The 57,671-nt window shown below is 47.0% G+C and carries 42 protein-coding genes, 2 tRNA genes and 1 riboswitch (1 of these 45 running past the window's edge); of the genes, 24 read left to right on the top strand and 20 right to left on the bottom strand.

All coding sequences use genetic code 11. From position 1 onward, the window contains the following. The 3 genes in view from polA to NFR62_RS09065 are tightly spaced (at most 46 nt apart) and all read left to right on the top strand, a layout consistent with a single transcriptional unit that may run on beyond the window. A protein-coding gene (gene polA, locus NFR62_RS09075; protein WP_251617650.1) for a DNA polymerase I crosses the window boundary here: on the top strand, positions 1-1,728 show its 3' portion. It extends 819 nt beyond the left edge of the window; 1,728 of the gene's 2,547 nt are visible here — the last part of the coding sequence; its start codon lies off the left edge, out of view; the stop codon is at positions 1,726-1,728. 34 nt (positions 1,729-1,762) lie between these two features. Beyond that, entirely contained in the window at positions 1,763-2,356 is a 594-nt protein-coding gene (gene coaE, locus NFR62_RS09070) for a dephospho-CoA kinase (protein WP_251617648.1), read from the top strand. Between the two features lie 46 nt (positions 2,357-2,402). Further along, on the top strand, positions 2,403-2,888 hold the full coding sequence (locus NFR62_RS09065; RefSeq protein WP_251617646.1) for a lytic transglycosylase domain-containing protein: 486 nt from the start codon (positions 2,403-2,405) through the stop codon (positions 2,886-2,888). Positions 2,889-2,897: 9 nt separating this feature from the next. Here NFR62_RS09065 and NFR62_RS09060 read toward each other — a convergent pair whose 3' ends face one another. Further along, positions 2,898-3,824 (bottom strand): helix-turn-helix transcriptional regulator, encoded by a 927-nt coding sequence (locus NFR62_RS09060; RefSeq protein ID WP_251617644.1) that lies wholly within the window; start codon positions 3,822-3,824, stop codon positions 2,898-2,900. A 143-nt stretch (positions 3,825-3,967) separates the two neighbouring features. Between NFR62_RS09060 and NFR62_RS09055 the strand changes: the two genes are divergently transcribed. From NFR62_RS09055 to NFR62_RS09035, 5 genes are all read left to right on the top strand, one after another. Then, complete coding sequence (locus NFR62_RS09055) at positions 3,968-4,297, top strand: hypothetical protein (RefSeq protein WP_251617642.1); 330 nt, start codon at positions 3,968-3,970, stop codon at positions 4,295-4,297. Between the two features lie 219 nt (positions 4,298-4,516). After that, positions 4,517-7,105 (top strand): zinc-binding metallopeptidase family protein, encoded by a 2,589-nt coding sequence (locus NFR62_RS09050; RefSeq protein ID WP_251617640.1) that lies wholly within the window; start codon positions 4,517-4,519, stop codon positions 7,103-7,105. A 165-nt stretch (positions 7,106-7,270) separates the two neighbouring features. After that, a complete protein-coding gene (locus tag NFR62_RS09045; RefSeq protein ID WP_251617638.1) occupies positions 7,271-9,670 on the top strand; it encodes a glycosyl hydrolase family 95 catalytic domain-containing protein in 2,400 nt (799 codons plus the stop codon). A 359-nt stretch (positions 9,671-10,029) separates the two neighbouring features. After that, positions 10,030-24,732, top strand: coding sequence for a hypothetical protein (locus NFR62_RS09040; RefSeq protein WP_251617636.1), 14,703 nt, complete (start codon positions 10,030-10,032; stop codon positions 24,730-24,732). Then, complete coding sequence (locus NFR62_RS09035) at positions 24,729-27,029, top strand: hypothetical protein (RefSeq protein ID WP_251617634.1); 2,301 nt, start codon at positions 24,729-24,731, stop codon at positions 27,027-27,029. Before NFR62_RS09040 ends, NFR62_RS09035 begins: the two co-directional genes overlap by 4 nt. Positions 27,030-27,109: 80 nt before the next feature. Here NFR62_RS09035 and dapB read toward each other — a convergent pair whose 3' ends face one another. The 3 genes from dapB to NFR62_RS09020 form a co-directional block, all read right to left on the bottom strand. Continuing rightward, complete coding sequence (gene dapB / locus NFR62_RS09030; RefSeq protein WP_251617632.1) at positions 27,110-27,850, bottom strand: 4-hydroxy-tetrahydrodipicolinate reductase; 741 nt, start codon at positions 27,848-27,850, stop codon at positions 27,110-27,112. Between the two features lie 85 nt (positions 27,851-27,935). Beyond that, entirely contained in the window at positions 27,936-28,820 is an 885-nt protein-coding gene (dapA, locus tag NFR62_RS09025) for a 4-hydroxy-tetrahydrodipicolinate synthase (protein WP_251617630.1), read from the bottom strand. Between the two features lie 74 nt (positions 28,821-28,894). Next, positions 28,895-29,890 (bottom strand): aspartate-semialdehyde dehydrogenase, encoded by a 996-nt coding sequence (locus NFR62_RS09020; RefSeq protein WP_251617628.1) that lies wholly within the window; start codon positions 29,888-29,890, stop codon positions 28,895-28,897. Positions 29,891-30,002: 112 nt separating this feature from the next. After that, a riboswitch (Lysine riboswitch) is annotated at positions 30,003-30,185 on the bottom strand. 66 nt (positions 30,186-30,251) lie between these two features. On the opposite strand from NFR62_RS09020, the gene NFR62_RS09015 reads away from it, so the two are divergent. The 7 genes from NFR62_RS09015 (at position 30,252) to NFR62_RS08985 (ending at position 37,753) form a co-directional block, all read left to right on the top strand. Further along, on the top strand, positions 30,252-31,376 hold the full coding sequence (locus NFR62_RS09015; RefSeq protein ID WP_251617626.1) for a M20 metallopeptidase family protein: 1,125 nt from the start codon (positions 30,252-30,254) through the stop codon (positions 31,374-31,376). Positions 31,377-31,403: 27 nt separating this feature from the next. Continuing rightward, positions 31,404-32,657: a YesL family protein gene (locus NFR62_RS09010; protein ID WP_251617625.1), complete on the top strand. Its 1,254-nt coding sequence runs from the start codon at positions 31,404-31,406 to the stop codon at positions 32,655-32,657. Further along, positions 32,654-33,358 carry a class I SAM-dependent methyltransferase gene (locus tag NFR62_RS09005; protein WP_251617624.1) on the top strand — a complete coding sequence of 235 codons (705 nt, stop codon included), beginning with the start codon at positions 32,654-32,656 and terminating at the stop codon, positions 33,356-33,358. Before NFR62_RS09010 ends, NFR62_RS09005 begins: the two co-directional genes overlap by 4 nt. A 31-nt stretch (positions 33,359-33,389) precedes the next feature. Continuing rightward, complete coding sequence (locus NFR62_RS09000) at positions 33,390-35,045, top strand: tetratricopeptide repeat protein (protein ID WP_251617623.1); 1,656 nt, start codon at positions 33,390-33,392, stop codon at positions 35,043-35,045. A gap of 14 nt (positions 35,046-35,059) precedes the next feature. After that, entirely contained in the window at positions 35,060-35,863 is an 804-nt protein-coding gene (locus NFR62_RS08995; protein ID WP_251617622.1) for a hypothetical protein, read from the top strand. 16 nt (positions 35,864-35,879) lie between these two features. Then, on the top strand, positions 35,880-36,659 hold the full coding sequence (locus NFR62_RS08990) for an HD domain-containing protein (protein ID WP_251617621.1): 780 nt from the start codon (positions 35,880-35,882) through the stop codon (positions 36,657-36,659). Positions 36,660-36,751: 92 nt separating this feature from the next. Further along, positions 36,752-37,753: a hypothetical protein gene (locus NFR62_RS08985; RefSeq protein WP_251617620.1), complete on the top strand. Its 1,002-nt coding sequence runs from the start codon at positions 36,752-36,754 to the stop codon at positions 37,751-37,753. Positions 37,754-37,765: 12 nt separating this feature from the next. On the opposite strand, the gene NFR62_RS08980 is transcribed toward NFR62_RS08985, so the two are convergent. Then, positions 37,766-37,969 carry a helix-turn-helix domain-containing protein gene (locus tag NFR62_RS08980; protein WP_251617619.1) on the bottom strand — a complete coding sequence of 68 codons (204 nt, stop codon included), beginning with the start codon at positions 37,967-37,969 and terminating at the stop codon, positions 37,766-37,768. 90 nt (positions 37,970-38,059) lie between these two features. Between NFR62_RS08980 and NFR62_RS08975 the strand changes: the two genes are divergently transcribed. Continuing rightward, positions 38,060-38,866 carry a hypothetical protein gene (locus NFR62_RS08975; RefSeq protein ID WP_251617616.1) on the top strand — a complete coding sequence of 269 codons (807 nt, stop codon included), beginning with the start codon at positions 38,060-38,062 and terminating at the stop codon, positions 38,864-38,866. A gap of 62 nt (positions 38,867-38,928) precedes the next feature. On the opposite strand, the gene NFR62_RS08970 is transcribed toward NFR62_RS08975, so the two are convergent. From NFR62_RS08970 to NFR62_RS08945, 6 genes are all read right to left on the bottom strand, one after another. Further along, complete coding sequence (locus NFR62_RS08970; RefSeq protein WP_251617613.1) at positions 38,929-39,720, bottom strand: ABC transporter permease; 792 nt, start codon at positions 39,718-39,720, stop codon at positions 38,929-38,931. After that, positions 39,717-40,466 carry an ABC transporter ATP-binding protein gene (locus tag NFR62_RS08965; protein WP_251617611.1) on the bottom strand — a complete coding sequence of 250 codons (750 nt, stop codon included), beginning with the start codon at positions 40,464-40,466 and terminating at the stop codon, positions 39,717-39,719. The genes NFR62_RS08970 and NFR62_RS08965 overlap by 4 nt, the downstream gene beginning before the upstream one ends. Positions 40,467-40,487: 21 nt before the next feature. After that, on the bottom strand, positions 40,488-41,165 hold the full coding sequence (locus tag NFR62_RS08960; protein ID WP_251617667.1) for an ABC transporter substrate-binding protein: 678 nt from the start codon (positions 41,163-41,165) through the stop codon (positions 40,488-40,490). A 136-nt stretch (positions 41,166-41,301) separates the two neighbouring features. After that, complete coding sequence (locus NFR62_RS08955) at positions 41,302-42,714, bottom strand: recombinase family protein (protein WP_251617608.1); 1,413 nt, start codon at positions 42,712-42,714, stop codon at positions 41,302-41,304. Positions 42,715-42,745: 31 nt separating this feature from the next. Next, positions 42,746-43,147: a nucleotidyltransferase substrate binding protein gene (locus tag NFR62_RS08950; protein ID WP_251617606.1), complete on the bottom strand. Its 402-nt coding sequence runs from the start codon at positions 43,145-43,147 to the stop codon at positions 42,746-42,748. Then, positions 43,140-43,433, bottom strand: a complete 294-nt coding sequence (locus NFR62_RS08945; RefSeq protein ID WP_251617604.1) for a nucleotidyltransferase domain-containing protein — start codon at positions 43,431-43,433, stop codon at positions 43,140-43,142. Before NFR62_RS08945 ends, NFR62_RS08950 begins: the two co-directional genes overlap by 8 nt. Before the next feature lie 106 nt (positions 43,434-43,539). Here NFR62_RS08945 and NFR62_RS08940 point away from each other — a divergent pair, with 106 nt between their 5' ends. After that, positions 43,540-43,812 carry a hypothetical protein gene (locus NFR62_RS08940; protein WP_251617602.1) on the top strand — a complete coding sequence of 91 codons (273 nt, stop codon included), beginning with the start codon at positions 43,540-43,542 and terminating at the stop codon, positions 43,810-43,812. Positions 43,813-44,017: 205 nt separating this feature from the next. Here NFR62_RS08940 and NFR62_RS08935 read toward each other — a convergent pair whose 3' ends face one another. Together NFR62_RS08935 and NFR62_RS08930 are read right to left on the bottom strand one after the other, a co-directional pair. Next, positions 44,018-44,368 carry a hypothetical protein gene (locus tag NFR62_RS08935; protein WP_251617600.1) on the bottom strand — a complete coding sequence of 117 codons (351 nt, stop codon included), beginning with the start codon at positions 44,366-44,368 and terminating at the stop codon, positions 44,018-44,020. 159 nt (positions 44,369-44,527) lie between these two features. Further along, the gene (locus NFR62_RS08930; RefSeq protein WP_251617598.1) at positions 44,528-44,812 is read right to left on the bottom strand and encodes an ABC transporter substrate-binding protein; all 285 of its coding nucleotides are present in this window, start codon (positions 44,810-44,812) and stop codon (positions 44,528-44,530) included. A 188-nt stretch (positions 44,813-45,000) separates the two neighbouring features. Between NFR62_RS08930 and NFR62_RS08925 the strand changes: the two genes are divergently transcribed. Then, complete coding sequence (locus tag NFR62_RS08925; protein ID WP_251617597.1) at positions 45,001-47,613, top strand: valine--tRNA ligase; 2,613 nt, start codon at positions 45,001-45,003, stop codon at positions 47,611-47,613. An 83-nt stretch (positions 47,614-47,696) separates the two neighbouring features. On the opposite strand, the gene NFR62_RS08920 is transcribed toward NFR62_RS08925, so the two are convergent. Beyond that, a complete protein-coding gene (locus NFR62_RS08920) occupies positions 47,697-47,972 on the bottom strand; it encodes a TIGR03905 family TSCPD domain-containing protein (RefSeq protein ID WP_251617592.1) in 276 nt (91 codons plus the stop codon). Between the two features lie 69 nt (positions 47,973-48,041). After that, positions 48,042-48,566, bottom strand: coding sequence for a DUF4364 family protein (locus tag NFR62_RS08915; protein ID WP_251617590.1), 525 nt, complete (start codon positions 48,564-48,566; stop codon positions 48,042-48,044). A gap of 216 nt (positions 48,567-48,782) precedes the next feature. Here NFR62_RS08915 and NFR62_RS08910 point away from each other — a divergent pair, with 216 nt between their 5' ends. Together NFR62_RS08910 and NFR62_RS08905 are read left to right on the top strand one after the other, a co-directional pair. Then, positions 48,783-49,472, top strand: a complete 690-nt coding sequence (locus tag NFR62_RS08910) for a biotin transporter BioY (RefSeq protein ID WP_251617588.1) — start codon at positions 48,783-48,785, stop codon at positions 49,470-49,472. 286 nt (positions 49,473-49,758) lie between these two features. Beyond that, positions 49,759-51,297 carry an immunoglobulin-like domain-containing protein gene (locus tag NFR62_RS08905; protein ID WP_251617586.1) on the top strand — a complete coding sequence of 513 codons (1,539 nt, stop codon included), beginning with the start codon at positions 49,759-49,761 and terminating at the stop codon, positions 51,295-51,297. Between the two features lie 75 nt (positions 51,298-51,372). On the opposite strand, the gene fba is transcribed toward NFR62_RS08905, so the two are convergent. Further along, the gene (gene fba / locus NFR62_RS08900; RefSeq protein WP_251617584.1) at positions 51,373-52,302 is read right to left on the bottom strand and encodes a class II fructose-1,6-bisphosphate aldolase; all 930 of its coding nucleotides are present in this window, start codon (positions 52,300-52,302) and stop codon (positions 51,373-51,375) included. A gap of 152 nt (positions 52,303-52,454) precedes the next feature. Here fba and NFR62_RS08895 point away from each other — a divergent pair, with 152 nt between their 5' ends. From NFR62_RS08895 to gap, 4 genes are all read left to right on the top strand, one after another. After that, complete coding sequence (locus NFR62_RS08895) at positions 52,455-53,570, top strand: aminopeptidase (RefSeq protein WP_251617582.1); 1,116 nt, start codon at positions 52,455-52,457, stop codon at positions 53,568-53,570. A gap of 11 nt (positions 53,571-53,581) precedes the next feature. Then, on the top strand, positions 53,582-54,121 hold the full coding sequence (locus tag NFR62_RS08890; RefSeq protein WP_251617580.1) for a YcxB family protein: 540 nt from the start codon (positions 53,582-53,584) through the stop codon (positions 54,119-54,121). Further along, positions 54,118-54,801, top strand: a complete 684-nt coding sequence (locus tag NFR62_RS08885) for a hypothetical protein (protein WP_251617578.1) — start codon at positions 54,118-54,120, stop codon at positions 54,799-54,801. The genes NFR62_RS08890 and NFR62_RS08885 overlap by 4 nt, the downstream gene beginning before the upstream one ends. A 109-nt stretch (positions 54,802-54,910) precedes the next feature. Next, entirely contained in the window at positions 54,911-55,939 is a 1,029-nt protein-coding gene (gene gap, locus NFR62_RS08880) for a type I glyceraldehyde-3-phosphate dehydrogenase (protein ID WP_251617576.1), read from the top strand. 87 nt (positions 55,940-56,026) lie between these two features. On the opposite strand, the gene NFR62_RS08875 is transcribed toward gap, so the two are convergent. From NFR62_RS08875 to NFR62_RS08860, 4 genes are all read right to left on the bottom strand, one after another. Then, a complete protein-coding gene (locus NFR62_RS08875; RefSeq protein ID WP_251617574.1) occupies positions 56,027-56,275 on the bottom strand; it encodes an HTH-like domain-containing protein in 249 nt (82 codons plus the stop codon). 59 nt (positions 56,276-56,334) lie between these two features. After that, positions 56,335-56,411, bottom strand: a tRNA-Ile gene (locus tag NFR62_RS08870). Positions 56,412-56,546: 135 nt separating this feature from the next. After that, positions 56,547-56,622, bottom strand: a tRNA-Ala gene (locus NFR62_RS08865). Positions 56,623-56,721: 99 nt separating this feature from the next. Then, positions 56,722-57,162, bottom strand: a complete 441-nt coding sequence (locus tag NFR62_RS08860; RefSeq protein ID WP_251617572.1) for a hypothetical protein — start codon at positions 57,160-57,162, stop codon at positions 56,722-56,724. Positions 57,163-57,671 lie beyond the last annotated feature (509 nt).

Here is a 57,671-nt window from a genome sequence, read left to right as displayed (position 1 = left end):
AAGTCGCTTATTCGACGCGCCGAAATTTTCACTACGGGAACAGTTCCCACCGCTTCTTCGAGAAAGGTTGCGGAAAGAGTGCAGATTGCGTCGGCTGAAAAATTGCGCGAAGTAATTCAAGGCAAAACGGAAGTTGCTATGCACGTTACCGAATCCGAATTTCATTTTGCGGTAGACGAAGGCACCGAATACGTTGTGAACCTCAGTTACAGTTTTTTCGACGCGGGATTGAGCGAACCCGAAATTATAGCGGCTGTTAAAGACGTGCTTTGCGACGGGCGAATTACCAAAGTGGTGTTTGATTCAAAGAGCTTTATAACGTATATTTATAAAAACTATAAAATATTATGCGACGGCTTTTTCGACGTCGGACTTGCTCAATATATTGCCGACGCCACCGTGCCGCACGCGGTTATGAACGGACTGTTCGAGGCGTATTCGATAGCCGCAGCCGACCTTGCGAGCGGAATGCTAACGTTAAAACGAGAACTTAACGAGGCGTTAAACGAATCGGGCATGCGTAGGCTTTATTACGACATAGAGTTGCCGCTCGTTAAAGTGTTGTTTGATATGGAGCAAGCGGGTTTCGAAGTGAACCGTGCTCGTCTCGAAGAAATAGGCGCGGTGTATTCGGAAGAGGAGCAACGCCTTACAAAGCAAATACATGCCGAAGCGGGCAAACAGTTTAATATTAAATCGCCGCGACAGCTTGCGAAAGTGTTGTTCGAAGACATGGGTATTCCTTACCCTAAAAAAGGCGCGAAAACGTTCAATACAAACGCCGAAATTCTCGAACAGCTCGACTCTTCGTATACCATTGTGCCGCTTGTTTTGCGTTATCGCTTTATTACAAAGCTTAACAGCACTTATATAGACGGGTTAAGAAAGCTTTTGGACGCGAAAGGCACCGTGCACACCGAGTTTAGGCAGACGCTTACCACAACGGGGCGGCTTTCGAGCGTGGAGCCGAATTTGCAAAATATTCCCGTGCGCGAAGAGGACGGAAAAATACTGCGCTCGCTTTTTGTTGCGCGCGAGGGGTTCACTCTCGTATCTGCCGACTATTCGCAAATAGAGCTCAGAATTATGGCGCACTATTCGCAAGACCCCATAATGCTTAAAGCGTACAGAGAGGGCGCCGACATTCATTCGTACACTGCCGCGCAGGTTTTCGGGGTGTCGCTCAACGAAGTTACGCCGATTATGCGCAGAACCGCAAAAACCGTAAATTTCGGAATTATATACGGAATAAGCGAATTCGGTCTTGCCTCTAATTTGAAAATTTCCAAAACGGAAGCCAAACAATATATAGAAAACTATTTCGAACGTTTCAGCGGCGTGCGCGAATATCTTGACAGGTGCGTGGTGCAGGCGAAAAAAGACGGCTACGTTACCACGCTACTCGGCAGACGCCGCAAAATCCCCGAATTGTTTTCGTCGGTTTATTTTACCCGCCAGTTCGGCGAGCGCGCCGCAATGAATATGCCGCTTCAAGGCACTGCCGCCGATATTATAAAAATAGCTATGCTAAACGTGAGCAAAGCTCTCGAAGGCATGAAATCGCGGCTTATTTTGCAGGTGCACGACGAACTTATAGTGGAAACGGCGGAAGACGAAATAGACGCGGTTAAAACTATGCTTAAAAATGAAATGGAAAACGCGTTCACGTTAAGCGTGCCGCTTGTGGCGGAAGTGAGCGAGGGGCGCAGTTGGTTCGACTGCAAATAATCGCCGAAATATTTGTTGCGAGAGGTTTAAAGCTATGAAAATTACTGTTGCGGGGCTCACGGGCGGAATTGCAAGCGGAAAAAGCGCTGCGGCTGAAATGTTTCGCGCTGCGGGCGCATATATTATTGATACCGACGTAATAGCGCGCCGCGTAACCGATTTTTCGGAAGTGCGCGAAAAACTGCAACGCTTTTTCGGCGAGGCTTTTTCGGGCGAGACGCTAAACAGGCGCGAACTTCGCAAAATCGTTTTTTCGGACGAAGAAAAAAGAAAATTGCTCGATTCGGTTTTACATCCCTCAATTATGGAAGAAACGAAGAGAGAAATTAGCGAAGCCGTGCTTAAAAGTGCGTCTCCCGTGATAATAGTTGTTGTGCCTTTATTGTTTGAAACCGAATTTTATAAGCTTACAAAACCTAATATAACTGTGGCGTGCGACGAAAGCGTTAGAATAGAGCGGTTGCAAAAGAGGGATAATGTGAGTATGGAACTTGCCGAAAGCATGGTTCGCGCGCAAATGACTGACGAAGAGCGCGCCGCCCGTGCTGACATAGTGCTTGAAAACGACGGCGGGTTGGCTCGTTTGAGAGCGCAGGTTTTAAGAACGTATTTGGAGCTTACGGAATAGCTCTCGGAGGTGCAGGAATATTTCTAAAACGTGGAAAATTACGGCGGTGATTTTTGCGGTTGCGGCGGCGACGGTTTTGTCGTTCGCCCTTTTTTTGTCGGTTGCATATCCGAACAAATATTCAAACGAAATACGCTCGGCGTGCAGAGAGTTCGAAGCAGACGAAAATCTTGTGCGCGCGGTAATTCGCACCGAAAGCAAATATCGCCCCGACGCGCAATCGCGCGCGGGCGCTGTGGGGCTTATGCAGCTTATGCCGTCTACGGCTGTGTGGATAGCCGAAAAAATAGGTTCGCCGCAGTCCGCCGTAAGATTAACGGAACCGTCGGAAAACATTCGCTTGGGCACGGCGTATCTTAAATATCTTACCGAAAAATATTCGCTCGCCGACGCGCTCGCCGCTTATAATGCGGGAGAGGGCAATTTGCTTCGTTGGCGAAGCGAGGGCAGGGAAGAATACGGGTTTAAAGAAACACGCGAATATGTGAAAAAAGTTTTGCGTTCGAAAAAGGTATACGAAAAGTTCAGATGAACCGTTAAGTCAGTCGCCGTAACTTGCGAGCATGCGTGTGCATTCCACTTCAACTTCTTCGCGCAAGGCGTCGGGCGAAAGTACGCGAACCCCCGAACCGAAACTCAAAATTTTGCTAACTAATTGATTTCCGCCGAACATTTCGGCGGTTGCAACGTAGCACCTGCCCATGTCTTCTATGCACTCGGGACCAAGCCATTCCTCGATTTCGGGCAGCATTAGGCTGGAAAATTCTATCGAAAAACTCACAAGGTCGTCGCGGTTGAAATCGCCGCGCAATTTCGCATATACGTCGCTCGGGCGGCGCACGAAAGTTTTGTCGGTAACGAGCACGTCCTCTATTCGCGTTATTTTAAAAAGCCTGAAATCTTTGCGGCTATGGCACCAACCGTAAACGTACCACATTCCGCCTTTTTGAACGATGCAGTACGGGTCGAAAAAACGCTCCGACGAATATTCGTAGCGGTCTACATATTTCATGCGCAGAGTTTTGCGTTCTTCTACGGCGCGGCCGAGCACCGTTATTTTGTTGCTTGCGTGCAAAGGCTCGTTCCAACCCGAAGCGTCTATAACGAGAGTTTCGGATTTTATCAAAAAGTTTTCGGCGGGAGTGGCAAGGCTTTTAAGCTTATCGAGCACCGTGTCGCAAAGCTTGTCCGAAAAATTATGTTTTGCGGCGTTTATGCAATTTACTATTCGCGCCTTTTCCGCCGAAGTGAAAGCAGCTTGCGTTATAACGTAATCGTCGGGAATATAGTAACCGCCGTCAGGTCCCGTTTCGGAATATACGGGAACGCCCGCCAAAGTCAGAGCGTCGATTGCGCGGCTTACGGTGCGCACGTTCACGCCCGCGCGCATAGCTAATGTACTGCGTTTCACTTTTTTGCGTTTGGAAATGAGCGTGAAATAAATTATAAGAATAATGTCGGCGTTCAAACCGCTTTTCTCCTTGCGTTAAAAAAGTTTTGTATTTGCAAAAATATTTTATCATTACTGACAGACGTTGTCAACAATATTGTGTTATACTGTGTGTGTAAATAAGCGAGCCGACTATACGAACGGCTAAGGAGAAAAACATTATGTTTGCAATGATTCGCACAATAGGAACTGAAAACGTGTTGCCGGGCGACCCCGTTGTTCTCAAATACGACAATGGCTTTTCGCGCATAGGCGCGTATTCGGTGGGAGGCGACGCATACGGATTTTTGTGCGAAAACCAACCCGCAGGTTGCGTGGACGATTGGACTATGTATTCGCGCATAGGTAACCGCCGCATTATAGCGCGCGCGGCGGTGATTATGGACGGCGGACTTTTGGTGTCGTTCGACACTCCGCTGTTCGCGTCGGAGCAAAACTACGTTCGCGTGGAGAGAGCGGGCTACGGTATGCTCGTTAAATCCGCTCGTTAGTGGTTCGCAGAAAAAAAGGCGGTTAAGCTGGCAAGCTTGCGCATAAAAACGCTTATTATGATGTGCGACGCCGTTTTTGCGCTCGAAAAATTTTGTAAATATTCCCAAAATGCCCGCAAAAGATTTGTAATTTAATTCCGAGTGTGGTAAAATAATAAGAGCTTTTCTGCTTTTATTCCGACGGCAAGCTCCGTCGGCAGATACGGAGGTCACACCCTGATGAAGATATTCAAGCGCATTTACTATCCCGTTATGGCGGCTTTGGTTGTGCTTATGTTGGTGCTCGGCATCGTGGATTCGCACGTTGGCGGCGGCAGCGGTTTAAAAAAATCGCAGGTCGATTCGGCAATGCGTTACGCTTCGCAACTTGCGGGAGGAGCAAACCGCAACGAGCACGATTCCTCGAATAGGGAAGAAGCGCGCGACTATATAGTTAAAACGCTTACCGACGCGGGGGCTAACAAGATGCCCCGTTGGACTTCTTCGAACGATTTGGACGACGACGGCAAGAACACGGTGGAATATTTCGAGCGCGATAACACGCCCGTTCCTACGGTTTACGTTCAAAAAGCCGTTATTGCGCAAAGCTCGCTTCCGTCGGATTCCGACGTTAGCGTTGCGCGCACAGTTGAAAACGTTATTTTTGCAATACCCGGAACAAGCAACGACGCGGTACTTTTGCACGCCCGTTACGACGGTTCGTTTTTCGGCGGAGCGTCTTACTCCGCCGCCGCAGGTTCGTTGCTTCAAACTGCGGTAGACGTTCTTTCGAGCGGAAAAACTCCGCTCAACACTTTGGTGTTCCTGTTCGGCGACGCGGGGCAGGAAGGCGATTTGGGCGCTTATGCGTTCACAAAACAATTTTCCGGTTTCGATAACGTGAGCGCGCGCGTTCGCGCGGCCGCCGATTTTTCGGCGGGCGGCACCGGCGGCACTCTTATGATGTACGCCGGCAGCGGCGACGTTTTGTCGCTTGTGGGAAAGTATTCCCGCTTTAACGGCGGCACTTTCTCGTCGAGTGCGTTGCCTCTTTTGTTTAAGGGCAGCGATTATTCGGGTAGCGGCGTGTTCGGCGATTATAACACTCTCAACTTTACTAATCGCGGCGGATTCAACGAATACGCTACCGCGAAAGACTCTACTCTTAACCGCAAACTTGTTGAGCAGCAAGCCGGCGCAATGAACAAATTCGTGTCGTGCTATTCCGATTCGTCGGTTGCCAAATTCGATTCGAAATCTACGGCTGTATATTTCTCGTATCTCGACGTTATGACGGTGTATTATCCTGCGGCTGTGGCGTTCGTGATAGCGGGCATAATTTTGGGGCTTGTGATTGCTATCGTTATCCTCAATATTCGCAATAAAGCTTTCGGATGGGGCAAGGCTCTTGCGGGCGCTGCCGTGCAGCTCGTTACTCTTCTCGCAACTTCGCTTGCGCTCCTCGCGCTTTACTATCTGTTCGCGCTCTTATTGTCAGGCTTCGGAGTCGTTTCGTTCCGTAGCATTTCCGCAGTTAGGTTCGCGGGCACGGGAACGTTGTTGTCGGCTGCGGTTTTGGCAATCGCGCTCGCAATCTTCTTCTATATAATTTTAAAACGCACGTTTGCCGTAAAAGCGGTAGACGTTGTTCGCGGCAATACGTTCATATTCGCGCTTGTGGCGTTCGTTATGTCGTTTGCGGCTCCCGGCATAAGCTATCCGTTCACATGCGTGGCACTGTTCTCGCTTACGGCTATGCTTTTCACGGTGTTGTTTAAACGTAAATTCAAAGAGAAATTCAAAACCGATATAGAACGCTTGTTCCTTTACGTTTGGGCAATAGTGTTCTCGCTTCCGCTGTTTTTGCCCGTTATATACGCGGCTCAAACGCTTTTCCCCGCAGTTACCATTGTTCTCGTGCTTGCGGTTGTGCTCGGTCTTGCGGGCTTTATAGCGCCGTTCGCCGACTACCTTAAACCTGTGCTCGATAAAGCTTTCGGCAAGCTTCCCAAGCGCACTGTTCGCTACGAGCGCGTGGTAACCGAAAGGCAGGAGGACAAGGCCAAAAAAGGCAAGTTTACAGAAGTTCAGGTTAAAAAAATAGAGAAAGTGAAAACGCCTTGCCGTTATCTTAACCGCATAGGAATTTCGTTTGTGGCGTTTATTTCGGCGGTTATGGTTGTTATGTTCTGTTCGTTCGGAACAACGGCTTACAGCTCCGCTTCGGCGCAAGCGTATTCTTATTACGATTCTATTTACGACGATTCGTTGCTTTTCGTATACGAGAAGAACGGAACGGCTTCCGCCACCACCACTGTGGAAGTTCACGACATGGCGGCATACAACTTTATTCGCTACGCCGTTAAAGACATGAGTTGGAACGCCGACAAGAAAGCTTACGTTAAAAACTACAACGGCAGAACGGAAGACGTGCTTTCCTCGTCCGTTTCCGACTTCGATAAAAATTCGAGCGGCGCGGTGGCTTTTAAAATTACGGATTCGGGCAACTCGCTTGTAACGGTTACGCTTAAAGGCGCGTCTGCGGTTAAGAGCGTTATATTCAACAAGGGCGACGAAAACCGCGAGAGCGAAGAATACACGTTTAACGAGCAAAACGAAATTGTTTTCCGTTTGCCTTACGGTTATTCCGATTTCGATATGACGATAGACGCGAGTTGCGAAATTGTTTTCGAACAACACATTTTTAACAGCAGCAATATTTCTTCTATGGGCGACTGGGACGAGCTTTACAAATACTATTTGTCTAACTCCGAAGTGGGACCCTCGATTAAAAGCGGAATAGTGCTTAAAATTACCAAATCGCTTTAAAACAGAACGCAAAAAAACGGTTTAAGAGGCGAAAACGGGCAAAAAATCCCGTTTTTGCCTCTTTTACTAACTGTTTACAGTAGACAAAATTTATAATATTGTGGTATAATATTACAGTGGCAACGGTTGCTCCGCAACCGAAAAAACAGCAGAGGATTGATATTTATGGCAACGATTCGCAAACCGAAAAACGCACTTCGATTCACTATGCCCGCGAGTTGGTGGGGTTCCACTTGGCGCGAGGCTCTTCCTGCGGGAAACGGTGTAATCGGCGCGGCGGTATACGGCGGCGCGGCAAACGAAGTTATTATGATAAATCACTGCGACAACTGGTGGCAGGGGCATGTCGGCGTTTTGCAAGACGTTGCCGACAAGATTAAAGACGTTCGCAAAAAAATGGACGACGCGGAAGCGCGCGAAGCCGAAAATGTGCTCCGCGATTCTTTGATTAGCAAAAACTATCGTCCGCTTTTGGCATATCCGCTTCCCGTTTGCGATTTTCACGTTGACATGAAGCTTGATAGAGCCGCAAAAGAGTACAGCCGCGTTTTAAATATGGAAAACGGGGAAATAACCGTCTCTTTTAAAGACGGCGCCACGCGTTACGACCGTTCTATGTTTGTGTCGCGCGCTCTTCCCAACACTATTGTGTATGAAATTACCCGCACGGGCGGAAAGGCGATAGACGTTACGTTCTCGCTCGACGTTCACGATAAGTTCAACGTTCGCACTCCCGACGCGGTTTCGAAATTGCCCGACGGCGTGAACGTGAAATACGAAAAGTATTTTATGTGTTTTTCTTCGCGTAGCGATTCGGGCGCGGATTTCGGCGCGGTGGGCTTTATAAACCATTTCGGCGGCGAGCAGATTGTTGACGGAAAGGGAATAACCATTCGCGGCGCCGAAAAAATTCTCGTTTTGATTCGTCCGTTCGTGGAGAGCCAGCGCGAAAAAGAATGGAAAGCAATCCGCGAATCGTTGAAAGCGGTTAAATCCACTTACGAAAAACTTTTGAAAGAGCACACGCCTTTGCACAACCGTTTGTTTAACAGCGCCGAACTCGACCTCGACGCCGAAGAGCGCGACGTTGCCGCCGACGAACTTGTGAGAAATGCTTTTGTGGACGGCGACGCGAGCCTTGCTTTGCTTGAAAAACTGTGGGCATACGGCAGATACCTTATGCTGTGCGGCTCTTCCGACGCTTCGCACCCTTTGCCGCCTTACGGGCTTTGGTGCGGCGATTTTAAAGCACCCGGCAGTCAAATTAACGCGTCGGGCAGTTTGCAAAGCACATATTGCCACGTTCTTGCGGGCAATCTTGCCGACCAAATGCAAAGCGTTTTCACCTATTACGAAAGCGTACTCGACGACCTTAAAAAGAACGCGTCGCGTCTTTACGGATGCAGGGGAATATTTATTCCGTCGGTTATGGCGCACGGCACCGGCGTGCTCGGCATGATAGACAGCAAGGTTATTCATTTTACGGCGGTTGCGGGGTGGATAGCCCAACTGTTTTACGATTATTATCTTTTCACCGACGATATTAAATTTCTTAAAACGCGCGCTCTGCCTTTTATGAAAGAAGTTGCGCTGTTTTATGAAAATTTCTTTAAACTCGATTCCGATTCCAAATACGAAAGTTGCCCGTCTTATTCTCCGGACACGACTCCCGCGAACTACTCGAACGGAGGCGTCGATTCGCTTGAAATAGCGCGCAATTCCACAATAGATTTCGCTGTTGCGAAAGAACTTTTAACAAACCTTGTGGAAGGAAGCGAACATGCGGCAATGAATAAATCGGAAATTCCCAAATGGAAAGATATGCTTACCCGCATACCCGACTACAAAATTAACGACGACGGAACTGTGCGCGAATATGCCGACGAAGCTTTTGCCGACAATTACGCTTCCTCGTCGGTTTCAATGTTTTATCCCGTTTATCCCGGTTGCGAAGTTACGCCCGAAAATCCCGAACTTATGCGCGCGTTTTCTCTTGCGGCTAAAAAGAAAATTGCGGGAGCGAATGCGGAACACACGAGTATGAGCCTTGCGCGCTATGCGTCGGTGTTCGCCCGAATGGGCGACGGCGACACGGCGCTTGATATTATAAGCACTATTGTTCGCAACATGACAATGGGCAACCTTGTGTTCTCCGCCACCGACTGGCGCGGAATGGGTGTTGCAAACAACGGAAACTGGGCGCAATACACGATAGAAAGCAATATGGGCGTTACGGGCGCTTTGCAGGAAATGCTCGTTCAGTCCGATTCGAAATGCGTTCGTCTGTTGCCCGCGCTTCCGTCGTCGCTTCCTAAGGGCGAAATAAGCGGATTGCAAACCCGCACCGGCGTTGAGGTTTCGTCGCTTTCGTGGGATAAGAGAAAGGGAGTTGTGCTTGTTAAACTCAAATCCCGCCGCGCAACGAACGTAAATATCCGTTTGCCCGAAGGCACAAAGCGTTTTATAACCAAGAACACTTCCGAAAAAATAGACTACGAAGCAGGGTTTGTTACGGGGTTGTCGCTTGTGGCAGGCAAAGTTGCTGCGATAGAGATAAGATTATAAAATCCGTTAGGCTATCCTTTCAAAAAATTTCCAAAGGTAAAAACGCTTGTTTTATACGCGCAAACTCTGTGTTTGCGCGTATATTTTTAATATAGTTCTTGACATATATGTGCAATGTGTGATAAAATATTGCCGAGTAATTAGACGCAACTATATTTGTCTTGCGCGATAAAAAATGCGCGCACGTTTGCGATTTTAATTGAGGTTTAGCGCTAAAACGCATACACGGGTTTTGCGTTTTGCTTAAACTTACCTGCATATTGTGACTAATTTAATAAACTGACGGTGTTGTTGCAATCGGTTGAGCCTCTTTTTTATGCGCGAACTCGCGCATCGGAAAAGCGGGAAGGAGTATGGTAATGAGACGTTTGTGTAACCTTTCGTTAAAGCGGAAAATGGCTATGGCTTTTTGCGCCGTTTTGGGTTGCGTATTGCTTAGCGTAGGCGTGATGCTTCCGTCGCTGAATAACGGAAACGCATATGCCGACAATCTGCACGGTCAAATAACTTCAGATGCCGAATCTGCGGGAGGGGGAACTTCTGAACCTGCCGTTGCAAAGCCGCAACGAGCTTACACCGCTCTTTCGGTTGAATTAAACGGCACCGAAACTGCGTTGCCCATAATATACGCCGATTTTACAACGGTTAAAGGCTTTAAGCAAAACTTAATTGTTAAAGGCACTGTGGGCGAAGAAGAATTTGTGCTTGAACCCGAAGAATATACTGTTGCAATCGACGGTATTGCTTACGCCGATTCGTACACTATAAACAGCGAACTGTTTCCCACTTTAAACAGCAACGATTACGTTGAAGTCGGTTCGATTACTGTGCAGTGCGGGGCAAGCGTAAGCGCTTCCGTGCCCGCCGTTACTGTTGTTAAACGCGACGCGCTTATTCAATACACCAAGCTTCGAGTGGCTCCCGTTACTCAAACTATTTCCGACGACAATACTCCCGAAACTCTGAAAAAAGTTTTAAAGGTTTACGGAACTTATAAAAAAACGGAAGAGGACGGAACCGAACATGAAGTTGAGGAACCGATTTTAAACCGCGAACTTTATAACGTTAGCTTTGCGGGAACGAGTTTAACAGCCAATACAGACAACATTATCACGGTTACGTTTGTTGCCGAGTGCGGAGGCGCGAGCGGAACGGTTACTATTCGCCCCACGTTTTCAACATTGCAAAGCGTGTCGGTTAGCGTTAATCCCGAATTTACGCAAGACAGTGCGGGATATTATAAGAAGCCCGACGGCTATTCGGGCTTTGTGGCGGGCATGACACAAGAACAGGTTTTCAAATACGGACTTGTTATAACTGCGCATTATCCTAATTCTTGCCGCGTTTTGGAGCTTAAATTTGACGACAACGGAGCTTTGCAAGGCGGCGTAAACACGCAAACGGGCGAAGCTGTGAACACCGACAACAGAAATTTTACCGCAGGTTCCAACATTCTGAATTTTTCCGTTACGGGGCAAAAAGGCACGGTTAAAAACGCTTCCGTAACTCTTCCTTTCGAGGAGCAGACCGTTGTTGCTATCGAGGTTTCGGAGAGTTGGACTCAACCCGATTCGCTTTACGCTTACACGCAGCTTAACGTGGAAATGTTTGTGGGTTGCGTTATTCCCACCTATAATTCGGGATTAAAAGGAACTTCGTCGCCTCTTGCCACAAGTCAGTATGAGGTAGAGGGTTCGCTTTCTCCCAAAGGAACCGATATAGGAACAACGTCGCCTTACGACAAACCCGTTACAATACGTTATTATACGGGCGATGGCGATAACAAAATAGCTACGAATATAACTACCGAAGTAACCTTTAAGAATATTCGACCCGCAACGCCTAAGAGAGTATCGAGTGATATAAACGGAAGTTTTGCGCAACAGACAATGCACAAGCCTTTTGACTACACAGGGCTTACGGTTACGCTAACTTATAGACCTGAGGGAACTACCCGTGATGTACCTATCGTTACTTCGCTTTCTGATTTTGTTGACTCGGGTTACTTAACCACAAAGTTTTATGACGCCGAAGAACAGACTACGGAGCACGAGATAGACATTAGCAAAACGGGGCTTACTTCAAAAGTCAAACTTGTTGTTTTGTTGTTGGAATATACGGGAATCGGAACTACATATCCGTTAGAGGGTTATGTTGGTGAAAATCTTATCATAAACCGCGATTCTCTTTCTATTCCCACGCTCGATAGAGCCGACCTTGAATACAGCAACGGTTGCGGCGTTACGTTTAGCGGTTTAAACTCGGAGCAATCGGAATTTATCGGCGTTTATAACGCCGCAGGCGACAGACTTGACGAAGGAGAAAATCCTCTTGCATCTTTCGACGAAAGCACGCAAAAAGTAAGTTTTACGGCGGGCGGCACTTATCATATACGCTTGCAGGTTAAAAGCGAAGCTCAATCCGAATGGCAATGGGCAACTTCTTCCATACCCGTTTATGTAAGCAGAAACTCCGACTTTATTTTGAGCTACACCGTTACCGTAACAAAAGGCACGTTCGAAGTGAGTTTGGATTACGGCGAAAACGGCGCTTCGTGGTATTACGGCAACGATTCTGTTAAACCCGTAGTTAAAGGCAAAATCGCGGGAATGGAATACACCTTGAACCGCAACGCGGGCGCGCTCGACGACATAGAAAACAAAACGCTTGCGATAGAATATAAGCTGTATTACTACGATTACGACGGCAAGACTTACGACAATATGCCGTCGTATGACGCGATTGACGAAACGCCGCCCAAAGACGCGGGTACTTATTATGTTATTGTCGTAACAAAAGAGACGTCCGCTTACATGCAATCCAAAACTACGCGCGGCGCCGCAAAAACGGTTACTATTCTTCCGCGCGAAATCAGTGTGGAAGGGCAAACCGACGCGCCCGACTACAAGCGCGGCGAAAGCTACACTGTTGCGGATTTCGTTAAAAAAGAAAATTTCCCCAACACTTCGAATAACGACGGATTATCGTATGCCGATACGGCGGGCACTGTGCTCGACGTTACGGGCGAACCTGCGGGCGGATTTAAGCATGCGGGAACGTATAATGTGTCGCTCGCAATAAACGCGGCGCATGCGAATAACTATACTTGGGCTGAAGGGCAAACCGTTACGGCGGGTAAAGTGTCGGTTGAATTTGTAATCAACAAACTTTCGCTCAGTTTCGATATGACGAGCGCGAGCTTTTATTACGGAGAGAATAAAGAACTCGCCGATTTCGGTTTTTACGCAATCAATAAAAAGCTCGGGAACGGCGGTAGCGAATATGTGAACGTTAAAAACGCGCCCACAGCGTATTATAAAGCGGATTCTAACGGTAAGCCTTCGGCTACGGAAGAAACGAGAGCTTTTAACGAATGGGATGCGGGGACTTACTTTGCGAAATTCGAAACCGAGTTGCAACCTGACGCGGGAACTTTTGGCGAACTTGACGAAAACGGCGAGCCCATAGACTATAATCTTCCTATAGCTTATGCGCAAATCACGGTAAATAAAGCGCAGATTGCAGTTGTTGCAATCGACGCTCCGTTAAACGCCGTTTATTCCGGCAGCGCTCACACAATCACGCTTAGAAATTGGAATTCCGTGCTTGTGAACGGCGATAAAACCAAAACGGGCGGGGAATTCCTTAGCGTTGCGGTTTCGGGAGTGCGTTTCGACGGAGCTACGGCAATATCCGCTTCCGACATAATAATAGACGCAACCGCAGGAACGGTTCAAATCAAAGAGGCGGGCTCTTACACCGTTACAATCACTGTAAACGCGAGCTATGCAAGTAATTACGAATGGAGCGTTGCGCAGTCGGACGATAAAATCGAACTTGCGGAATATGAAATTGCCAAAAAGGCGCTCGCGCAGTTAGTAGCAAGCGGCGATTTGGGCAAATACAACGGAACGCAACACGCCGTAACGGTAGGCGGCGCGGGCTTCGATACTTCGGCTATGCGCATATCGGCTATTGCGGGAAAAACGCTCGACGGCAAAAATACTGCAATAACCGTTACTCTTCCCGAGTCGGGCAACGCTTTCGGAGTTACCGAAGCGGGAACGTATACCGTTACGGTTGAGCTTACCGACAAAAATAATTACGAGTGGCTCGCGGACGGCGAGGAGAGCAACCATACCGCCGACCTTTCGCTTACATACACTCTCGAAAGACAAGAAATACAATTTGCATGGGACCAAACGAACTTCATTTACGACGGTTCCGCCCATGCGCCTAAACCCGTAGCTACTGCGGGCACCGTTACCGAAACCGAAGTTTCGGCGGGCACGCTTACGCTTTCGGCGAAAGTTTACGCCAACGAAGATTGCACTTCGGGCGAAGCGGAGAGCGTTACTGCGGCTGGAACTTACTACGTTAAGCTTACTTACGGCGGTACGGGTGCGGCGAACTTCTGCGCCGAGCCGATTTCGGGCTACGTTAAGCCGTTCACGGTTACGTCGGCGGGGTTAGAAGCTATCGAGTTTAAAAGCCCGTCGGAGTTCGGCGCGGCTATAACCGTTTCGGGCAACACAATCACCGTAACCTATAAGGCGGCTGAATATTTGTTCGGCGACTTTGTGAAGAATTGGGAAGCCAACTATATGGCGGGTTCCGACTGCAAGCTTATTGTGCAGATTACCTATTCGGGCAACACTGCCGCAATGCGCAACGTAGTTTCGGGCGGCTATAAAGTTTTGATTAAGCCCGACGAGAACTACGAATGGAAAGACGCGTCGGAGGGGAACAAAAAACAGGAATTCGAATACACCGTTATAATCGACCCGCTCACGATAGAACTCGAATGGCGCGACGATTCATTTATTTACGACGGTTCCGCTCATAAGCCTACCGCAGAAATTAAAGGTTTGGCTACCGCCGACGTTGGCAAAGTAGAAGTAAACGTAGGCAAAATCGTTGAGACAGCCGACGGCGCGGGAGTGAACGCGGGGCGTTGGACTGCCGAAGCGACGGGCTTTATCGGCGATTATATCGCAAACTACGCGCTTCCTTCCGCCGCCGCAGATAAACAACATACGTTCACCGTTAAAAAGAAAGAAATAATTGCGCCTACTTCGGTAACCGACGGCGGAACGTTTAACGGCAGCACTCAAACTCTTAACTTCGAAGTTTCCGGTTCGGATTGGAATACTTGGCTCGGCGCTCTCCCCGAAGACGGCGTGAGCGTAACGGTTTCGGGAAAGAATGCTTGGCTTAACAACGCTGCCGTTAGCGGCGCTTCGCTCGCAATAGAAAGCGGCGTGTTCTCTTATACGAATGCGGGCACTTACACCGTTACTTTCACGCTTGCAGACAGCAATAACTATTGTTGGAGCGGCGACGGCAAAGCGGAAGATTTTGCTTTTGTCGGCAACTACGAATACGAAGCCGCCGCGATTACGGTGCAAAGAATGCAACTTACCGCGCCCGCGCTCGGCGAATACCGCGCTTTGCAAATTGACGAGACGGGAGCGGAACGTAAGCCCGACAATGCGTTTAGCGGAAGCGTTACTGTGGGAACGCATACCGTAGCCTACAACGTTGAATACGGCGTTGTGAACGACGACGGAACTTATGCGACCGCAGGCGGCACGTTTAACGTGCGTAGGCAATATTACGCCAAGCTTACCGTGAATGCCGACAACGAATATAACTACGAATGGATTGAGAACGTTGCCGACCAAGCGGGAAGCGCGCTCGAACCCGTTAACAACAAATACGGCACAATCGTTTATAACGAAACCGACGGTGTGGCGGTGTATTTGCATTGGGCGATTACGAAACAGCTTCTTGCGCTCAACGTTACTATGAACGGCTACACGTTCGGCGAAAACGGTTTCGGCGGCACCGCAAGGGAGCTTACGGGCGAATTTAAGGCGGGGGACCTTACCGCCGAGAACAGCACTCAGCTTCAAATCGACGGAATAGAAAGTCTTGCGAATCTCGACAAGACGGAAAATTACGCAATAACCGTTTTGTTTAAAGATTCGAGCGGCAATGTTGTTACCGACCTCGAAAACGGTTTGCCTTGGGCGGCGGGCACATATACCGTTAACGTTAACATCACTTTCCGCGCGAACGGCGGCAAAGAGTCGGACTATCAAGACCGCTCGTTTGTAGTGGAGAATTTTGTTGTTGCAAAACGCGCGGTTGCGTTTGCTTGGAGCGACACCGAAGCTACTTACGACGGCAACGGGCATATTGCAACCGCAACCGTAACCAACGCGCCCGACAGAAGCGCGGCGGGCGACGCCTCTGTTCCCGAGCTTACCGTGACGCTTTCCGACGGCGGTTACGCGGTTGACACGTTCGGCAAGCCTATAAACGTTAAAACCGACACGCATGGCAACGCGATACCTTATAACGTTAAAGTTACCGCAGTTAGCGACGCCGATAATTATACGTTCGACGGAGTGAACGTTAGCGGCGAGTTGCTTATTAAAAAGTTTACGGTTTTCGTTACGGGCACGAGCGTAAATAATCACGTTTACGGCGAGAGCGTTACCGCTACTGAAAAAGCTTGGACTTTTACGGGCGGCTTTGACCAAACTACGCTTCCGAACACATGGAGCAACGAATATGTTGTCGTGCAAATTCTCGACTTAGGCAACAACGAGGTGACTTCCTCGTCGACGGTGGGGAATAACTACCGCGTTGTTCCCAAAATCAATAACACGGATAACTACGAACTTAGCGTTACCGAAGGCGCGTTCGCTATTGTAAAGCGCGAAATAACGGTAACGGTTAAGAGCGGCGTAGAACTCGAAAGCGTATATTACGCCGACCTTTTAACGTTCGACCGCAATGTGTACAGCGTTAAGCTTGATTCTACTAACGTGGCTACGGGCGCTCCCGCGCTCGCTAACGGCGTTCCCGACTCTCTTGTGTTCGAATTGCATGTTGTCGACGCAAGCGGCAACGCGGCGGCAAAAGGTTCGCCTGCGGGAAATAATTACTTAGTTACGCTTAAAGATATTTCGAGCGTTTCGGGCTACTTGGGCGGCAACTACACCGTGAATTTTACCGCGCTTCCGTATGAAATTACCAATGCGGAAATTACCGCGATTTCGGCTACGGGTCATTCGGACACCTACGACGCGACCGCTTATAACGCTTTAAGCACGAAGTCGGCTAAAACGGTTGACGATTCCGAAGTAGAATGGTGGGTGGCGGAAGTGGACTCCGCCGACAAAACGGAGAACCTGCCCGAAACACTTGTGTGGAAAAAATACTCCGAAGTCGAGCTTAAAAAAGACGCGGGCGAATGGCATTACTTCGTTAAAGTAATCGCCGCCAATCACAACACCGCATTCTATAAAGAGGACGGCAAATTTGCTACCGTAACCGTTAAAATCGAAAAAGCCGTGCTCAGCGTGTCGGCAAACCTCGAAATATTCTTCGGTGAAATCGCTCCCGAAAGCTATAACGCAAGCGGCTATTTGATGAATATAAGCGGCTTGATTGCGGGCGGAATGTACACCGTTACGGACTTTAAGGGGCAAGACGAAACGGCGTTTAAAAACAATGCCGAAGAATTCGGACTGAAAGGCACTTTCTCGTATACGGCTAAAAAGAACGGCGTGCAATATGTTGCGGGCGGCGAAGTTGGCGAATATACGTTCGAATTTAATTTCGATTTGCTCGTTTCCAAAAACTATACTTTCGGCAACGGCGGCGGCACGCTTACCGTAAAAGAACTTCCTTTAAATGTGCAAATAGAGAATAAAGACAGCGTTTATAATGCGGAGTTAAAAGAGCTTACCGCGAGCGTTACGACTTCCGCAAAATCCGTTTATAACGGCGCCGTTGTGGAAATTTACCATAAAGACGATTTGAGCGAAATATTCACGCTTTCGTCCGACGCGTCTATGCCGTTTACCGATTCGGTTACGGGCGCTAACGCTACGACGAATAAAGTGGGAAAATACGCAATCGTTGCGGCGAACGGAGCTTTTGCCGCAGGCTACGCTATTACTTACACCGGTTCATGGAGCGGCGGCGAGCAAAGCGGAAAAGCCGGCGTCTATGAAATAACTCCCGCCTCGCTCGCTCTTAACGGCAATATAACCGCTTATGGCGAAACTACGCCCGAAAAATACGACGAGAACGAGCATGAAGTTCTTATTTTCGGAGAAAGCGAAGGCTTTAACGCGGGCGACGCGGCTAAAACCGTTGACGGCTCCTCGTATTCGGTGTTCTATTATGTGAGCAAAACGAAGGGCGAAACAGTGAACTGGGGCGAGAACGGTAACGGCGATGGCGTGCTCGGCACAATGCCCGAATTGAGCAACGCCGGAATTTACTATGTGCATTGCCGCATAGAAGCGCAAAACCATAATGCCCAAGAGTTTGAAAAAACCGTTCAAATCGATAATGCGAACAACGAGTTTAAAACTCCTTTCGCGTTCGAAAAAGCTAACGTTGTGTTTGGCGATATAGACGCGATTTCGGCGTCGGCATGGACTTACGGAAAATACGACGCCGCCTTTAACCCCGACGGCTACAACAACGCGTCGGGCAGCCATAGAGTGGTTAAACCCGAATTGCTGTTCACGCGCGAGCTTCCCGCAATTAACGTTACGCTCGAATACTTTGCAAGCGCTGGCGCTACGGGCGAAACCGTTGACGCAACTACCGTAACCGAAAACTTTAACGATTGGTTCGAAAGCGTGTTTAACGCGGGCAACTTTAACGCGGGCTTCTATAAGCTTACTTTCACGGTAGACGGCACCGAAAACTATACTGCCGCAACTTCGGTTCGCGTGTTCGAGGTTTCCAAAAAATCGGTAACCGTTAAGGTTGACGACGCGACGACGGTATACGGCGAAGAACCCGTGTATAGCGTTGTGGCAGACGGACTCGTTACAAACGGCACAACCGCCGAAACGCTCGGGCAGTTTAACGTTACTCCCGAATTTACCGACGATTACGCGGTTGGGCACGGAAGCGGCTCTGTGAAAGAGGGAGGCTACACGGCTAATATAAGCGACGCGTCTCAGTCCGCTTATGTTTCGGCTATGTCGAACTATTCTGTAACTTTTGAAACGGGTACGCTTACGGTTACGCCGCGTCCCGTAACGATTCAAATTCAAAACAAGAGCAATCACTTCGACTTGCTCGGCGAATGGAACGGAGCGAGTTACACGGAAGAAACTCCCGAAGCGCTCACGTTCAGCGTTACGAGCGGAACGATTTACGTCGGCGACCTTAAAGACGGCGCGCAAATAGAAGCGGGAACGGAATATGTGTTTGACGAAGTTCAAAAAGTGTTCTCTCTTGTAACCGACGCTTTCAAACACGAGGAATGCGAATTTTCCAACCGCACGAACAGCGCTGCCGACTATGCGATTTCGTTGGTGTTTGCGAGCGGTTACGCATCCGATTATGCTCTTACTTGGCAAGACGCAACTTTCACAATTCAGAAAGCGGCGCTTAGCATGAATATAACGGGTCCTTATAAAGACGCCGAGTGCACCGATAAATACACGACGAGCGACGCCACAACCTACGACGGCATCGGCAAGCATTTTAAAGCTACGGCTTACGGCAACGACAGCATTACTTTCGAGCCGCAATATTATGCCGCCGCCGACCAAAACACGCCGCTTGCGGGCGCTCCCGTGAACGCGGGCAGTTATGTTGTTGTGTTCCGTTCGAACAATCCAAACTACGTTTCGGGCGCGCAGTCGGTTCCTCACTCTATTTACCCGCGCACTCTTACTGTAACGGGTTCGGTGGAAAACGCTCAGCCCGATAAGGCGAACAGCGGTTCGGCTCTTGCCGCAGCGCACTACTATAACGGCGCGGCATATTCGGTATCTTACGTTTTCGACAACATAGTGAACAACGAGAACGTGACTTATTCCGTTTCTTACACCGATAAAAAAGGAAAAGCGGTGAACAGCCCGATAAACGAGGGCGAATATACCGTTCATATCGCGCTCGATGCGGAATGGACCAACTATTCGCTTAACAAAACGTCGGAGAAGTTTAAAGTAAGCAAAACGGTAGTTGTAAATCCTGTGGCGAGTTCTGCCGTAAAAGTTACATACGGCGGCTCCGACAATGATTTCACCGTTGCAAGCTACAACGGTTGGACCGACTTTGCGGGCAATAAGGTGCTTACGCAAAGCGTAAGTCTTGCCGAAATCGTTGCGAACAACGGCGGAACTTCGCGTCTTACCTATAATACTGCCGTTCCCGATTTCGGCGTGGGCGGCAGCTACATGCAAGTGGGCGAATATATGCTCACTGCGAAAAACGCGGGCTTGTACACTGTGAAAATAAGTCTTACCGACGCAGCCAACTACGAATTCGCGGATTCGTCGAAAACTTATTTCGAGTTTACGTTCACCGTTGAACGCGGACGGTTAAGCGTTTACGCAAATAAAAATATAACGGTGCAATACGGCGCTCCGTTTGCAGCCGACGGCGCGCGAGTGAAAAACGTTGGCGTTACCTACGGCATAGAAGGCGTGTCCGACGCCGACGTTGCCGCTAAAATCGCAACGGAAAAAGGCAACTCCGATTTCATCGACAGCGGACTTACTTTCACTGCGTCCGACTACAACAACGCGCTCGGCACAGCCGATGCGGTGTTAGACAAAACTTTCGGAGTAAAACCGAGCGGAATAATCGCTTATAACTATAATGTTATATTCAACGACGGAACCGTTAAAGTGGTTGAGCGCGAAATTTTTGTTACCGCGTTCGGCGCGAACAACGGCGTTTCGGAAGCTACGCGCAACTACACGGGCGAAGCCGACCATGAAAGCACGCTTAACAACGCGCTTAAAACTTTGAGCACGCTCAACAAATTCTTCGGCGTTGATACGAGCGCCGACGAAAGCGGCAAAAATTACGGAAGCAAAGCGTTCGGCATGAGCGGCGACACAATCGAATCGCTTGGATTGAAATTCGAATTCGGTAATCCTACCGACGCCGAAACTTATTTTATGGACGCGCTTTGCGAGAATAGGAACTATAAAGTGTCGTTCGTAAATTCGAGCGGCAACACGTTAGACGGAGAAAACCGCCCGACTTATGTAATTAAAAAACTTGCTCTCACCGTTAAAGCGGGTTCGGTAATCGAAAACGAGTTTGCGCAAAGAGTAAGCGTTGTATACGGCGAAGACGCCACCAAACTTTATACCGTGCGTTACAGCGGATGGCTTACGGGCGAGGGCGACGAGTTTGGCGCCGGCGCTCTTAAAAGCGGTACCGTTTCGGGTCAAATAGTTTATGCTTCGAAGCTGAACGGTACCGGAAAACAGTATGTTGCATACGACGGTCATGTGGGCGAATCGTATACCGTGAGCGCGAGCGGTCTTACGTTTACCAACTACGATGTTACTTACGTTTCTTGCGCGCTTGCCATAACCCCGCGCTACATAACAGCCACAACGTTCGATAGGGAATACACCGAAGACGAAATAGGCGGTGCGGTTGACTATCACGGAGGCGAATACGGTGCCGAACACGACGCTCGAATAGAGTTTTTCGGAGTTGGCAATTCGAGCGACGAGTTCGCTCCCAAATTCGAGCGCTCTTACAGCACCGCCGCAACCGACGCTAATTCGGTTGGTGCGGCGCCTACCAAAGCGGGCGATTACACCGTTACCGTAAGCATAAAAACTAACGGCATAGGTGCCGATAACCGCGACTATTTGTTTAAGTCTGACGCGGACGAATACGTTACGGAAGGAGGAATAAACAAGTTTGTTTCGGCAACCGCGCGCGGCGACGCTCTTACTCTTAAATACGGTGTTACGCAAAAGGAAATAAGAAACGTTCGTTGGAGCGGAAATAGCGAAGGCAACGCCCCCACTTACAATCAAGACGAACCCGAGCAAACCAACACTTTGGCGGGATATATAAAAGCCATAATGGATATAGCTTCGTTTACGCTCGGTAGCGATACTTCGGCTCCCGCCGACGTCAGGGAAGACAAAGTGACGGTTAACGCGGACAGCGTCGTTATTTCGGTTTACTCGTCGGGCACTTTTACTATAGGTCTTAAATTTAACCAAAACGCCGCAAGAAACTATAAGTGGCCGGAGGGTGTCGATAATATTTACTTCGAGTTCCGCGTTACTGCGAGCAGAGCGGAAATTATCGACTTTACAATAAAATCGTGGACGTATAACGAGTATGACGCTTCGGTTAACACGCCCACCGCAAAACTTACCGACGGTATTCAGGGAGAAATTACGTTTACCTACGCTTGGGTAGGTAAGGATTCTCCGATAACGGAATTCCCCGAAGAAGGAACAATAGTGGAAAACACTTCCGCGTTCTTAACGGGGCTGTCGTTTACAGGAGTTGTTCCCGTGAATGCGGGCTATTACGTTGTGCGCGCTTACTTTGCGGGCAACGCCGACTTTACGAACCGTTCGGCATACTATTTGTTCCGCGTGTCGTCAGCGCAAATAACCGCGCCCGAGCTCGATTTGAACCCGAGCGGTTACGAATATACAGGCAGTGTGCTTTCGGTAAGCGTGCTTAACTATTTGCCTGTGTGCATGAGAGTTTCCGCGGGCACGCAGGGATTGAACGTAAGCTACGACGGAACGCTTTCGGCTGTGGACGCAAAGCAGTACAGCGTTACATTCGGGCTTATAAATCCCGACGGCTTCGACAACTATATTTGGAAAACTGGAACCGCGCTCGACGCCGACAAAAACGTTACCCTTGTGTGGACGATAGGCAAGGCGAGCAATGCGCTTACTTGGAACGACAACAACGTTCAAACCGTGTACGGTACGCCTTACGCGAATAAGCTTACGGCAACGGCTAAGTTCGGCGGCGCGATAACATATTATTACGCGAATCAAAAAGATTTCGCATCCGTTTCGGCAGTTACTTCGTGGAGCGAAACCGCGCCTAAAAACGCGGGCGATTATTGGATTAAGGTTGAGAGCTCTTCGGGCGACAACTTTAATTCCGCAAATAACGTTACGGGCACGCTTAAAATAAATAAAGCCACGCTTTACGCAACCCCGAGCGGCAATGCCGAATACGGCGAGACTTATTCGCAAAGCACGGCAAGCTTCGAGTGCGTTATATCGGGAACATTCTACTATGACAACGAAACCGTAAGCAGTGTGTTGGGAAATCTGAACGGCATCAAGTTCTTGCAGGGAAGTATTCCCGAGCAACCCGTTGTTAAAGACGGCGGCTACGATTTTATGCTCGAAACCAAACCGGGCACCGACATTGTGAAAGGTCTTTCCGCCGCTAACTATGTTGTAATGGCGCAAGTCGGAAAGTTTACCGTTAGCCCCAAAACCGTGAGAGTTTGGGTGCACGGAGCCTCCTCGTTCTACGGCGACGAAATAAACGAATCGGATGTTTCGTACAACTTGAACATAAACGACAAACTTGCTTATACCGACGATTTGGCTTCGCTCGGACTTACCGCGAAAGTAAACGCGAAGCAAGGCGACAACGCGGGCGAATACGAAATTACGGCGACCGCGTCTAACAAGAATTACAGCGTTAGCTTCTCCGCCGACAAATATGTGATTAAGCCGCTTGAAATCCGCATTGCTATAAAGCAAGACGGCGCCACTTACACGGGCGAGAGGAACATATTGCCAAATGCGTCGGTAACTAACGTTTACAGGGCTGATACGGGCGCCGACATAACCGATTCGGTTACGGGCGCGAACTTCTCGTTTGTGTATTCCGGCGTTTCGAACGACGGCGAATGGGAACATTTGGGTGGAAATACGTCGAGCGAAAGTCCGTATCTTGCGGGCACATACACCGTAACTGCGGAAAGTTCGCTTAGCGGCAACTACAAGCTTATGGGCTCTACGGGAATTGCGTTTACAATCGAGAAGAAAGAAATAGACGCGCAAACCGAAATAAACGTTGAAAGCAAAACATACACGGGCGGAAAGCTTACGTCTAACCTAACCGACAACGAACTTTACACCGTTGTGGAACACATAGGCGACTGCGTTGATGCGGGCACCTATAAGGTTAAGTTGCAAATCAACAACTTCCATAATGTGAAATGGGCGGGCATAAGCGTTGACACCTGCGAGCTCGATTTCGTGATTTTACCCGCAGCAAACGGTCTTAAAAACGGAACGGCGCTCTCGATTGGCGGTTGGACTTACGGGCAATATAACGCCGCAGTAAATTTGCCGACGGCGGAAACGGTGTTCGGCGAGGAAAGCGCGTATGTGTTCGAATATTCCGACTCGGCAAACGGAAAGTGGACTACGTCAGTTCCGGTGAACGCGGGCACGCACTATGTGCGCCTTACCGTTGCGGGAACCAAAAATTACAACGGTTTTGTGAGCGAACCCGTTTCGTTCGAAATTCAAAAGGCTACGCTTGCGGCTCCTCAGCTCACGTTGAACGAAACCAACACTTCGTTTACGGGAAGCGAATTGCAGTCGGTCGTAAGCGGCTTCGATTCTGCCGTTATGGGTCTTGAATACGACGGCAACTCCAAAGTGCTCGGCAGCAACGTAACGGTGTCGGCTCTTAACGCGGGCGAATATACCGTGAAATTCATTCTGAAAGACAAAACCAACTACCGTTGGGCGGACGGCGTTCAAACAGACGAAAACGGCAACGCGGTGCGCGGTTGGACTGTTGCCCGCATGAAAGTGGCGCGTCCTAAGGCTAACGGCAAAAATTACGTTGTGAACGGCAAAACGCTTGTTTATATTCCCGACGGCTTCGACGACGCCATAATGAAAATAACGAATAATCGTTACAGCTATGGAGGCGACTTTACGGCGGAAATTACTCTTGCCGACACCGCTAACTACGAATGGGAAGACGGAACCACCGACGTTGTGTATATCAAGTGGCACATAGTTGGCGGCAAAACGGTGTTTGTGGTTGTTGTAAGCGTGCTTTCGGGACTGTCGGCGGTTGCTGCGGGAGTCGTGGTTGCGCAAGTTGTGTTGCATAAAAAGAAAAAACGCGTTCAAGCGGAAGCCGAGAATTCGGAAAAAACGGGCGGTGGCGATGGCGGAAATTCGCCCTCTGATGGTACGTCCGCCACACAAGCGAACGCGCAAGGAGGGACGGTAGCATGAAAACGTTGACTCTTATAGGCGCTTCCATATTTTCGCCCGCTCAATTAACCGTAACGATAACGCTTGCCGTAGTTTTGGCGGCTCTCATTGCCGCAAACGCGGCTGTTGCGTTTATCTTCGCGCGCAGAGGTGTGCACCGCTTGCAAGACAGCTCGCTTCAAGCTCGGCGCGAGGAACTTATGGCTCGTCTCGAATACATAAAGGCGGGCGGCGAAGTGGAGGCTCGCACATATCCGCTTTGGGAAATTGCGGCAGGATTGCAGGCGGGAGGGCAACTTGTGCCGCCCGAAGTAGCCGTTGCGGCAGCCGCGTCGGTTGACGACGAGGAAGACGACGAGAGCGAGCCGCTCGGAGTGGAAATTCTCGCCGTTGCAGATATGGCGCCGGGCACGCGCGAATCGCTCGGATTTATGGGCGAGGAATACGACGACAAAAGGTATTACGTTAGATATTCTTACGGATTCGAAGCGAAACTTCGCAATTCCGACGCCGAAACAAAGAATTTCTACGTCGATTTCGTGAACGAGCTTTCGGCGTATAAAGGGGTTAAAATAAAAGGCAGTTTTCGCGGGCAACGCGTTTACAAAGGACGCAAAACTTTGGCTATGTTGTTGTTCAGAGGGAAAAAGCTTTGCGTGGCGTTCGCATTGAACCCCGCCGACTATGCCGAAACTAAGTATCACGGCGAAGATATGTCGGCAATCAAGCGCTTTGAAAAAACGCCTATGCTTATGCGTTTCACTTCGTCGCGCAAGTTCGAATACGCGAAATATCTTTTCGAAAAACTTGCCGAAGCGGACGCGGCTACTAAGGGCGAAGTTGTTGCTAAGGAATACGACCTCGAAGAACAAAGCCGCGACGATATGTATTTGGCGGGCAACCTTAGAATAATAGTGCTCGGCGAAGTTCCCGAAGGCGTCGATGTGTCTCGACCCGAAGCGGTAATCGTTGTTGAAGACGAAGAAACCGACGAGGGAATAACCGTCGCCGACGAAGAGTTCGAAACAATCGACGACGTTACCGTCGCTTTTGATTCCGACATAACTTTCACGGTGGACGAAGACGGCGACGAGCTTGAAGAAATGCTCACCCCCGAAGGTACCGTTGTGCGTTATAACCGCAGTTTTTCGGCGCGCGTTATTCAGTCGAACGACGACCTTAAAGCGCGTTATTCGGAGCTTAAAAACTATTTGCTTGCATATAAAGGCGTAACGAGCCGCACAAGCTGGCGCCGAGAGTCTTTCCGCGTCGGAAAATCTAACGCGGCATGCTTTACGGTGCGCGGAAAAACGCTTTGCCTCTTTTTGGCATCCGACCCCAAAAAGTATGAAAACACCAAATACAAGGTTGAAGATTTGTCGCTGAAAAGCAAAAACGCAAAACTTCCGCTAATGTTCAAATTAAAGAGCGACCGCCGAATGGGGTATGCGAAAGAACTTATCGACGCTATGATGGCGGAGCGCGGAATAAAGAAACTTTCCGACTACAAAGCCGCCGACTTTAAACCCGTTTATAAGTCTACCGAAGTTCTTGTGCGTAGAGACCTTATTAGAATTGTGGGCGACGCGCTTCCTAACTTCGAAGCGGAAGAGGCGGAGGCTGCGGCAAAAGGAATACATTACAACCGAAGTTTCACCGCGCGCATAATTCAGTCTGACGACCTTTTGAAATCGCGCTATTCCGAGCTTAAAAATCATTTGCTATCGTATTCCGATGCGAAAGTGCGAAACACTTGGAAGCGCGAAACTTACAGAGTGGGTAAGAACAACGTTGCGAGCATAGCGGTGCGCGGAAAAACGCTTTGTCTCTATCTTGCCGCCGACCCGTCGGTTTATTCCGACACAAAATATCGCGGCGAAGACTTATCGCAAAAGAACCCGAACAACAAGTTCCCGCTTTTGTACCGCATAAAGAGCGACAGAAAAATGGGATACGCTAAACACATTATAGACGGCTTAATGAAAGAGTTCGGAGCGGAAAAAACCGACAGGGAACCCGAAGACTACGCTGTGCCGTATAAGTCTACCGACGCGCTCGTTCGCAAAGGATTGATACGCGTTGTGCAAGGCGAGCCTTACGCGCCAAGCGTTCAAAAAGACAAAGCGTCCGCCAAAAAGAAAGCTAAGAAAAAAGCTGAGGAGTTTAAAGAAGGCGAATCGGCGGCTATGGTTATTCCGCAAGAGCAGATAGACGAAGCGGCGGCGCAGGTTGCTGCAGCGCTTGACGAAACAGGCGAATCCGAAGAACGGAAGCTTGCCGACGTCGGCGAAGTCGAGAATACCGATAAGGAAAATTAAATTAGTTTATAAAAAAAGTTCTCGGTTGTTTTTACCGAGAACTTTTTTATGTTTGAAAGAGGTTATTATTTATTTTTTTATTATAGGTTGAGCATATCGCGCATGTCGTACATTGCGGGTTTCTTTCCCGACAACCACAGAGCCGCACGCAGTGCGCCGTCGGCAAATATTTTGCGCGAAAGTGCGGAGTGGGAAAGGGTTACAACCTCGTCGGCGCCGCAAAACGCTATTTCGTGTTCTCCGACGATTGTGCCGCCTCGCACAGCGTGAACACCGATTTCACCTTTTTTACGTTTTCCCACATTGCCTTCGCGTCCGTAAAGGTAGTTGGGCGTATAGTTTATTCCGCGCTCAATCGCTCGGCATAAAAGCTTTGCCGTGCCGCTCGGCGCGTCGGCTTTTTGGTTATGATGTTTTTCAACTAATTCAATGTCGAAATCTTTTAAAACTTCGGCGGCTTTTTCGGCAAGCATAGAAAGCGCGTTCACTCCCACGCTCATGTTCTCGGATTTGAACACAGGCACGAGTTCGGAAAGTTTTTCGATTTGCTCTTCTTGCTTTTTATCGTATCCCGTCGTGGCAAGCACGCAGTGGCAATTAAAACGTTTTGCGAGCGCAATTACTTCGGGGAGCGTTTCGGGGCGTGAAAAGTCTATAACGGCGTCTACGGGCACGTTTACGTCTTTTGCGGAGTCGAAAACGGGGAACTTGCCTTCCGCAACTCTGTCGAGTCCGCCCGAAACCGATATTCCGAATTCGGCGGCGCGTTCGCAAATAACCTTTCCCATTTTTCCGCTAATGCCCACAATGAACACATTCATTTTAATTTCTCCTTGTTGTAACGCGTTTCTTAAACGCGCGCTTTGTAACTTAAATAGTTGTCGCAACAGTTCGCTTATAAAAAAGTTATTTAATAAGTTTCAGTTTTTTCATCTCGTCGGCGAGCGCTTCTGTGTGCGCGGGTTCGAGTTCGGTCAGCGGAAGTCGGGGAGCGCCAACGTTTATTCCCATTAGTTGCAACGCTTTTTTGCAGGGAATGGGGTTCACCTCGCAAAACAACTTTTTAACGAACGGATTTATTTTAAATCCGAGCGTCGCCGCTTCGGCGTATTTGTTTTGTTCGCACAGCTTGGTAAGTTCGCTCATTTCTTTGGGAATTACGTTCGCCGCAACGCTTATAACGCCTTTTGCGCCGAGCGACATAGCGGGAACGGTTAAGCTGTCGTCGCCGCTGTAAAAATCCATTTTTCCCGCCGTGAGTCTTGCCACTTCAAGAACTTGGTCTATGTCGCCGCTCGCTTCTTTGATGCCTCGCACGTTTTTAAGGTCGCCGAGTCGGGCTATTGTTTCGGGTTGCAAATTAAATCCCGTTCGAGTGGGAACGTTATAGGCTATAACGGGAATATGCACGTTGTCGGAAATCGCTTTATAGTGCAGAACGGCGCCGTTTTGAGTGCACTTGTTGTAGTAGGGAGTAACTACCAAAAGTCCGTCCGCTCCCAAATCTTCGCACCTGCGCGAAAAAGCCACAGCTTCGGCGGTGTTGTTGGCGCCGCTTCCCGCGAATACGGGTATTTTTTTGTTAGCCTTTTTAACGCAAGCGGAAATCACCGCCTCGCGTTCTTCTTTTGTCATTGTGCTCGGTTCGCCCGTAGTTCCGCACGCGAACAGCGCGTTCACTCCGCCTTGTATAACGTGGGTTAAAAGGCAGTCGAGAGTTTCGAAATCCACATTGCCGTTTTTGTCGAACGGCGTAACGAGAGCCACGCCGCAACCGTTGAATAAAGACATTGTTTGCCTCCCTGAATTTATAGCGCCGTTTGGCGCGTTTTTCGCGGCACACGCCCGCGAATGCGGTTTAATATTTAACGTTCTGCGATTATGTGTTCCAAAATTTGCACCGCGTTGGTTGCGGCGCCTTTTCGTATGTTGTCGGCAACAACCCAAAGGTTTACGCCGCTTTCAACGCTTTCGTCTTGGCGTATTCTGCCTACGAAAACTTCGTCGCGGTCGGCAAGTTCTCGCGGAGTGGGGTAAACGCCTTTTTCGGTGTCGTCCATCACAACTATGCCTTTCGTGTTTTCAAGCGCCTCGCGCACTTGCTTTGCCGTTACGGGTGTTTTGAATTCTATGTTTATGCTTTCGCTGTGTCCGTAATACACGGGTACCCGCACAGTTGTTGCGGTTATGCGAAGCGTTTGGTCGCCGAGTATTTTGCGCGTTTCGTTTATCATTTTTTCTTCTTCTTTTGTGTAGCCGTTCGGAAGAAAAACGTCTATGTGCGGCAGCACGTTCCCGAAAATGGGGAGCGGGAATTTTTTTGGTGCCGCGCCGTTTATGCCGTCCGCCAAATCGTTATAGCCGCTCAACCCCGCGCCCGAAACCGCTTGATAGGTGGAATATACAATGCGTTTTATTCCGAATTTGCGGTGAAGGGGAGCGAGAGCGACAACCGCTTGAATTGTTGAGCAGTTGGGGTTTGCTATGATGCCGCTTTCTTTTTTTATGGCGTGAGGATTAACTTCGGGCACAACGAGCGGAATATTCGGTTCCATGCGCCACTGGCTGGAATTGTCGATTACAACTGCGCCGCATTCGGCAAATATCGGAGCGAATTGTTTGCTAACCGACGCGCCTGCGGAAAAGAGTGCGAAGTCTATCTTGCGCGCGCGCACGTTTTCTTCGGTGAGTTCTACGATTTCGAATTCTTTGCCGTTGAATTTTATTTTTCCGCCCGCGCTTCTTTTCGACGCGAAAGGCACAAGTTCTATTACGGGAACTTTGCGTTCTTCGAGCACTTGAAGCATTTTTCTGCCCACCATTCCGGTTGCGCCTACTACAGCCACAGTATACTGTTTCATTCTTATTCTCCTTTTTTATATGTTAAGCGTTTCGCGTATGTTACTTTCGGTTCGGAAATAACAAAAGGCGGCACAATAACCGCCGCCGTACACACGATTTTCGCAAATCCGACTCGGTTAATGTGCTCCGCAAGGCAATTCGCCCGCGACAGTTGCGTAGTGTTATCCCGCGCACCCAACGAACGCCGCCTTTTCCGCTTAGCGGCTTTCGCTTCGGCGTAGACACCCTTTCGCAAGCCCGTTGCGGTAACGGTAACTTCTTGTTACTCTTGCTCTACGCTCCTCATTAACACCCGTATAATACCATAAGAGAGCATAAAAGTCAATCGCTTAAAACATTTATTTCATTTTGTCGTCGTTTTTGATTGAAAAATCGTGTGATATAGTATATAATCTTACTATGGGAAATATCGACTACCTCACAAACGTGCGAAGAGCGCTTCATAAAATTCCCGAACTGAGCGAGTGCGAGTTTAAAACGAGCGAATTTATAGCGAACGAGCTCGGCAGAATGAAGCACAAGTTCCGCAAGTACGGCACGGGCGTTGTGTGCGACGTTAAAGGCGACGACGGCTCGGTAACCGTAGCGCTTCGTTGCGATATAGACGCGCTTCCCATAACGGAGAAATCGGACTGCCCGTTTAAAGCCGACGGAAACAATATGCACGCTTGCGGGCACGACGGGCACACCGCTATGCTTTTGTGCGTTGCCGATATGCTTTCGGTTCGCCGACCCAAAACAAACGTGCGGCTTGTGTTTCAGTTCGGAGAGGAGGGCGACGGCGGCGCCGAAAAAATGCTCGATATGGGCGCGCTCGAAGGCGTAGACGAAATTTTCGCTTTTCATCTTTGCCCCGAACTCGAAATAGGCAAAGTGGCTTCCACCGACGGAGCCATGTTTGCGGGAACCGCAGAATTCGACGTGAGCTTTATGGGAAAGAGTTGCCACTGCGCAAACGTTTCGGACGGCAACGACGCGCTTAAAGCGGCTGTAACTTTTTATTCGAAATCCGCCGAATGTAATGCCGACCGAGCAAGAAATACGGTTTTTCATATAGGAAAACTCGAAGGGGGAACGGCGCGCAATATTGTTGCCGATTCGGCTAAGGCGTATTGCACTTTGCGGTATTTCGACAGAGCCGACCTCGATGCGGTTATGATGCGGATAGAAAACCGTTTGGTGGAGACCGACAACCTTTTCGGCACCGAACACAAAGTTTTGGTAAACGCGGTTTATCCTCCGCTTGTGAATAATCCCGCGTCGCTTGCAAAAGTTAGAAAGATTGCCGACGTTCTCGAATGCGAGCCCCGTTTTACCGCCGAAGATTTCGCGTTTTATCTGCAAAAAATTCCCGGCTGTATGCTGTGGCTCGGGTGTCGCGACGATAAGCACACTTCGCCGCTGCACAGCGACACTTTCGGGTTCGACGAAACCGCGCTTCTTACGGGCGTGGAAATATACGAAAAGCTGATTTTCGACCGATAGCTTTCTAAAAGAATAAAGGAGAAACAAATGGCGCAAAAAAAAGGTCTTATATACAGACTTACAATGGGTAAAGACAATTTGCCCGACTTCACGCCCGACAAGTTGCCCGGCACTCGGTTTCAGCTTTTTAAAGACGTGTTCTTCAACCGCTTCGGCGCAATAGTAAAAATCAATTTGTTGGTGCTGTTGTTCTGTTTGCCCGCAATAGCGTGGGTTGTTATAATGCAAATGGTAAAGCAAATGGACGGTTCGCTTTTGCCGTATTCGGGAAACGTGGGAATAGGTTATCCCATAATTACCGACGTTATAGCTTTGGGGCAACGCAGGGCGTTTCAGTTCGACCTTCAAACTTATTTGGTACTTATTCCGTGCATAATGGTGGCGAGCGTGGGGCTTAGCGGCGCGTTCTACGTTATGCGCAGACTTGTTTGGGGTGAGGGGACAAGCGTTGCGGGGCATTTCTTTCGCGGCATAAAAATGAACTTTTTACCGTTCCTGTTCTCGTCGTTGTTCGCGGGAATTTCGCTGTTTTTGGTTATGGCGAACGTCGGCATTTATAACAACATGACGGAAATTCACATAGCTTGGCGAGTAATAGGCATAGCGGTGTCTGTTATTCAATTCGTGCTTTTGCTGAGTATGTTCATCTTTTTAACCACTCAGGCGGTAACCTACAAACTCAAAATGTGGGCTCTTATAAAAAACAGCTTTTTGTTTGCGATAGCGTTGTTGCCTACAAACCTCATAATGCTTATTTTAAGCGCAATTCCCATAGTGCTTTTGATTGTGCTGCCGAGTTTTCTTTCAATTTTCGGCTTGCTTATATTTGCGTTTATAGGATTCGCTTATATTATCCTTTTGTGGACCGTATATGCTCATTGGGCGTATGATAAGTTTATTAACGACAAAGTGGAGGGCGCGGTGAAAAATCGCGGCATGTACAAAAAGACCGAAGCCGACGAAAAAGCCGCCGAAGAGCGCGACAGAAAGAACAAGAACATACGTTTTAACAATCCCAAAAAGCGTCCTAAAAAGATTACGAGCATAGACGAGGGCGAAACGTTTACGCCTTTGCCAACAAGTTTCTCTCGCGCCGACCTATTGAGGCTCGAACAGGAGAAAGAGGCGGTTAAACGCAGTATAGACGCCGAATACGAAGAAGAACCCGACGACGAACCGGCGGCTTTGCCCGCCGAGTCGGAACGCGTTGGAAGCGTTTCTAAACAGACGGTAGAGGGGGCGAACGCCCAAGCCGACGAAAAGGAAAAGTCGGAAGAATGATGTATACCGCGCTTTCCGAAGTTTACGACCTTTTCGGCGAGGACGACGCGGCTATTCGCGCCGACTATTATTGCGGTTTTTTGCCTCGCGGCGAGGGAATGGATTTGGGGTGCGGCACGGGCGCGCTCACGCTTGAATTAGAGCGCAGAGGCTACAAAGTTTACGGAGTTGACGGCAGCGCGGGGATGCTTGGCAAAGCCGCCGAAAAAGCGACGAAAGCGGGGCGTGTTATAAAATTTGTGCTCGGCGACGCTTCTAATCCGCCCGCGCTTCACAAACTCGATTTTGTGCTTGCCGCCAACGACGTTTATAATTACGTTCCGCATATTAACAAAGCGTTTCGAAAAATTTACGAATTGCTTTCTTGCGGCGGCGTGTTCGCGTTCGACATAAGCAGCGAATACAAGCTTAAAAACGTGCTTGCCGGCAACACCTTTTCGGAAACGAAACAAGATATAACGTACATTTGGCGGAATTTCAGAGAAAGAGACAGGCTTATTATAGATTTTACGGTATTTTCTCCGTGCGGCGAAACATATATAAAGACGTGCGAAACGCAAACGCAGTATATTTTAAAAACCGACGAAGTGAAAAACGCTCTGACGGCGGCGGGCTTTAAAGACGTTAAAGTTTACGCGTTCGGAAAGAGAACGAAACCTACCGAGAAAACCGAGAGAATAGCTTTTATAGCGAAAAAATAAGAAGAGGATTTATTCGGAGACAGAACGAACATTGGGTACCGTTGTAAAATTCAAACCTGATATAGATTATTATTATGCGCGCGGATTAAACCAGTACGAGAGCGATAATTTTATCGACGCGCTCAAAAGCTACCGCGAGGCTTATAAACTTGTGGAAGCGTCTAACGCCGACGATTTCCGCTCCGTTTTGGAAGTGGAAATGGCTTGCTGTTACCGCGATTTAAATCTTATGCGGGAAACGCAGCTTATGTATTACAAAGCGCTTTCGCACAGTTCTCCCGAAGCCGCGTTCGACAGCATAATAGGGCTTATAGACGCGTTCGGAACGGGCGGAAACGAGGACGCGCTCAAATATTATATGGACATGGCGGCAAAACGCGGGTTCAGCCGCGAGTTGGATTTTGTTGACGCCGCAACGCAGTTTTACGCTCAACGCGAATATAAGGTGGAACCTACCGCCGAACAGAATATGCTCGAACTCGGAAAACGGTTGTTGGAAGCGGGGCAATTCGAGTTTGCCAGACAAATGCTTGAAATGGTTCCCGAAGGCACCGCGTCTTACGGCGAAGCCAATTCCAAATTATCGGCGCTGTATAATGCGGCGGGCGAGCACGAAAAGGCGTTGAATTGCGCCGAAAAAGCGGAAAAATACTGTTCGGGAGTGGAGTCGGCGGTAAACACTGTTCTCGCTCTTTACAAGCTCGGGCGCACGGAAGAATACGAATCGGCTTTACAAGAGCTTTCGGCTTGCGCGGTAGACGATATAACGGGAATAGGTCAGATAATTCGTATGGCGGCGATACTCGGACGCAGCGACATTATAGTGAAGTTCGGCGGCAAACTTTCGCGCATGTCGCCGCTTCGCAGCCCTACGCTTTGTTATGCCGTAGCGCTCGCTAATTGCGGAGAGCTTAGGGAAGCTCGCAAAACAATGGTAACGCTTCAAGCGCTTTATCCTTACGACGCGGTCGTTAGAGTATACGCCCGCCTTATATCGAAACTTGCGGGACCGTCGGATTTTCCGCTTACTTGCGAACTGCCGCCCGACGCCGAAGCCGAGATTTTGGAAGAATTGAACGGAGTGCTTGCCGAATGCGGCGACAACAGAAACGCGCTTAAAGCCAAACTGCGCGAAGAAGATTTGCGCGTCGGAATTTTAATGATTTTTCAAGCGGGAAGCGACAACTCCAAACGCATATTGTGCGATATTGTGGCGGAAGTTCCGTTTTTCGAGAGATATATACGCGATTGTCTTATGGACCCGTTGTTTCCCGATTCGGATAAGCGTATTCTTTTGCCGATTGCCCTCAAAAGGTTTAAAAAGCGTCCGCTTTATTTGACTTGCCGCGATATTTGCCGTCCGCTTACGGGAAAAGCGCCCGCGCGAATAAGCGGAAAATGGAAAGACGCATACTATCTTGCGTACTCTACCGTTGCGCTTTTCGGGTGCGAAGGATTCGAACGCGAGTTCGACGCGGTGTTCGGAAAGTTGCTCTCTTTGCTCGGCGGAGAGTTCGATATAAACGAAGTGGCGCTCGCGGCGGTTATAGCCAACCGTATTAGAAAAGTAAATCCTTTGAACGACGACGAATGTTGCATAGAACTTTTCGGAGCGGATAAAGAAACGTATTTCAAATACAAAAACATGTCGGAGAAAAAAGCGAGAGAACCGAAAAATAAAAATTAAAGGCGGAAGATAAAATGTTTGATTTCGATAAAAACTTTGAGGAATTTGCAATAAAGTGGTACGACGCTCACCGCGAGGAGTTGGAGAACGACGACGAACTCGAAGACAAAATGCCCACGCTTTACGAGGAGTGGGCTAACCAACCTCTCGAAGAACTCAGCGGGCTTTCGCCGCGTTTGTTTTTCGACAATATAGACGCTCCCGACCTTATAAAGCTAATGGTGTCGGCGTGCGACGGCGCGGGCAATCCGAGTTCGTTGCTTTTGGATAAAATTTCCGAAAAGCGGGAATGCGTGCAAGGTTTGCAAGATATTGTTCGAACGTCGCGCAACACGAAAGCGAGAATAATATCGGCGAATTTGCTAACCGAAATAGGCGCCGAACATCCTCTCGACGTTTACGCCGAACTTATATGTAACGAAGCCGCCGACGAGGGGTTGCGCGAAATAGCCATAGAGGTTATGTGCGAACATGCCGACGCCGTTGCGGACAGGCTGTACCGTCTTATTCCGAATGCGACTCCCGCGCAAAAAGGAATGATTGCCGAAGTGCTCGTTAACGCGAAGCGCGACGACAGAACTTTAAGACTTCTCGAAGAACTGTTCGCTCTCGGCGATAATATACCGTTTTATGCGGGGTTAATAGGAAAATACGGAGACGAACGCGCGTCGGCAATGCTGTATCGCGCGCTCGACACTTGCAACTACATGGAATATATAGAAATCAAAAACGCCATAGAACGTATGGGCGGCGTGGTTGACGACACGCGCGACTTTTCGGACGACCCTTATTACGGCGTAATTAAAAATCTCGGATAAAAAAGGAAGTGAACGAGTGCGAAAAATTCTCACGCTTGAAATGATACGGGCGAATAACGAATTCCGCAAGCTTATAGACGCGGCCAACACCAACCTCGAACACATGGGCTACACCGAGCACGGTTTGCGCCATGTGGGCTATGTTTCAAAAACTACGGCGAACATTCTTTCGGAGCTCGGTTACGAAGAGCGCACCGTTGAACTCGGCGCAATAGCGGGGTGGATTCACGACATAGGCAACGCGATTAACCGCAAGCATCACGGACTTACGGGCGCTACGCTTGCCTACGATGCGTTGAGCCGAATGCACATGGAAATAGACGAAATTGCCCTTATCATAGGGGCAATCGGCAACCATGAAGAGGAAACGGGACTGCCGGTAAATCCTATTTCGGCGGCGCTTATAATTGCGGATAAGTCGGACGCGCACCGTAGCCGAGTTAGAAAAAAGACGTTCGACTACAACGATATTCACGACAGAGTGAATATGGCTATAAAAAAGAACTATCTTGTGGTAGATAAGGAAAAAAGAAAAATCCGGCTCGTTATTTTTATGGACGACATTTCTTCCACAATGGACTATATGCAAATATATCTTACGAGAATTTTGCTTTGCGAGAAGGCGGCGGAATTTCTCGGGTGCGTTTTCGAGTTGATGATAAACGGCGCCGTTATAAACCGTCAGAAGAGCGTTGCGGCGGAACCGCAACTTGCCGTAGGCGAAAAAGAAGTTAGCGAAGAGGAAACGGCGTCGCCGTGCAAATCGGTAAGCCGCAGCGCCGACGATAAAAAATAGAAATAAAGTCGTTTGCGAAAAAAGTCGAAAAACAGAATAAAGAAATCCTACGCGTCATAGAGTATAGTATGCGTAGGATTTTTTCAATCGCGATGCTCATAATAGGCACCATGATAGGAGCGGGCTTTTGTTCGGGTAGAGAAATCGTTTCTTTTTTCGGAAGCGGTATTTCCGTATTTGTGGCTCCCGTTTGCGGTATAATTATTTTTGCGGCATGCGTGTTGTTTTTAACGGCGGGCGCAAAAATAGGCGAAAAAAGCTTCGATAAAGTGAACGGAGTTTTGCTCGGAAAATATCATTTTGTTGCCGACGGCTTTTTACTGCTTAACAATTTGATAGTGCTTTCGGCAATGGTTGCGGGCTTTAACAGTCTTTGCAGGTCTCTCGTGCCCGTTCCCGTTTTCGGCACGGTTGCCGCGATTGTTTGCGCGTTTATAGTGGGGCGCGGAGCCAAAGGAATGCTCGACTGCAATTTTCTTGTTGTGCCCGTTATAATAGTTTCGCTTGCCGCAGTTTGTTTCAGCGCGTTTAAAACGGGAATAATGGACGCCTCTTTGGGCGTTTTCCGTTTTAGAATTTTTCCCATAAGCGCGGTATATGTGAGCATGAACATGATGCTTGCGTCCACTGTGCTCACAACGCTCGGCAAACTCAGCAAAAAACAGATTATATTGAGCAGCGCGCTTGCGGCTGCGTTTATCACAGCTTTGTTGGCGTTACTTATAACGGCTCTTAATTGCACTGGGAACTACGCCGCCGAAATGCCCATACTCGAAATTTCGTCGGGCGCGGGCAAGTGGTTGTATGTTATATTGAGCATAGTTACGGGAATAAGTATTTTCACAACAATGCTTACTGCGGTAGGCGGACTTTGCGGCTATTTGGAAGGGAAATTCGCGGGGAAGATTTTTAATTCCGCCGTAGTAATTATAGCGGGCACCGTGTTTTCGTTCTTGGGCTTTACGCGAGTAGTCTCGTTATTCTATCCGCTTGTCGGCGTTTTGGGAATAGCGTATGTTGCGGTGTGTGCTCACTATATGCGAAAAACAGAAAAATACCCGTTATTGAAACGGAAAAAAGTTCGCACTATTTGATTTTTGAAGTTTTTAATAGTTGGAAATTCCCAACAAATAATCTGCCGACACTTCGAAAAATACGGCTAAATTACGAACATAAGACGCTTTGGGTTCGTTGATTTCTTGTTCCCAAAAGATTACGGCGCGTTTATTCACACCGATTTTTTCCGCTAACGTTTTTTGGCTTATGCCTGCTTGTAATCGCAATTCTTTGATACGTTTACCGATAATCATATGAATATTATATGAGAATTCTCACCTAATTGCTTGACAAGTGAAGAATTCTCACCTATAATATATAGTATAAAGTTTTTGGGAGAACGCATGAAAGAAGCAGCAAATATGAATAGTAAAATCGCGTTTGCAAGGTTTAAATGCGTAGCATTAAATACAACGAATATTTTATTTATTGTAGCGACAGTTTTGGAAATAGCTTTTTTTATAACAGGAATTTTTATTAAAACTATTACTTTTTTTGTTTCGCTTTTTGCAACTGCAATATTGATACTTATATACGGATTAAAAATTTCTGGGGATGATATTGATTGGTATGATTGCGTTAGGAGCATTAAATGGTATTGTAAAGGCAATAAATTATATTTAAACAAAGCGGACAGCGAGCAACTTTTAAAAGAGTTTAAAGGGAAAAAGATATTCTTAATTTTTGGTATTCTTTTTATTGCGGTAGGTTTTGCGGGGGCAATTCGAGGGATAGTTTTATTAGATAAAACTGTAATTATAGGGTTGGATTTGTGGATTTTGTTTTTGTGGGTTATTTATTGGGGATTGTTTTTTATACAATGTTATGTTAAAATTATGCGTTTGAATAAAGATAAAGATGCATTCTATCACAGTCATGGTGGGGTACAGCGAGATGAAAGATGCTCTAAATGCGGGAATATGTTCTGTTTGGAAAAAGTTAAAAATAGCGAAAATGAAAGAGTTCAAGACTATGATTACGATGATTATGAAGAACGAACTGTAGGTAAATTAGTAAGCGATGACGGTTTGGAATATGATATTAAAAAGGGCGAATGGACAACTCATTACGGAACTACAACGTATGTTGATTATTTTGACATTTGTAAAGTTTGCGGTGAAAAAATAAGAAAGAGCAAAGAAAAGAAATAGATTTTTAGCAAAAAAGACTTCTTCCTAAGAAAAGGGAAGAAGCCTTTTTGTACTTGCAGAGTTTATCTTGATTTTTTAACGTGTTTTTCAAGTAGCGCAACAGAGGCGTACATTAGCGCCGCAAGCAGGCACAAAACGGTTGTGCTCGCCATAACGAGGTCGAGTTTGAACACCTGACCGCCGTATATGATGAGATAGCCGAGTCCTGCGCTCGACACAAGATATTCGCCCATTATAACGCCTACCCACGAAAGTCCCACGTTGATTTTTAGTACGGAAATTAGATTGGGAAGCGAACTCGGAAGCAACAGCTTGAAAAGGATTTGAAACTTGTTTGCTCCCATAGCGCGCATTAAGAGAATTTTGTCTTCGTCGCATTCCATGAATCCTGCCAGCACGCTCATGATTGTAACGATGATGCAAATAAGCACCGTCATTGTTATAATCGCTTGATAGCCTGCGCCCAGCCAGATTATTATTATAGGTCCGAGCGCGATTTTGGGTAGCGAGTTCAAAACAACGAGATAAGGTTCGAGAACCTTTCTAAGCGTTTTTGACCACCACAGCAAAATTGCTATTATCGTGCCGAGCAGAGTTGCGAGCACAAACCCGCACACACATTCGAGCAAAGTTATGCCCATGTGTTTAAACAGGTCTTGCCGCGCCAACAATTTGAGTGTTTTTAACATGCGGGAGGGGCAACTCGTGATAAACGAGTCGATTGCGCCCGTCCGAGCAAGCAGTTCCCACAAACCGAAAAACAGCACGAGCACGGCAATCTGAATAGCGAGTATTATAAGTTTGTCTTTCTTTTTATCGAACAAATACTGTTCTCTCAGCGTTCGTTTTTTCATGTGCTTACGTCCTTATAGATTACGTCGAACCACCGCGAGAACGATTTGTCCTCTCGCCGTTTTAGCGGCGTTCCCTCTATATTCGGAGTGTACACTTTTTTCACGGTGGCGGGTCTTTGAGATAGCACAACGATTCTGTCCGCCAAGCTTATTGCCTCCGATATGTCGTGTGTTACGAGCACGGCGGTTTTCTTTTCTGATTTTATTATTCGGTGCACGTCGTCGCACACCGACAGTCTCGTTTGGTAGTCGAGCGCGGAAAACGGCTCGTCGAGCAGTAAAATTTTAGGGCGGTAGGCGAGAGTGCGAATAAGCGCGGCGCGTTGGCGCATGCCGCCCGAAAGCTGTCGCGGATACGCTTTTTTAAATTCGCCCAATCCGTACTTTTCTATGAGCCCGTTAACGTACTCTATTGTTTCGGGAGTTTTCTTTTTTTGAAGTTCCGGTCCGAGTAAAGCGTTGGAAAGAATGGTGCGCCAAGCGAACAGGTGGTCGCGTTGAAGCATATAACCTATGTCGCCCACAGGCTTGTCGATTAGCTTTCCATCGAGGTAAATAGCTCCGCTCGTGGGTTTCATAAGCCCCGATATAAGAGTTAATATTGTGGTTTTTCCGCAACCGCTCGGTCCGATGATTGCAACGAATTCGCCGTCTTCGATTGAAAGATTAACGTTTTGCAAAGCCTGCGTTTCGGCTTCGTTCGTTTGGTAAATCAGCGATACGTTATCTATCTTCAGTATTTCCATAGCGGTTATTCCTTTGCCTTCTTAAAGCAGTTCGGCGGCAACTATGTTTGCAATGGAATTGTCAACCGCTACGGAAAAATCTGCGCGTCCGCTGAGTTCGCCCGCGTTTTCCATAATGTCTTGCAATTTAACGAAATCCGCCTCTTTCATAACGGGGGAATGGCACCAAGCGTCTATGCCCGAATAGTTCTTTATAGCCGCCGCAATGGAATCGAGGGGAGTGCCCGAGAACGATTTTTCAAGAGCTTTCGCCACAGTTTCCGCATCGTTTTCTTTAATATAGTTGTAGCCGCGTACTATTGCGCGCAAGAAGTCGGTTACGGTGTCTTTGTTTTCGGCAATGTAACTTTTTTTAGCCGAAAAAGCGGTGTAGGGAACAAAGCCGCTTGCTTCGCCCACGCTCGCCACAATATAGCCCTTGCCTGCGGCTTGGAATTCCGACGCCGTAGGTTCGAACATGGTGCAGTAATCGCAAGCGTTGTTTCCTTCGAACGCGCCCACCATAACGTCGAACTGCACGGTTGTGTCGAAATTGCTTCCCGAAGTGTCTACGCCGGCTTGGTTCATAACGTATTCGAGAGTCATAGCGGGCATTCCGCCTTTTCTGCCCGCAAGAATGTGTTTACCCGCAGTGTCTTCCCATTTAAAATCCGGCTCGGGATTTTTTGCAACAAGAAAAGAACCGTCGCGCTGCGTCAGCTGACCGAAAATGACGGGATAGTCTTTTTGACCTTCAACATGGCAGTATAGCGTTACTTCGAAAAAAGACCTAAAAATTATTAGCTATCTTACAATTTTATACTTTATGAAATTAGAGGAGAAAGTAAAGGGAATTTTATTTAACGTTCCAATTTATTGTAATTTTTTCGCCGTTTATAACAATTTGTTTTATTATTTGTTGCAAAAAATGCCGCTTGTCTTTTTTAGAGGCGGTAGGGTATTCGCGTTGCCGTTTTTTGAGAAATTCTATTGAAACGGTGGGAGAAGAAGCGAGAGTTTGTTTTTCGTTTTCAATCACCGCAAGATTTTTTTTAATACGCTTTTGTAGTTCGTCGAATCTTTCGGCGTATGTGTCTTTGTCGATTGATTCGGAAAGATACAAGTCGAGCATGCGTTCTTTTTGTTTTTTAAGTTCGCCGTTTTCAAACAATAATTTGTCGATGAGTCCGGTTGTTGCTTTTGGAGTAACAAAGTCGGTAAACGAAAAATTGAGCACCGAATTTTCTACGAGCTTTTCAAGTTCGTCGGCGGGGTATATTTCGTTTTCGCAAGGACGGGAGCCGTGCTCGTCTTTATTGTATTTTAAGCGAGCGGAACAGCCGTAAGAGGTGTAGGAATATTTAACGTCGGCGCCGTCTTTATGAGTTCTGCGTTTGCCGCAAAAAGCGCGTCCGCATTTGCCGCAAACGATTAGTCCCGTGAGTATATACGGCGTGTTATCGTGTTTGCGCCTTGCCGTGTTGCGTTTAACGGCTTCCTGTGCCTGCAAATACGTCTCGAACGGAATAATAGGCTCGTAGTTCGTCGCCTTTATAAGCTCGCCTCTGTGCATAAAATAGCCCGCGTATAAGGGGCGTTCCACAACGGGTTTGCAACACATGGAGTTCGAGAAAAAACGTATGTCGGGATATTTTTCTTTACAGTAGGCGTAAAGTTTTCGAAACGAATAGCCTTCTATGTATTTTGCGTACATGTCGCAAATGGCGTCGGCTTCTTCGGGCACAATATCGAGCCTGTCGGTTTCTTTATTCAACTTGTAGCCGAACGGAGCTTTGCCGGGACACGAGTATTTTCCGCTTTTCGCACGGGCGTGCTTTCCCATTTCCATGCGTTCTACAATAGTCTCGCGTTCGAGCTCGGAGAACGTTGCCGACATTTTCAGCGCCGCCCGTCCGAACGGGGAAGAGAGGTCGAGGTTTTCTTTAAGCGAGTAAAGCGACACATTGTATTTTTCGAACAACTCCACGAGTTCCAAAACGTCTTTAACGTGGCGCGAAAGACGGTCGAGCTTATAAATAAGCACAACGTCGATTTTGCCCGCGCTTACGTCGGCTATGAGCCGTTCCATTTCGGGACGCATTAAATCTTTACCCGAAAAGCCCTCGTCCGAATATATTCCCGCAATCGTGTGCCCTTGCGCTTCGGCATAGTGCCGCAACTTTTCTTTTTGTTCGCCTATCGAATATCCTTTGGTAGCTTGCTCGAGAGTGGACACACGGCAATATAGAGCAGTTCTGATATTCGACACGATAAACGTCTCCTTTTGCGCCCGTTGTCTATCATAGAGTTTCTTTCAATTTTTTTAACAAGTTGTTCATTGCTTTGCCGTAGTGATTGCAAATGTCGTCGGAAATGCGAACCGCGAGTTCCAAATTATAAGTATGGCTCATAAAGTTTCTGTCTTCAAGAATTTTCACCCATACGTTTTCGTCTTCTATAAAACCTACTTCGTAAGCTGTTTTAAAAACAGATTTCGGAGAATGGAAAGGCGATGCCATGCCTTGCTCTTTTAAAATTTCAGTGGTGGTTTTCCATGCTAATTCAAATGTAAATTCAAATCGTTGAATAAGAGCGTCGCGGTATAAATCGTTTGATTTATTATTTTTATAAGCGGTAATCGCTTCGTGTAGGCGTTTATTCGCGGTAGAAAAATTTTCTAATTTATTTTCGGACTTAACCATAAATTTTAACACCTTCCTTTTCTATATTCTCGGTGAATTTAGACGGTGACTGTTCCTGCATGAAAATTAAGTCTATTTTGTGCAAAGTGGGAAGTTCTTCATCGCATATATAGCGTAGTTCCACACGCTCACTGTGCGTTAAATCGCCGTACACGGCAATGTCGTAGTCGCTGCGTTCGGTGTTGTCGCCCCGCGCCCGAGAACCGAAAAGCACCGCTTTTTCTATTGAGGAGTAGCGGGCGAAGTGGGCGGTTATTACCGAGAGAAGATTTTTGCTGTTATCCATACTGTTTGTATTATAGCATTAGCCATATTTAAAGTCTACTGATTTTTTAACTTTAATGCGAGAACATAGCCAAGCCGTGCGGAATATATCCGATTTAGAGGATAAAATGAGGAAGCGTAAAATATCGGATTCTGCGGTTATACACGTTATGGCTGACGGTAAAGTGCTTACGAACAAAGAATTTATGAAAAAGCCTTACGTTGTTTCGGCGGAAGAAAATTGCGAATTCCATTTTGCATGCAATCGCGCTTTCGACCCTATGTATTATCAAAAAGAAAATTTGAAACGAAAATTTGTTTTGGCGGAACAGCGCCGCGCGGAACTCGAAGCGCAACAAGCGGCTATCGCTTCGGAGCTAAAACTATTGAACGATAAATAAGATGGTTAAAATAAGGAGAAATTGAACTTTGAACGAATTGAGCGAACTGTTGGCAAAAGCAGGTAAGCTTTTGCATATTATAGAAGAACTTACGGGTTGGAACGACGAACTTCAAGACGATACGGAAACCGATTCGAATTAAATTCAAATAAAAAAAGAGCGACCGTCTGCGGTTAATGAGTCGCTCTTTTTTTAACGCCTAAATTTACTCGGCAAATACGCTGTAAACAATCGACATTTGCTCAATAAAATTTTTTACGCCGTAATAGCTGCCTATGTCGTACCCGTATTTGTCGAATATTTGTTTTCTTACGCGCTCGTAATTTTCTTTTATGTTATAGCTGAGTCTTGCTCGGAACGTGTCGGCTTTTTCACCCGTCGCCGCGAGTTCGGCGTAAGCTTGTCCCATAACTAAATTAGTTGATTGAAAGTTTTTTAAGATGAGTGTCGATAATGCTTCCGTCGTTTCATAGGTTGTTTGGTTAAAGCCGTTAACAAGCAAAAAACGCATTACGTCGCGTATTGTATCGTTGGAAAATTTATTTCCGTTATTCATATTTGAATAAGTTTCTCCTTTATGTTTTTACATTATTTTACATTATGTTGTAATAAATTGTTAGATATTCTTTGCTCAAAGTCAAGTACCCGCAGACTTTAACATAAAACTTGAGACTTTCGAAGACAAATTTTTTTCGGTAACTGACGAAGTTTATACTTAAACCGTAGCTTCCGGTCCCATAAGCCCGATATCGGCAGATTTCGAGGCTATCGCCGTCATAACGTTGTTTGAGCCGCCGCTGTTACTGAGCTTTACGGTTATTCCGTAATCGCCGAAGTAGCCGTTGTTCATGGCAACGTACAGCGGCGCATAGAAGATGCTGTGCGTAACCTCGCTCAGTCGTATAACTTTCTTGTCGTTGTTTTTGTTGCAACCGAGTATAGGAAAGCACAATAATAGTCCGCCCAATACCGTTGCAATCGCTCGTGTTATTTTCTTCATGGTTTTCTCCTTTTCGAATGCTTTTTGCATTCATACCCCATACTATGCGAACGATAAGAAAATAGTGAGTGACTATCGGGCGGCAGTTCGTTTTTAAGTTTTTTTTAAAGTTGCGGGTCTTAAAAACGGTTGCTTTGAACAAGCAAATATGCTATACTGTTCGGGAATAATTACGGAGCGACAAAACCATGAACAAAACTTACGAGCCAAAGAGTTTCGAAGACAAAATTTATGCGCAATGGGAAAGAAAAAAATATTTTTCCGCAAAGCCGAATAAAAAGAAAAAGCCTTTTACTATAGTAATTCCGCCGCCCAACATAACCGGACAGCTTCATATAGGGCATGCGCTTAACGATACGATTCAAGATTCGATAATTCGTTATAAACGTATGCGCGGTTTCGAGGCGTTGTGGCTTCCAGGCACAGACCATGCGTCTATTGCCACCGAAGTAAAAATAACGGAAGCTATGGCAAAAGAGGGAGTCACAAAACAACAGCTCGGGCGCGACGGCTTTTTAAAACGCGCCTATGAATGGAAAGAAAAATACGGCGGCAGAATCGTGGAGCAGTTCAAAAAAATGGGCTTTTCTTGCGATTGGGACAGGCTCGCTTTTACAATGGACGAGCGCTGCAACCGTGCCGTGCGCGAAGTATTCGTCAATCTCTATAATAAAGGACTGATTTATCGCGGCAGTCGCATAATAAACTGGTGCCCCTGCTGTAAGACCGCTATATCCGACGCCGAAGTGGAATACGAACCGTCGCAATCGCATTTGTGGCACATACGCTATAAAATAGACGGGGAAGACGGCTACGTTACCGTTGCCACTACTCGCCCCGAAACCATGCTCGGCGACACCGCCGTTGCCGTGAATCCCGCCGATAAACGTTATTCTCGCGTTATAGGCAAAATGCTTGTTTTGCCGCTAACGGGCAGAAAGATTCCCGTAATTGCCGACGAATACGTTGAGAGCGGATTCGGAACGGGCGCCGTAAAAATTACCCCCGCGCACGACCCCAACGATTTCGAGGTGGGGCAGCGCCACAACCTCGAAGTGATACGCATTATGAACGACGACGGAACAATGGCGGAAAACGCCGGTGTTTATGCGGGGTTAGAACGTTTCGAAGCGCGCAAACGAATTGTCGCCGACCTCGAAGAGCAAGGTTTGTTGGCGAAAATAGAAGCGCACGAAAACAACGTGGGCCATTGCTACCGTTGCCACACCGTTATAGAGCCGCTTGTATCAAAGCAATGGTTTGTTAAGATGAAGCCGCTTGCCGAGCCCGCCGTTAAGGTGGCGAAAGACAAAACTGTGGAATTCGTTCCCGAGCGGTTTAAAAAAGTCTATCTGCATTGGATGGAAAATATCCGCGATTGGTGCATAAGCCGTCAGCTTTGGTGGGGGCACCGCATACCCGCTTTTTATTGCGATAAGTGCGGAAAAATGACGGTGAGCAAAGAGGTTATTAAAAAATGCCCTCATTGCGGCGGTTCCGTAAAACAAGACGAGGACGTTCTCGACACTTGGTTCAGTTCGGCGCTTTGGCCGTTTTCCACTCTCGGATTCCCCGATAAAACCCCCGAGCTCGAATATTTTTATCCCACCGACGTGCTCGTTACCGCCTACGACATTATATTTTTCTGGGTGGCGCGCATGATTTTTTCGGGACTCGAACACATGGGCGAGGTTCCGTTCAATAAAGTTTTAATTCACGGAATAGTGCGCGATTCGCAGGGGCGCAAGATGAGCAAATCGCTCGGCAACGGCGTTGACCCTTTGGAAATAATAGAGAGTTACGGAGCCGACCCGCTGAGAATGTCTTTGGTTTGCGGAATATCCGCCGGCGGCGACATTCGCTTTTCAACCGAGAAACTCGACGGCTACCGCAACTTTATGAACAAGTTGTGGAATGCGGCGCGTTTTACGGTTTTAAATCTTGAAAACGCTCGCGCTTTGCCGCTCTCTCAAATTAAGCTTACTTTGGCTGATAAATGGATACTCACAAAGTTGGACGACGCGATAAAGCTTTCTGTAAAATACATGGATAAATACGAGGTGGGGCTTTGCGCCGCTTCGCTCTATGATTTTGTATGGAACGATTTTTGCGATTGGTTCATTGAACTCAGTAAAACCCGTCTTTACAGCACCGACGAAGCCGACCGCAACGGAGCCGCAAGCGTGTTGGTGTATGTTTTGCGCAATATTTTGAAATTGCTGCATCCCATAATTCCGTTCGTAACCGAAGAAATATACGGTTGCTTGCCTAATAACGACGCCGAAAGTATAATGATTAGCGAATATCCTTTAAAGGCTCCGCGTTATACGGCGGCTAAAAAGCAAATGGAGAGCATAAAAGAAATTATTACGCGCATAAGAACGTTGCGCGCGGATATGAAAGTTCCCTCTAATAAACGAACGGCGTTGTGGTTGTGTCCTGCCGAAGGCTGCGAAAAGTTGATTAAATCGGGCGCGGGATATATAGAAAAACTTGCGGGCGGAAATAGCGTGCTGTTCGGAAAGCCGGAAGGAAAAAGCGCGACTGTTTCAACTGCGTGGACGGAAGTGTATATACCTATGGGTGAGCTTGTAAACCCGTCGGACGAGCTCGAGCGGCTAAGTAAAGAGTTGGAAACTTGCTTGTCGGAACTTGCGCGCGCGGAAGGCAAACTTAAAAACGAGGGTTTTGTAAAAAAAGCGCCGCCTAAGCTTATAGAAGAAGAAAAGCAAAAGGTTGAAAAGTATTCGGAGCTTAAAAAGAAAATAGAAACGGCTATTAACGAAATAAAAAACATATAACAAAAAGAGCCTTTGCCGAATAATCGGCGAAGGCTCTTTTACAAAACGTTATAAATATGGTTTTGTCGTCGTTTAAACTTTTGTCAGCGTTTTTCTTTTTCGTCGGGATGAGCTTTGCGCTCTTTGTAATCTATAAGCGCTTTTGCGAGTTGGTCGGGGCAGGAGGTGCGCTCGCGGCATATAATGCCTCCGAGTTTTTCGATTAGGTCGTCTATTTTCTGCCCGACCGCAAGTTTGGCTATGCCTTGCAAGTTGCCGCTGCAACCGTTGATAAACTTGACGCTCGTAAGAATTTCATTGTCGTCCACTTCGAAGATAATTTGGCGGCAGCAGGTTTTTTGAGTGCGGAAAGATTCCATTTTAGGTTCTCCTTTTTTTGCTTTTTCGGAATCGGCAAAAGTTTTCGCCGATTTTGTTTCCAAAGTTTGTCAGTCTATAAGTTGTTCGTGCAGGGAATAAAAGATTTGCGCGGCTTTTTCTTCCCATTTGTTATACACTAATTTTGCGGTGTGGCGGTTCGATACGTTAAGCTTTATTTCAAGCATCGTTTGCGCGGGGTCCATAATTTTTAGCTGAACGGTGTAGCTTCCGTCGGCGTTTTTATAGTAATTTCTGAAATATTCTTGCTTGCGCCTGAAACTCATGCGCTTTTCTTTTATGTAGTCGGTAATTTCGGCGCGCAAAGACGAGGGAATACGAGTGTAAAAATGAGAAAGACACATTCTGCCGTCGGGCGTTATATTGTAATACACTTTGTTTTCGTGCACCGATTGATATATAAAACCCGTTTCCAAAAGCTGAGCGACCGTTTCTTTGCATTCCATCCACGGAATCCACGAGTTGGAGGACGAGCAAATATTCAAAACGGTATCTTCCATTATGGGAAAATCCATTTTGTCGAAAACGAACAACATAATTAACTTGTTGACGGTCGTATTTCCCGACAGCTCCATTGCCTGCTTTCCCTTTTTTCACCGTAAAAATCTTTCGGCGGTTTATAATGAGGTCTATTCAGTATAGCACATTCGCAAAAAAAAGACAACCGCTTTTCTGCATTTTTCTTCTTTTTTTTACATTTGGAATACTTTGGTAAAATATAAAAAGGGGAACAAAACGTTTTTAAGATTAAATTGTTTGCCATTTTTCTCTCGTTTTGCTATACTGAATGCATGACCACTAAACGACTTGTGCGAATAAGTTATTTTACAATGCTCACGGTAATAGGCGGGCTTATTCGCATACCCGTGCCGCTTACCCCTATAAGGTTTACGTTGCAAGCGTTGTTTGTTGCTGCGTCGGGGCTTGTGCTCGGCGGACGCGACGGAGCTTTCGCTCAAATCGCATACGCGGTGTTGGGGCTTGTAGGGTTGCCTATATTTACTACGGGCGGCGGCATAGGCTATGTTTTCGAACCGTCTTTCGGGTATATTCTCGGCTTTCCGTTGCAAGCTTTTATAACGGGCTTTTTGGTAGGGCGCAAAAAAACTCTCAGCGTTTTAAAATTGTTTTTGTGTGCGTTTGCGGGATTGGTCGCTTCATACTTGCTCGGCATCGCGTATCAGGTTATGATTCTTACCCTTGTTTCGCACAGCGCTTTTGCCGCCGCTCTCGCTACCGTTCCGAGCGTTCTTTTAATGCTTGTTAAAGATGCGGTGCTAATATACTTGCTTTGCTTGCTCTATCCCAAAATAATGAATCTTATAGGAAAAGCGAACGAGAAAGCGAAAACGCAGGAAAACGTTCAAACCGAATTAAAACGGGAACAACCGCAGCCCGAAGGGGAAGACGGAGCCGACGCGCCGGAACCCGCGCCGCCAAAAAATCCCGTGCCCGAACCTGCGGGGTTAATAAAACCGTAAAAAATTCTTTAAAACCGAGTCGAAATTCGATTCGGTTTTTTATTTGTGCGCATAAATTATTATAAATTCCGCGCTTTGTATAATTTTAGGATTAAAAGACGAAAAATAAAATAAATACCCGAAATAATCCGATTGTGCTTAAAGCGGATAAAACATTATCGCAATTACGCTCGAAAAATGTAGAAAAAAGTAGAAAAACGAATAAATTTGTTTGACAGTCGGGGGGGGGTCGCTGTTATAATAGCTATTAAATACAAACGGAGGAATAAGTTTAAAGGTGGAAAATTTGCGTAAAAAAATATTGATAGGCATTATGGTTATGCTTATTGTTTTTGTTGCGGGCGCGTGCGAAAATAAATCGACCGATAATGCCGCTCCCGTAATTTCGGGTGTGGAAGCCGTTTTTATAGATAGGGAAACGGATACACTCGATTTGTTTGACGGCGTTGTTGCCATAGACGAAGAAGATTCGGGCGTTCAAACCGATGTGACGGAGAATGTGACTGTTACTTTGCCGCCGCAAGCTACGCGAGACGGCAACAAAGTTAAATTCAATCAATGCGGCGATTATGAAATTAAATATTCGGTTAAAGATAATGCGGGTAACGAGAAGATTGTAAACCGTCCGGTGAAAGTTCGTAATATTTATAATATGTATTGCGTAAACGCCACTTTGCCCGTGCTGTATTGCGCGTTGGATATGGTTACGAACAACTATAAATCAATACTTACTTTTACGCGTAAAGATACTATAAATATGGAGGCGCTCGATAGCAAACGATTTATATATGCCGAAAACGGCGCCGAAGATATAAATTTGTCTTTTGCGAAAGGAATGGCGGTAGGAATTGCGAAGGAAGACGAACACAGTTATTTCAGACTTTTTCTTAACGACGCTTTCAATCAAATTGAAATTTTTACTTTTATACAACACAACATTCCGCAAGAGCGCTACGAGGTGAAACTTGTTTCCGATGGTTCGTGGACGTATAACACCGCTTTCCCGTATAGAGAAGAGAACGCATACAATGTGTGGGAAGCTAACAGCCGCATTTACAACGGCGTTATGGAAAAGGCTAAGGCGGGAGAGTTTAACAGGGAAGACAACGGAAGATTCAATATAAATTTCGAAGGGACCGTAGTGGGTTCGCATTATTATAGCGATGCTCAATTAAGCCAAATGGCAATAATGGCGGCTCAGCGCCCCAACACCGAATTATGGTGCGCGTATCCCGAAACGCTTGATTCCGCCGATTCTCGCGTTCAAGCCGAAATAGATAAGGCGCACATGCCCAAAATGGAACCCGACGTAATGTACGAAGCTCTTTCGAACGAGCAGAAAAACGAGTTTTTAAAGATTGTGAACTTTGATAAAGACGAATTCGATAAAAACTATTTCGACAAAGACGGAGATTATTTGATTGTAACGGGAACCAACCCTTTTAGCGGCAGTTTTACCGACGAAGAATTCGCAGATATTTTGAATCGCATAGGAAACGAATATTCCGATTACAATATTCTCTATAAACCTCATCCGTCCGCAGTTACGCCGCCGTCCGATTTTGTAAAAGTGAACGAATGGTTAACTGAAAACAACGTTAAAATACTTCCGGGCAGACTGCCTATGGAAGTTATATCGTGGGTTTATTCCGACGTGGCGATGGGCGGATTCGATTCGTCGCTTTTTATGTCGGTTCCTCAGGGTAACACAAAGTTTTTCATTGCCGAAAGCGCCGACAGTTTGTCTGTTCTCACAAAACAGCTTTATAACGACGGCGTGTTCGGCACACCCGAATTTTATTGGAAGACTGCGGCAAACGACTGAATTATTATATAACAGAAAACGGGACTCGCAAATATAGCGAATCCCGTTTTTTATGTTTGAAAAATTATTTATGTACTATGCTTTTCCGTTGCAGCCGAGCACGTTCACAAGTTTGTGTTTTACGCACTGCTTAATCATTTCGCGGGCGGGGGAAAGATACTGACGGGGGTCGAAGTGGGCGGGGTTTTCGTTAAAGTGTTTGCGCACCGCCGCAGTGAACGCCATGCGAAGGTCGGAATCTATGTTTATTTTGCAAACCGCCATGCTCGCCGCTTTTCTGAGCATTTCTTCGGGTACGCCTTTTGCTCCCGGCATAGAACCGCCGTTCGCCTGAATTATTTGAACGTATTCTGGAAGCACGCTGCTTGCGCCGTGAAGCACAATAGGGAATTTGGGAAGCCTTTTTGCAACTTCTTCCAAAATATCGAATCTAAGTTTTGCGTCGCCTTTGAATTTGAACGCGCCGTGACTTGTCCCGATTGCAATGGCAAGGCTGTCTACGCCCGTTTTTGAAACGAATTCTTCAACCTGACTCGGGTCGGTGTAGCAAGCGTTGGCGTCGGATACGTTTACGTCGTCTTCTATTCCCGCAAGACGTCCGAGCTCGGCTTCTACCACAACTCCTCTGTCGTGCGCGTATTTAACAACTTGCGAAGTGATTTTAATGTTTTCCGCAAAGGTGTGGTGGCTCGCGTCTATCATTACCGAAGTAAAGCCGTCTTCAATGGCGGATACGCAAAGCTCGTAGGTGTCGCCGTGGTCGAGGTGCAAACAGATGGGAAGCCCCGAATCTTCTACTGCGGCTTCAACAAGCTTTTTAAGGTAGCGGGGATTTGCGTATTTGCGCGCGCCGGAGCTGACTTGCAGAATAAGGGGAGCGTTTTCTTCTTTGCCCGCTTCCACGATTCCCTGAATCATCTCCATGTTGTTCACGTTAAAAGCGCCGATTGCATAACCGCCCTCATACGCCTTACGGAACATTTCCTTTGTTGTAACTAATGGCATAAAAATACCTCCGAGTTTTTTGATACGGCATAATTATACTATATATTGCGGTATTTGGAAAGCAAATCGACTAAATAAATTGACTTTTTTTTCTCGCGGTAATATAATTAAAAAGAAGTATTTACAGTAAAGTTAAGAGAGGTATAATTATTATGCTTGACCCCCGCGTTGAAAAACTTGCCGAAAACCTTGTGAATTATTCGTTAAAGGTTAAAAAGGGCGAAAAGGTTTTAATAGAGCTTTTCGATACCGACAGCCAAATTGCGGTTGAACTCGTGAAAAAAGTTTACGCGGTAGGCGGACAACCTTTTGTAGAACTTTACGACGATAAAGTTCAGCGCGCGGTGTTAATGGGCGGAAGCGACAAATATTTTAAAAATCTTTGTAAATATGCGATTTACCGCATGGAAGACATGGATTGTTATATAGGGGTTCGCGGTTCTAACAATTCTTACGAAAAAAGCGACGTTCCGAGCGAACAAACCGAAAAATATTCTGTGCTTTTCAGTCATCCCGTTCATCACAACACGCGCGTTTGCAAAACGCGTTGGGTGGTGTTGCGCTATCCTAACGATTCTATGGCTCAACTTGCGGGAATGTCAACCGAAAAATTCGAGGATTTTTATTTTAACGTTTGCAACCTCGATTATTCCAAAATGGATAAAGCTATGGATTCGCTCAAAGCTCTTATGGATAAAACGGATAAAGTGCGTATTATTGCGCGCGACACCGACCTTAGTTTTTCTATAAAAGGAATAGGCGCTGTAAAATGCGCGGGAGAAATGAATATCCCCGACGGCGAAGTTTACACCGCTCCTGTGCGAAACAGCGTGAACGGCGTTATTCACTACAACGCGCCGAGCATTGAAAACGGAATTAAGTTCGAAGACGTGCGCCTTGTTTTTAAAAACGGCAAAATCGTGGAATCCACAAGTAATTTCACCGAAAAGAGCAACGCCATTTTCGACACCGACGAGGGCGCCCGATACGTCGGCGAATTTGCGATAGGAGTAAATCCTTATGTGGTTCAACCTATGGGCGACATACTTTTCGACGAAAAAATATCGGGTTCGATTCACTTTACTCCCGGCGCGTGCTACGACGACGCGCCAAACGGCAACGCGAGCGCGGTGCATTGGGACCTTGTTTTAATTCAAACTCCAGAATACGGCGGCGGTGAAATTTGGTTCGACGACGTGCTTATTCGCAAAGACGGAAGGTTTGTGTTGCCCGAACTCGAATGTCTCAATCCCGAAAATCTTAAATAAGGGGCGGCGGTATGGTTGAAGTAAAAACTATTTTAAATCAAAATCTTATAAAAAAATTTAACGCCGACCAAGCGAAAAGCAAAGTTTGGTTTGTGTTTGCTCTTACCGCGATTTTTTTCGCGTTGGGTATAGTTTGTTTTTTCGTTAAAGTTATAGATAATTTTTACGGCGTTTTCTTAATTATAGTTGGTCTGCTTTTGCCCGTAATATATTTTTTAACTGTTCGAATACTTATGAACCGCACGCTCAAAAGTTCGCCTATATTGAAAAACGAAACCACTCAGGTGTGGCGTTTTCTCGACGATAAAATAATTTTCAACGAGTCGGGCAAATATGTTGAGGCGCGCGACACTCAATTCAGTTACGAGGAAATCCATAAGGTTGAGGAAAACGAAACGGCTTTCTATATTTACGTTAGCAAAATGCAGGCTTACATTATAGATGCCAAAGGCTTTAATATGGGCTCGCGGCATGATTTGCACCGACTGCTTTTAGATAAAGTGGGAAGCAAGAAATATAAGTATTCTAAAAGACTGTATGCGAAAAAATGATTGATTTGTCCGAAAACGTAAAAATGTCGTTCGGAGCGAAATACGTTGCCGAAGATACGGCTTCGTATATGCTCTATAAATTCGACCGCTCGGTACTTGACGGAAGAGCGGTGCCTATGGAGCGCCTTGCGCGCTGCTTGGGGCTTGAAGTTGCTTGCGAGTATGTTTGCGGCGACTGCACGGAATCGCTCGGCATAGTTGCTTTCGAGCCTCAAAGGGTGTATTTTAAAGACAGGTGCAAAGATTTTTCCGTTCCCACTGCGGTGGTGGAGCGCGACATTATAGACAGGGGAGAGAGCGGACTTTACAGCCTTACCCTTGCTTTGATGTGCGCCGAGTTTCTTTTTTACGGCACGCGTCACAAATTGAACGAAAACGGACAGCTTTCTTTCGGGTTCGAAACAGTAGCTTCTCGAAACAACAGAAAAATAGTTCTTTCCGAAGCGTTCGAAGAAATAGTTGCGGAGCGCGACGGGGCGGCGGGATTTGCGTTAAAACTTTTGTTGCCTAAAAACGGATTTAAACGGCAGGTTGCCGAAATATATTCGGAACTCGGAATAAATCGGGCGACTCTCGACGAAGAACAACATTTGCCGCTTGTGCTTGCCACTTTGTCGGAGCGTTACAACGTGCCCGAACTTGCCGTTATGGCGCGTTTGCGTCAGCTAAACTTGTGTTAGCCGATTTTCCGATATTTTTTTAAAACCTTGTCAATTCGCTTGCAAAAAAAGCGAAAAACGTATATTATATAGTTGCAAATAAAAATTATTTTTGGAGGAAACCAAAAACATGGCAAACAAAGAAGTTATAAAAGTCGGCATCAACGGCTTCGGCAGAATCGGCCGCCTTGTGTTCCGCGCGTCGCTCAAACGTAAAGACGTTGAAGTGGTGGGCGTAAACGACCCTTTCCTTGACCCCGCTTATGCGGCGTATATGCTGAAATACGACACCATGCACGGCAAATACGAGGGCAAAATCGAAGTTACCGACAAAGGTCTTGTGGTAGACGGACAGTCCGTTCGTTTCTTTGCCGAAAAAGACCCTGCCGCTATCGATTGGAAAAGCTGCGGCGCCGAATATATCGTTGAATCCACAGGCGTGTTCTGCACCACCGAAAAAGCTTCGGCTCACTTCAAAGGCGGCGCTAAGAAAGTTGTTATTTCCGCTCCCGCGAAAGACAAAGAGACGCCCACGTTCGTTTGCGGCGTAAACACCGACAAATACACTTCGGATATGAAAGTTGTTTCCAACGCTTCTTGCACCACCAACTGCTTGGCTCCGCTCACCAAAGTTTTGCAAGATAACTACGGAATCGTTGAGGGGCTCATGACCACCGTTCACTCCACAACCGCCACTCAAAAGACGGTTGACGGTCCTTCGATGAAAGATTGGCGCGGAGGTCGCGCGGCGGCTGGTAACATCATTCCTTCGTCTACCGGCGCCGCAAAAGCTTGCGCGCTTGTTATTCCCGAAGTGAAAGGCAAACTCACGGGCATGTCGTTCCGCGTTCCCACGCTCGACGTTTCCGTCGTTGACCTTACGGTTAAACTTGCGAAACCCACCACTTACGAAGATATTTGCGCAAAAATCAAGAAAGCAAGCGAAACCACAATGAAAGGCATTTTAGGTTACACCGACGAAGACGTTGTTTCGAGCGACTTCCTTACCGACCCGCACACCTCGATATTCGACGCCAAAGCGGGTATCGCGCTTAACGAAACATTCTATAAGCTCGTTTCTTGGTACGATAACGAATGGGGTTATTCCAATAAGTGTCTCGACCTTATCGCCCACATGTACGCGGTAGACAACAAGTAATAGGGTAGAATAATAAAATATAACGAAACAACAAAACCTCTCTCTTACGGTAAGAGAGAGGTTTTTGCGTTTTAGAATAAATTGTGTTTAAAAAATGTCCTTTTCTTGTTTTATGATTGCATATTTAGAAATATTCATTCCTTTATTTAATTCTGTAACATATGTTGTTTTTAAACCTGATGCTTGAATTATGTCGTTGGCTGTATATCCGTTTTCTTTGATTATGTCAGCATATTTAATGCCGAAAACATGAATCATGAGCACTTTTTCATTATATTGTGCGTTCTCGTACATAATTTTTAATTTTTGCCCTAAAAAAGTTTTTGAGCAAATCATTTATAAATACTCCTTCATTTGAAAACCTTAATGCAAAAAAGCGACGCAATCGTCGCTTTTGGTAGGAATGAGTGGACTCGAACCACCGACCCCCACCTTATCAGGGTGGTGCTCTAACCTGCTGAGCTACATTCCTTTATCATTATGTAATTTTATTTCCACCTTATACTCGCTTTGCTCGTGCTTCGTAGCAGTTGGTGGAACTTTAACCTGCTGAGCTACATTCCTATACAGTAATAAATAAATTGTCGTTTGCGGTAAAAATATTTTGTGGTGGAGGTAAGCGGATTCGAACCGCTGACCCCCTGCTTGCAGGGCAGGTGCTCTACCAGCTGAGCTATACCCCCACAGGGTTTGCCGCAAACGACAGCTTAAATATAATATCAAATAAATAGTTATTTGTCAAATATTATTCGCGCGTTTTTTGAAAAAAATGCGCGTCTTTTTCAGTGTCTGTCTTTGCGGTGTTTGCGTTTGTGCTTTTTATCTTGCTTATCGTCGGATTCTTCCAAAAGTTCAACTTCTCGGATTTCTACGGATTTGCGTTCGAATTCGTCGGGAACATGAATTTCGTTTCCGAAAGAGTCATAATATTTCGGGTCGTATTCGTAGCCGTTGTCTCCGTCGTCGAATTCGCCGAAAAAGCCGCTTAAAAGGTCCTCGAGCCCTCCGAATATGCTTCCTCCGAAAAGCCCTCCGAATATTCCGCCTCCGCCCGCACGGGAAATATGTACGTCGTCGGGGTGGATTTCGCGCCGCTCGGTTTTTTGTTCGTGCTCCTTTTCTATTTTCTCGGGGTCGATGGGAATCACGCCTTTGCTTGTGTATCCGCAACGGAGACATTTAGCGCGCTTTCCCATATCGTGCCCGCATTGAGGACATTTCATGCTTATGAGCCACTTCCTGAAATATTGATGTTTCTTTGTTTGTAATAGTATCACTTTAACTAAAAAAAGTCAAGAATATAGGGTTTGTTGAAAAAGAAAAAACAAAGAGTTTTGATTAGTTAAAAAAAACTTTTACAATTTTCGCATATTTTTTTTGCAAAATCCCTTGACATTGCCGTTTATATATGATATTATTAACAAGCTATCGCGTTTGATAGCCGTTTGTTTGGGCGAGTGTCGCCGCCATGTATTGTGTTGCAATACCGCTGGGCATAATAGATAACGGGTTTGTTCGTATCGACTTATGCTTTTTTTATTACCTGTTTAGGGTAACGAAAACAAACGTATTGTTATTCGCACATTGACAACTGCATAGAAGAAGAAAAGAAATCAATATTAAAAGAGCAAGAAAGGTAATAGGCAAGAACATAGAAAGATATTGAAGTCTTGTAATTCAGAGAAACCAAAAAAGAACTGAAAAAGAATTGAGTAGGTCAAGGAATATTGAC

This window comes from Pumilibacter muris (assembly GCF_943193045.1).
Classification (GTDB): Bacteria; Bacillota; Clostridia; order Christensenellales; family Pumilibacteraceae; genus Pumilibacter; species Pumilibacter muris.
This window is presented reverse-complemented; position numbering and strand designations above follow the sequence as displayed.

Bases quoted from the DNA above. Each gene is read 5' to 3' on its own strand.
- coaE (WP_251617648.1), top strand. From the start codon at position 1,763: ATGAAAATTACTGTTGCGGGGCTCACGGGCGGAATTGCAAGCGGAAAA.
- NFR62_RS09055 (WP_251617642.1), top strand. From the start codon at position 3,968: ATGTTTGCAATGATTCGCACAATAGGAACTGAAAACGTGTTGCCGGGC.
- NFR62_RS09050 (WP_251617640.1), top strand. From the start codon at position 4,517: ATGAAGATATTCAAGCGCATTTACTATCCCGTTATGGCGGCTTTGGTT.
- NFR62_RS09045 (WP_251617638.1), top strand. From the start codon at position 7,271: ATGGCAACGATTCGCAAACCGAAAAACGCACTTCGATTCACTATGCCC.
- NFR62_RS09040 (WP_251617636.1), top strand. From the start codon at position 10,030: ATGAGACGTTTGTGTAACCTTTCGTTAAAGCGGAAAATGGCTATGGCT.
- NFR62_RS09035 (WP_251617634.1), top strand. From the start codon at position 24,729: ATGAAAACGTTGACTCTTATAGGCGCTTCCATATTTTCGCCCGCTCAA.
- dapB (WP_251617632.1), bottom strand. From the start codon at position 27,850: ATGAATGTGTTCATTGTGGGCATTAGCGGAAAAATGGGAAAGGTTATT.
- dapA (WP_251617630.1), bottom strand. From the start codon at position 28,820: ATGTCTTTATTCAACGGTTGCGGCGTGGCTCTCGTTACGCCGTTCGAC.
- NFR62_RS09020 (WP_251617628.1), bottom strand. From the start codon at position 29,890: ATGAAACAGTATACTGTGGCTGTAGTAGGCGCAACCGGAATGGTGGGC.
- NFR62_RS09010 (WP_251617625.1), top strand. From the start codon at position 31,404: ATGGCGCAAAAAAAAGGTCTTATATACAGACTTACAATGGGTAAAGAC.
- NFR62_RS09005 (WP_251617624.1), top strand. From the start codon at position 32,654: ATGATGTATACCGCGCTTTCCGAAGTTTACGACCTTTTCGGCGAGGAC.
- NFR62_RS08995 (WP_251617622.1), top strand. From the start codon at position 35,060: ATGTTTGATTTCGATAAAAACTTTGAGGAATTTGCAATAAAGTGGTAC.
- NFR62_RS08985 (WP_251617620.1), top strand. From the start codon at position 36,752: ATGCTCATAATAGGCACCATGATAGGAGCGGGCTTTTGTTCGGGTAGA.
- NFR62_RS08980 (WP_251617619.1), bottom strand. From the start codon at position 37,969: ATGATTATCGGTAAACGTATCAAAGAATTGCGATTACAAGCAGGCATA.
- NFR62_RS08975 (WP_251617616.1), top strand. From the start codon at position 38,060: ATGAAAGAAGCAGCAAATATGAATAGTAAAATCGCGTTTGCAAGGTTT.
- NFR62_RS08970 (WP_251617613.1), bottom strand. From the start codon at position 39,720: ATGAAAAAACGAACGCTGAGAGAACAGTATTTGTTCGATAAAAAGAAA.
- NFR62_RS08965 (WP_251617611.1), bottom strand. From the start codon at position 40,466: ATGGAAATACTGAAGATAGATAACGTATCGCTGATTTACCAAACGAAC.
- NFR62_RS08950 (WP_251617606.1), bottom strand. From the start codon at position 43,147: ATGGTTAAGTCCGAAAATAAATTAGAAAATTTTTCTACCGCGAATAAA.
- NFR62_RS08945 (WP_251617604.1), bottom strand. From the start codon at position 43,433: ATGGATAACAGCAAAAATCTTCTCTCGGTAATAACCGCCCACTTCGCC.
- NFR62_RS08940 (WP_251617602.1), top strand. From the start codon at position 43,540: ATGAGGAAGCGTAAAATATCGGATTCTGCGGTTATACACGTTATGGCT.
- NFR62_RS08935 (WP_251617600.1), bottom strand. From the start codon at position 44,368: ATGAATAACGGAAATAAATTTTCCAACGATACAATACGCGACGTAATG.
- NFR62_RS08930 (WP_251617598.1), bottom strand. From the start codon at position 44,812: ATGAAGAAAATAACACGAGCGATTGCAACGGTATTGGGCGGACTATTA.
- NFR62_RS08925 (WP_251617597.1), top strand. From the start codon at position 45,001: ATGAACAAAACTTACGAGCCAAAGAGTTTCGAAGACAAAATTTATGCG.
- NFR62_RS08920 (WP_251617592.1), bottom strand. From the start codon at position 47,972: ATGGAATCTTTCCGCACTCAAAAAACCTGCTGCCGCCAAATTATCTTC.
- NFR62_RS08915 (WP_251617590.1), bottom strand. From the start codon at position 48,566: ATGGAGCTGTCGGGAAATACGACCGTCAACAAGTTAATTATGTTGTTC.
- NFR62_RS08910 (WP_251617588.1), top strand. From the start codon at position 48,783: ATGACCACTAAACGACTTGTGCGAATAAGTTATTTTACAATGCTCACG.
- fba (WP_251617584.1), bottom strand. From the start codon at position 52,302: ATGCCATTAGTTACAACAAAGGAAATGTTCCGTAAGGCGTATGAGGGC.
- NFR62_RS08895 (WP_251617582.1), top strand. From the start codon at position 52,455: ATGCTTGACCCCCGCGTTGAAAAACTTGCCGAAAACCTTGTGAATTAT.
- NFR62_RS08890 (WP_251617580.1), top strand. From the start codon at position 53,582: ATGGTTGAAGTAAAAACTATTTTAAATCAAAATCTTATAAAAAAATTT.
- NFR62_RS08885 (WP_251617578.1), top strand. From the start codon at position 54,118: ATGATTGATTTGTCCGAAAACGTAAAAATGTCGTTCGGAGCGAAATAC.
- gap (WP_251617576.1), top strand. From the start codon at position 54,911: ATGGCAAACAAAGAAGTTATAAAAGTCGGCATCAACGGCTTCGGCAGA.
- NFR62_RS08875 (WP_251617574.1), bottom strand. From the start codon at position 56,275: ATGATTTGCTCAAAAACTTTTTTAGGGCAAAAATTAAAAATTATGTAC.
- NFR62_RS08860 (WP_251617572.1), bottom strand. From the start codon at position 57,162: ATGAAATGTCCTCAATGCGGGCACGATATGGGAAAGCGCGCTAAATGT.